We start from the raw sequence: 57,671 nt of genomic DNA, 5'->3' as shown, positions 1-57,671 counted from the left end.
ACAGCATCGCGCTCTCCAGCCGGTCTTTGTCGCCCCCTGCGAAAAAGACAATCCCCGCCACAAAGTCATGCAGCCCTTACGAGCCGCAACCTTCCTGCCCGGGCGTGGAAGCGGCGCGGTCTTGCTTGCCATTGGCCGCGCCATTCGTGAAATACGGTTTCAATGCCGCATAGGTGCGGCTCAAGTGTTCGGGCATGGTGCGCACTTCGTCAAACACTGCCATGAATGATGAGTCGCCCGTCCAGCGCGGCACCAGGTGAAAGTGCAGATGTTCGCGAATGCCCGCGCCCGCTGCCTGGCCCTGGTTCAGGCCGATATTGATGCCTTCACAGTTAAAGTGCTGCTTTAAGATTACCGTGCACTGCTGTAAAAGATCCATGATTTCATGGGTTTCTTCTGGCTTGAGGTCAGCCAGCAGCATAACGTGCCGGTATGGGCACACCATGATATGCCCGTTATTATACGGGAATTTGTTCATGATGACAAAGGCCATCCGGCCTCTGTGCAGTACCAGGCGCTGCTCGTCATCCGCCGTATGATCGGGGAGGCAGAACACGCAGGAGTCTGGCTTGGGGCCAAGAATGTACTCAATGCGCCATGGAGCCCATAGTTGTTTCATAGTTGGTTTCTATACACCTCTTATAAACGCTGGGCAAGTGAAGAATTCTGACTGGTTTGTTCTTCATTCCCATTGCCGGATTTGGCAGCGATACTGCACACGAGGTTGCGCGCCAGGTCCATCTGCTGCTCTGGCGTTGCGGCGGTGCCGTCAAGCTTGGCAGCAAGCACGGCGTCCAGAATGCGTCCAAAGGCGGGGCCAGGTTCCAGCCCCATGATGCGCAGGTCTTCGCCGCTCACATCCGTTTTTTCTTTGCGCCACTGGGTAATGTAGCGCGAAAGATTTTTTTGCAGGGCGGCGTCGCTTGTGTCTGCCATGAGGTAGAGCAGGCATTCGAGCGAAAGGGGCCGCAGCAGGGCGCACAGGGCGCTGATGCTCTCCTTGCCTGCCTCATGGTCTTTTTGCCACGGCTCCAGCTTGCCGCGCACCACGCGCATGTGCTCGCGCTGGCGCAGAATGTCGGCCCTCCGTGGTTCGGGCAGGCCCATGCGCTGATAATGGTTGGCCGTGTCGGCATAGCTCATGTTGTGGTTGAGAACCAGAAAGAAGGCCAGCCAGGGTTGGGCTGCCTCTTCAAAATACAACAGCCTGTACCACGTGAGCGTTTCCTGAAGCCGCAACAGCAGATTTTTGCGCGTGGGATTGAGCGACAGCAGGGGAGAAACCGCCTCCAGCACGCCAAGCTGGTCGAGCCGCAGGATGCAGGCCGAAGGGTCGTCCTCATCGCAGATATGCTGAAATTCGTGGAACAGCCGAAAGCCCGAGAGCTTGTCCATGAGCTTGAGTTTGAGGGCGTTCTTGATGAGCTTTTCCGTACCTGCACCGATGTGGAAGTTATAGCGCTGCTCAAAGCGCACAGCCCTGAGGCAGCGGGTGGGGTCTTCCACAAAGCTCAGAGTGTGCAACACCCTGATGACGCGTTCCTTGATATCGCGCTGCCCGCCGAAGAAATCCACCAACTGGCCGAATGGCTCGCAATCAAGCCGCACAGCCAGGGCGTTGATGGAAAAATCGCGGCGGAACAGATCCATCTTGATGGACGAAAGCTCAACCGTGGGCAGTGCCGCTGGGTATTCATAGTACTCAAGGCGCGCCGTGGCCACGTCGATGCGGGCTTCGTCCCCTGCGGCATCGGTATAAATGACCACCGAGGTGAGGAACTTCTGGTGTTCGCGCACCCGCCCGTTGAGCTCTTTTGCCAGTGCCCGCGCAAGGGCTATGCCGTTGCCTTCCACCACCAGATCAATATCCTGGTTGGGGCGCTGGAGCAGAAGATCGCGCACAAAGCCCCCCACGGCGTAGACCGGCAGGCCAAGCTCCCTGCCAAGCCGACCCGCAAGGTGCAGCATATTGCGGCTGGCAAGGGGCAGTCTGTCCTGTATGAGCTTGCCAAGGTTGCGCTCCTTGCCGCCGGTGATGCGCGGTTCCGGCATATGGCCCGGCTCCTGCGCAAAAACATTGATAAGGTCGGTACGCGTGACCACGCCGATAACCTTGTCGTCTTCCACAATGGGCACAAGGCGCTGGCGGCTTCCCACGATGATTGTGGTCAGATCCTTGAGCGTTGCATCCGGCGGCAGTGTGGTGATTCTGCGGGTCATGTAGTCTTCAACCGTGGATGCGCCAAGGCCGTGGGCGCTGGCCCGCGAGGCCGTGAGGGCATCCAGCAGACCGGTGCACTGGCGGGTTTCTGGCATGAAGACGGGCACGGCCTTGAGCCCGAAGTGGAGCATGAGTTCATCCGCCTCATGAATGGTGGCGGTGGCCTCAATGCCCACGGCGGGCGAGGACATATATTCGCGCGCGGTTTTATCGGGGTAAGCCTGGGCGTAGAGGTGGCGCAAAATTACATCGCGCACTTCATGCACCGTCATGGTGCGCACGGAGGCCGAAGCCGCGTAGGCATGCCCGCCGCCGCCAAGGGCCGCGCAGATGTCGCCCACGTTGATGGCCTCGTTGCGGCTGCGGGCCACCACCTGAATACGATCGTCCATAAGCCCGATGGCAAACAGCACAGGGAATTTTTCCATCTCCATGAGGCGGTGGGCCAGATAGGCAAAATCACCCAGATAATGCTCCATGGCCGCTTCTGAAAGCGTTACCTGAACATTGTTGATGTTGTATGTCTGGGTGGATTCCAGCAGGCTGTTCAAGGCCTGTATGTGCAGGCTCGTGAGTTCGTGGGCCGCCAGGGCATCAATGCGGTTCACATCCATGCCCTGCCCGAGCAGCCAAGCAGCCGCCATAAAATCAGCCTGCGTGGTTGAAGAATAGGTGAAAGAGCCGGTATCGCCATAAATGCCAAGACCCAGCAGGGTGGCGTCGTCCGGGCTGAGGCTGAGGCCCCGCTCCGAAATGGCCTGCACAATGAGGCTTGTGACAGAGCCTATGTGCGCCATGTGCGTGTGCGGGCTTGTGATGTCGTCCGTGGAATCCGGGTGGTGATCCCACAATTCCACGGTTACGTCATCACGGTCGAGCAGTTGGGCCACATGGCTGATGCGGCCACGCTGGCGGGTATCCACAACCACAAGGCGGGTTATGGAATCCCACGGAATTGCAGGAGTTTCCACAATGCCCAGCGCCGCCGTATCCAACCCGGCAATGAGTTTTTGCAGGCCGCGCTCCTGTGTGCCGGGAAAGAGCAGCACATGCGGTGTGTAAAGGAATCGTGCCGCCAGCATTGCCGCAAAGGCGTCAAAATCTGCACTTGCGTGGCAGGTGATGAGCGTTGTCCCGGCTGTATGCTGCACTGCTGAGGCCGCAGAAGCGGACGCCGCCTGTACGGGGGCAGTCTGGCCAGCTGTGGTTTGGGCGGATGCCGTCTGTGGGGTCGTTTCCGGCGCAAGGGTCACTGGCGGCTCCGGGGATGGAATTGATGGTGTATGCCGCGCAGGCGCTCTGCCTGCACATGGGTATAAATTTCTGTGGCGCTTATGTCGGCATGGCCAAGCAGCATCTGCACGGCGCGCAGGTCCGCGCCGCCCTCGAGCAGGTGGGTGGCAAAGGAATGTCTGAACGTGTGCGGCGAAATGGCGCGGCGAATGCCCGCCTCAAGTGCGTATTTTTTAACCATTTTCCACACGTACTGGCGCGTCAGAGCACGGCCAGAGCGGTTGACGAAAAGCTGGTTGCCAGTGGGCGTAAAAAGGGGTCTGCATGCGCTGATATAGTCTGCCAGCATCTGCTGCATCATGTCGTGCAGGGGCACCAGCCTTTCTTTGGAACCCTTGCCGAAAACGCGTACAAGGCCGCGTTGCAGGTCAAGATCAGGCACACACATGGTGCACAGCTCAGAAACACGCAAGCCTGCGGCGTACAGAAGTTCAAGCATGCAACGGTCGCGTTTGCCGCTTTTGTCGCGCAGGTCTGGCTGGGCAAGCAGGGATTCCATTTCATCCCTTGTCAGCACCTCCGGCAGGTGTTGGGGCAACTTGGGATTTTCCAGCAATTCAGCAGGGTTTTTACGCAACCTGCCTTCATCAACGGCAAAAGCAAAAAATGCCCGCAGGGCGGAAAGGCGGCGTGCCAGGGTGCGCCCCGTGTTCTGCCGCGCGCGCAACCAGGCAAGGTACAGAAAAATCTCCTGCTCATCGGGGTCGGGCAGGGATTCTTCCGCCGCGCCCTGAGCCAGCTCCTGTCGGTACAGAAAAAAACTCTCAAGATCCTGCCCGTAGGCTTCAACCGTATTGGGCGAAAGGCCACGCTGGGCCAGTAAAAAATCCCGCCACAGAGGTAAAAGGGTTGCCAGGGCAGGGGCTTTGGTGCGTGGATGTGCCATGCGCCCATGCTAGCCGCCTTGCCGCAACGGAGCAAGCCTTTTGCAATCAAAACCGCCCGGATGCGTTGCATGCGGTGGGCTTTATCCTTTCCGCGAAAAAAGGTATGCTGCAATCCTTGCTAAAATGCGGGCTGAACCTATCTGAAGGAAACCTGATGGCAGATCAAACAAAGCTGCGGTCTTACGTGAGCCTTGGCTCCAACTGCGACACAGCGGCAGAAAAACTTGCAGCAGCGCTGGACGCCCTTGCGGAACTGCCGGAAATGGGCATTGGCGCAGTATCCCCTGTCTACCGCACAGAACCGCAGGAATACACGGAGCAACCCTGGTTTCTCAATCAGGTGGTTGAACTTTTTCCCGGCGATAGCTGGCGGCCTTGCACCCTTGTGGACGCGCTGCTGGACATAGAGGCCAAGCTTGGGCGGGTGCGCAGCCCTGACCCGGTACTGCGCTTTGGGCCGCGTGTGATTGATGTTGATCTGCTGCTTTTTGGGCAGGAGCGGAGTACTGATCCCCATTGCCTTGTGCCGCACCCACGGATGACGGTGCGGGCTTTTGTCATGCGGCCATTACTTGATGTCGCGCCCCTGATCGTTGTAGATGGCCTGCCCGTGAGGGATTGGCTGGCGCGTACAGTATGCCGCGTGGAAGGGGACAGAATTTTTCAGTGACTGGTGCCGCCCTCTGTGATATTGTTTTCCACGGCTTTAATATGCCTGAAAGGGCTGCAATCCAGCCTTACGCGACCCGTGCCACGGGATTAAGGAGCATAACAAATGGTAAAGTGGCTCATTCTGATTTTGGCGGGCTACGCCCTGTATCGCCTTTTTGCCAATGATCTGAACAAGAAGCAGAAGGAAAGCAAGCAGGAAAGCGCTGCTGAAATGGAGCGTAAGGTTGCCGCTGGCGAGATGGTCAAAGACCCCGAATGCGGCGCGTATGTGGCCGTTGACGGTTCTATATCCGTGCGTGACGGCGAAACCGTTCACCGTTTCTGTAGCTACGAATGCCGCGACAAGTTCCTGCAACGCCTTGAAGAGGGCGGCCGGGAACTGCCCCCCCGCGAAGAATAGCCTTTTTCAGCGTAGCTGGAGCAGGCCTTTTGTTCCCTCATGCTTCAGATAGTTTACTGGGCATGATGTGATCTTGTGCAGATAATATAAAACCGCCCGCTGGAAGTATTCCGGCGGGCGGTTTTTTGCGGTTTATTGCTGCCAGTATACTCTGTCGCTTCCCATTGCGCCCGTATAGGTGTGCCGGGCATGCCGGGCGGCTTCTTCCCTCTCCTTTTCCTTCTCTCTGGCGATAGCCATGAAAAGACGTATGCGGTTGAGCTGATTGGCTTCGCTGCTGCCGGGGTCGTAATCCAGCGCCATGATGTTGGCCTCGGAACGTTGACGGCGCACGGCCTTGAACGCGCCGCGCCCCACCACGTGGTTCGGCAGGCAGCCAAAGGGTTGCAGACAGAGTATGTTGTTTGTGCCGTGTTCGAGAAACTCCAGCATTTCTGCGGGCAGCAGCCAGCCCTCGCCGGCGCTGTTGCCAAGGGACATGACGCTTTCGCCCAGCCGGGCCAGATCGTCGATATGCACCACAGGCATGACGTGGGCACTCAAAGGCGAGGTGTTGAGCGCGCCGCGCATGTAGCGGCGCACACCTTCAATCCGGCGCATTACAAAGGCATTGCCCAGTGCCGCCCAGGCGCTGCCGCCCTGATAGCGCCAGTCGTACACGGCATCGCGCAGGCAGTAGAGCATGAAGTTGGCAAAGTCCGGCAAGAGCGGTTCTCCGCCTTCCTGCCTGATCTGTTCGACAATGTGATTGTTGGCGTCAGCATGGTAGGTCAGCAGGATTTCGCCCACAACAGCCACCCGAGGCTTGGGGGCCAGTGCTGTGCGGATAGAGGCAAAATCCTGCACAAGGCGGGGCAGCAGTTGGCGCAGGGCGGCTTCATCCCCCTTGCGCACTACCGGGATCAGGGTTTGCAGCCAGTGCTGCACCCTGTCTTCGGTTTGCCCTGCATGGCATTCGTAGGTGCCTGTAAACAGCGAAAGCCTTTGCAGCATGTCGCCAGCAAGCATGCCAAGCAGCATGCGCCAGAGCAGGGCGCGGTCCGGCCGTAGGCCGGGCTGGCTCTCTGACCCCGATGCATTGAGCGTAAGCACGGGCACTGGGTCGTAGCCGTATTCCATAAGCGCCCTGCGCAGCAGAGCCGGATAATTGCTGGCCCGGCAGGGGCCGCAGGTCTGCGAAAGCAGCAGGGCCGTGCGGCGCGGATCAAGCCCGTCATCGCGCAGAGCCTGCAATAGCTGACCAATAGCCACGATGGCCGGGTAGCAGGCATCGTTGTTTACATAGGCCTGCCCCAGGCTCACGGCTTCTGCGCTCACCGTGGGCAGCAATTGGATGGTGTGCCCGCTGCCCGCGATGGCCTGCGTCATGAACGGAAAATGCAGCGGGGCCATTTGCGGCACAAGAATGGTATGCGTGGCTGCATCGCGTTTGCTGAATATCGGCGGTGCGTGGGAAACCTCGGTTGCTGTGTTGTCCCCAGCCCTGCTGCGGCTTACCGCCAGCAACGAGCGGATACGAATACGCGCTGAGGCCAGTGCATTGCCCTCGTCCATCTTGATGAGGGTATACAGCTTGCCGTGGGCGCGCATGAGTTCACGCATCTGGTCGGCGGTGATGGCGTCTATGCCGCAGCCAAAGGAAGTCAGTTGCACAAGCTCCACCCGCGCGTTGCCATGATCTGCCTCGCAGGCCCATAATCCCGCCCGGTAGAGACGGGCGGCGTATGTCCATTGATTGCGCGCCCGCAGGGGAAAGGACATGCGGTGGCCTGTCCAGCTGCGGGGCATGGCGTCCTCGCTGATGACCGCAGCGCCCAGTGAGGCGATAAAGTCGGGCAGGCCGTGGTGTACCTGCGGGTCCGCATGGTAGGGGCGGCCAGCCAGAACCACCAGAACGCCCTTGTTGCGCAGGGTTTCGGCATAGATGTGTTCCGCCTCGGCGCGCAGTTCTCGCAAATAGTGCGCTTGTTCGTGCCGCGCCGCACGTACTGCGGAGCGTACTTCGCCCCTTGGCAGGTTGAATTCGCGGCAGAGATTACTCACCAGAGAGGCCGTATGCGTGAGGTTGACAAAGGGCGAGTGCATGACGGCTCCCGCATCCTTGAGTTCCGGCAGATTCTCGCGCACTACCTGCGGATAGCCGCAAGCCACAGGGCAGGAGAAGGAATCGCACATTTCGGCAAATTCCTGCGCCTCACGCGGTATGCAGGGGAAGAAAATGCTTTTGATGCCGCTTTCAAGCAGGGCCAGCACATGGCCGTGCGCCAGTTTGGCCGGGTAACATACACTTTGGGAAGGCACGGACGAGAGGCCAGCCGCAAACAGGGCGCGGCTGGTCGGCGGCGACACTTCAACCCGGAACCCCAACGCGGTAAAGAGGGTGAACCAGAAAGGATAGTGCGCGTAGACGTTTAAAACTCTGGGGATGCCCAGCCTGCCGCGCGGCGCGGATTCCAGCGGCAGCGGTTCGTAACGGAACAGGCGCTGGTTTTTCCAGGCCACAAGGTTGGGAGCCGTGACGGTTGCGCCACGGCGCGCCTCGCTGAACCTGTCGCACCTGTTGCCCGCGATGTGGCGCGAACCGTGCGAAAAGCGCGTTTCTGTGAGCAGGCAGTTGTTGCCGCAGTCGCGGCAGCGAAAGCTGCGCGTTCGCATGGCCAGCCCACGGATAAGCGGGGCGGTGATGGAAGAGCGCACGCTCACGCATTCCGCTTTTTCCAGTGACTCCAGGGCTGCCCCGTAAGCTCCCATGAGGCCGGAAGCAGCAGGGCGGTGTACATGCCGCCCCAAAGTGCGCTCCATGGCGCAGAGCAGGGCGTCGTTGAGGAAGGAGCCGCCCTGTACAACCACGTGCTCGCCCAGTTCTGCCATGTTCTTGATGCGCAGCACCTTGTCCAGCGCGTTGCGCACAACAGAATAGCAAAGCCCCGCCGCTATGTCGGCAATCTGCAAACCGTCTTTCTGGGCCTGCGTGACACGGGAATTCATAAAGACCGTGCAGCGCGAGCCAAGATCAGCTGGATGCGCGGCGTACAGGGAAATATCCACAAATTCCTGCATGCTCAGGCCAAGGCCTTTGGCAAAGCTCTCAAGAAAAGCCCCGCAGCCAGCGGAACAGGCCTCGTTGAGGCTCACGTCGCTGATGACGCCGTTATCCACCTTGAGGCACTTCATGTCCTGGCCGCCTATGTCTATGACATAGCTGACTTCTGGCACAAGGCGCGTGGCCGCCTTGAAATGGGCCAGGGTTTCCACCAGCACGGTGTCTACGCCAAGGGCGGATTCCGCCAGATGTGCTCCGTAGCCCGTAGCCCCGGATGCGGCAAGCCATGCGCCGTCAGGGATGCGTTCAAGCATGTCTGCCAGCGGGGGCAGCAGGGTTTGTAACGGATTGCCCCCGTTGGAGGCGTAGCAGGAATCAAGGATGCGCTGTTCGTTGTCTACCAGTACGGCCTTGACAGTGGTTGAGCCCAGATCCAGCCCAAGGAACAGTGGTCCACGTGCCTGTCGGATATCGGCGGAGGGCAGCACGTTGGCTGTTGCATGCCGCTGGCGGAAGCGTGCGTATTCCGCGCTGTCTGCAAACATGGCAGGGAGAATCTTTTCTGCGGAGACCTTGGGCGCGTGCGAAAGGCTGCTGGTGCGCCGGGCGAGATCGGCCAGATCGAGCGGCTCGGCGTCTGTTTCGTGCTCTTCAAGCGACATGGCGCAACGCGCAGCTCCAATGGCGGCAGTGCATTGGGCATGGGGCAGGTGCGCAATGTGCGCCTCCGCAAGATCAAGATTTTGAATGAACAGATTTTTGAGTTCGGGCAGAAAGTGCAAAGGCCCGCCCAAAAAGGCAACCTTGCCGGTGATGGGCCTGCCGCAGGCCAGCCCGCCGATGGTTTGCTCCACCACCGCCTGAAAGATGGAGGCCGCGATATCTTCACGCGGTACGCCGCCGTTGAGCAGGGGCACAATATCCGTTTTGGCGAACACGCCGCAGCGCGAGGCGATGGGGTAGAGCGTGGAATGCCGTGCCGCCAGATCATTAAGGCCGCCCGCATCTGTGCTGAGCAGGCGGGCCATCTGGTCAATGAAGGCCCCGGTGCCGCCCGCGCACGATTCGTTCATGCGCAGTTCCACATCCTGCCCCAGATAGAGCAGCTTGGCGTCTTCGCCGCCCAGTTCCACAGCCACGGATGTATCCGGCGCAGCATAGGAAATGGCGCGGGCTGTTGCCAGCAATTCCTGAACAAAGGGGATGGAGAGCTGATTGCTGAGATCAAGAGCGCCGGAGCCAGTCATGGCGCAGCGCACGGCGGCTGTGGGGTAGAGCCGGGATACTTCGGCAAGCAGGGCCGCCATGGTAGCGCGAACTGCCGTGCCGTGCCGGCTGTAGCGGGTTTCAGCAACAGAGCCGTCGCCGTTCAGCAGCGCCAGTTTTACTGTGGTGGAGCCAATATCAAGGCCGAGATAAAAGAGTGGTGGAGACACGTACAAGTCCTCACATGAAACAGGTTTATGTGATTTGGGCCTGATGTCTTCAATAAAGCTGAAGCAGAAATTATTTACTTTCTTTCATAAATTTAGGCTACACTTGAACGTGAAAAGAATTCAAGCCCCTTTGCATAAAAAAATTACGGCCTGCTGATTTTAAACCATCCACTCTTGGAACGGTTCAAAATCTACAGGCCGTAATTTTATCAGCGGGAGTAAAAAGGGATATTGAAACGCTAAACTATACTTTTCTGCAACAACTACTGCTGTGTCATGGAAGCATCAATGCGACCAGTGACGTTGTCCTTGATCCACTTGGGGTCAAGCCACTCAAGAGGGGTCACTTCCACGCCGCCCACCAGGATGCCAAAGTGCAGATGATCGCCAAAGGCAAGACCTGTGCTGCCGGTATGACCAATGAGCTGGCCCTTCTGCACCACATCACCCACTTTTACAGCCTGATCGTTGAGGTGGGAGTAAATGGACATGAGGCCCAAGCCGTGGTCAATGACAATGAGGTTGCCGTAGATGCCAAGGTTGCCGCAGAAGACCACGCGGCCGCTGTTGGCGGCGGGCACCTCGGCATTGCGCACCGAAGCAAGGTCAAATCCCAGATGATAGGATTCGCCCACAGGCTTGCCCTGATAGTTGAAGAAGCGGTGGTCGCCAAATCCGGCGCGCGGGGCAGAGCGCGGCAAACGCTCAAAAACGCCGCTCCACAGCATGGCTGCGGCAGTGTCCCGCCCAATTTCGCGCAGGGTCTGCACATTGGCGGCGCGCACCTGATTGTTGATATACAGATAGCACTCCAGCGGGTTTGTGGCATCGGGGGCCAGATCGCGCAGCTTGCTTTCAACCGCCATCAGGAAGTTGTCCGTCACTTCAATGCTGTCGCCCTTGAACGTCCTTTCAAAGGACATGACTGTGAGGTGGCTTTTGGTGACGTTGCCCGCAAGGTCTGTGGCCGTGATCTCGACGCTGTTCTTGTAGTCTCTGGCGGTCATTGTGTACGGGAAAGGGAAAAAGCAGATATAGCTGCCGTCTTTTTGCATGTAGCCGGGCACAAAGTAACCTGCCACCAGAACGCCGCTGTTGCTCACATCTTCATCAATGGTGTAACGCACAACAGCGGTGCCGCCTCTGCGCACGTTGGGCGGCAGGGTTTTGACAGAAATGCGCGGGGGCTGCGTGTCGAGGCGCATGGGCAGTTGAACGGTGCGCGTATTGCCCTGACCAAAACCGGCAAGGGAGCCGTCCGTAGCGCGGATTTCAAGCTCGAATGCACCTTCGCGCAAGTTGGCGTCCTTCATGGGGACATCCACTTCGCGTTCAGGAATATACTGGTCAAAGTGCTTGCTGTAGATGACGTTGAGGACGTTGTTTTTGCGCACGCCTACAGAAATGGAACGGATGCCCGAGGGGTCCTTCATGCGCACTTTGAGCACGCTGGCAGGCGAAACCCTGCCTGTATTTGGCGTGACGTCAACGGTAGGGCCGTCAAGATCTTTAAAAAAAGTGTAGCCGCCCAAAACCAGAATGGCGACCACTATAACACCTAGTACCGATGAAAACAAACTTCTTTTACGCATTGCCGACTCCTCATTCTCGCTTCCCGAAGGGTTGCATAAAGAATGGCAAGTTTCAAGGGAAAGTCTGGAACTTGTCTTGATATCTCTGCAAGCCCCCCCGTTGGCGCATTGACTTGGCAGGAAAAATCTGTTTTCACTTCCGCAGTATGCAGTACAGCAAATATTCTGCGGCTGGGGGTACGTCCCGCGAGCCTTCTCCGTCCGTGGACCCAAAACGTCTGCGGCGCAGGATGGTGCGCGAGCAGCTTGAAGCGCGCGGAATCAGCGATCCTGCGGTGCTGGGGGCCATGTTTGCTGTGCCGCGCCATCTTTTTGTGCAGGAAGCGCTGCGCGCCCAGGCCTACGAAGATACGCCCCTGCCCATCGGCTACGGGCAGACCATTTCCCAGCCCTATATTGTTGCCCTGATGACCCAGCTGCTTGAAGTGCAGCGGGGGATGCGCGTGCTTGAGATCGGCACCGGCTCCGGCTATCAGGCCGCAGTGCTTGCCACCATGGGCTGCACGGTCTTTACCGTTGAGCGTATGCGCGAGCTGTATCAAATTACTTCAGGCCTCTTGCGGCAACTGGGACTTAGGGGTATCCACATGCAGCGGCGTGACGGCACGCTTGGCATGCCCGAAGCCGCGCCATTTGACCGTATCATCGTTACTGCCGGTGGGCCGGAAGTGCCGCGTCCTCTTGTTGATCAGCTTGACGAGGGCGGCATCATGCTTATCCCTGTAGGGTCAAAGCCCCGTACGCAGCGCCTTGTGCGTGTGCGCAAAGAGCAGGGGCACGTTAGCTCCGAAGACCTGGGGCCGGTAGTTTTTGTAGATCTGGTGGGCGACCACGGCTGGTAGACAGGCCGACGTAAGCGCCCGCTACAATTGAAGGAGATGTCATGGGATCCTGTTCATCCTGTTCTTCTGCGTCCTCTTGCTCCAGTGCAAAGAGCAATGGCGGCAATGGAGAGTGCAATGACCCTATGGCCAAGCAGGACCGCGTAATCGCTGACCGCTTGGGCCATATACGCCACAAGATATTTGTCATGAGCGGCAAGGGCGGCGTGGGCAAAAGCTCCGTGACCGTCAACACCGCAGCGGCCCTGGCGCGGCGCGGGTTCAAAGTCGGTATTCTTGATGTGGATATGCACGGCCCGAGCGTGCCCAACCTGCTCGGCCTTACCAGCACTGTTGAAATTGACGAAGCCACCCAGCTCATGATTCCTGCCGCCTATGACGAGAATCTTTCCGTCATTTCAATGGATACGTTCCTGCAAGACAAGGATCAGGCCATTCTGTGGCGCGGCCCCAAAAAAACTTCGGCTATCCGCCAGTTTATTGCGGACGTGAAATGGGGCGACCTGGATTTTCTGCTCATTGACTCCCCTCCAGGAACGGGCGATGAGCATATGACAGTCATGCAGTCCATTCCCGATGCCCTGTGCGTGGTTGTGACCACCCCGCAGGAAATTTCGCTGGCAGACGTGCGCAAGGCCATCAACTTCTTGCAGTACACCAACTCTAACGTGCTTGGCGTGGTGGAAAACATGAGCGGCCTCGTGTGCCCGCACTGCCATCAGGAAATCGACCTGTTCAAGAAGGGCGGCGGAGAAGAGCTGGCCAAACGCTACGGGCTCAAGTTCCTCGGCGCTGTGCCGCTGGATCCCACAACTGTGGTTGCGGCTGACAAAGGCATTCCTGTGGTGTACCTTGATGCGGAAAGCGCAGCCAAGGAAGCCTTTCTTAGCTTGGCAGACTCAATTGCTGCTGCCGCCGACGGCAGTCTGGAAGCCCTTGCCGGTTCGCGCAGCTAATTGCGCCCCTGCGGGTTTGTCCCGATAGAATGCAGGCTTCCCTGGCGGCTGGTGCACGGTCGCCGGGGGAGCTTTTTTCTCCTTTTCTCCCGTGTTCTTTTGTGGTAACGCTTTAAAAAATTCGCACGGAGCGCCTGAGAGGAAGAATGCTTAATCTTGCTAATAAAATTACACTGTTACGCATTTTAATGACCCCTCTGGTTGTTTTGCTGCTCTATTTTGAAGGCCCGATGACCTGCATTTTGGCTACTCTGGCCTTTATTTTTGCCTCCCTTACCGATTGGGCAGACGGTTATATTGCCCGCCGCTCCAATATGGTCACCAGCATGGGCAAGTTTTTGGACCCGCTGGCCGACAAGGTGCTGATTTGCTCGGTGCTGATCATGTTTGTGAAGCTGGACTGGGCGCCCGCCTGGGTGGTTATCATTATTGTATGCCGCGAGCTTGTGGTCACGGGCCTGCGCGCCATTGCCATTGACGAGGGCATCGTGCTTGCCGCCGACAAGTTCGGCAAGGCCAAGACTGTGCTCCAGATTTTTGCCATTGTACCACTGGCCCTGCATTATCCCTTGTGGGGTATGGACCTGCGGTTGCTAGGCCTTGTGCTGCTCTATATAGCGCTGGTGCTGGCCGTGGTTTCAGGGGCCAACTATTGCTATGATTTTTACCGCAATACGCGTAAACAGGCAGGCTAACGGGAACAACGCATGAGCACGTTGCAGATCCGCCTGAAAAACTGCATCCAGACCATTCTGGAGCTGGAGCCCGACATGCGCGCCGGGGTCTGGGGCCGTCACTTTGATCAGGAACTGAATACCCTCAAGGATTATCTGCATCAGGTAGACCAGATGAACCTTGCGGAAGAAGACGTTACGCGGCTTGAAAAAGCCACGGCCACTTTTTTGGCGGAACTGCGTCTTTCAGCGGGTAACGGTTCTCAACCACAACGGCTGTTGCAATAATGTTTTGGCGTACCTTCATTCTGGTTGTGCTGGGCCTTGTCAATGTGGTGTTTTTTGCCCGCATGGTCTGGGGGCCCACCGGCCTTATTGAGTACCGTGAGCTCAAGCACCAGTACGCCGAGCTTGAAAAGCAGATTGCAAGCCTTGATGCGGAAAACCTCTCTCTGAGCCGTGAAATTCGCCTTTTGCAGTCCGACAGCCAGTATATGGAAAAAGTCATTCGTCAGCGCCTCCACTATATTCGCGATAATGAGGTGCTCTATCTTTTTGGTGAGGTGGCGAAAACGGGGCGGGAGCAGAAACCATGACGGAAAAAATTGAATGGTATAAAGAAGTCCTGGAGCTTGAGCCCAATTCCAAGGTCTTTTTCCCTCTGGCGCGTCTGCTTTCCGAAGCTGGTCGCACAGATGAAGCCGTTGAAATTCTGGAGCAGGGGCTTGCCCGGCACGAGGAATTTCTTGAAGCCAGGCTTTTTCTCATAGAGTTGCTGCACACCGCCAATCGGCTCGAGGCCTGCGAAAAGCAGGTGGGCAGGCTGACAAAAATGTTTTCTACCTATGCAGGCTTTTGGCAGGCATGGGCTGCCTGCATCAATGCTGCTGGTGATGCGCCTGATACTGCCGCCGTGCTGCGTTTCCTGGCCCTCAATTTTTCAAAGGGGCCGGTATCATTGCACGAGGTCATCAACCAGGGGTTGGCCTCTCTGTCAGGAGCTGGAGCCACTGCGGGCGCTGGGGTTAGTTTGCAGGCGCGTTCTGAGGCTGCCATCCCTGCTGCTGATTCATCCGTACATGAGGTGGCATTTGCAGCGGCATCAACGTCTGCACACCATGCAGCAACCGGGGCCGTAGCGCCCGTGGCAGAGGCGGCTGAGTACTTTGTTGCCGCTCCTGTCCTGGCAGCCGCTCCCGGCCCGGCAACTTCCATGCATGAAGCGGATGCCCCGCTTGATGTTGATGTTCATGTTGATGGCGTTGACGCTCACGATCCCATTGATTTTGATCCTGATCTTGCCATGGCGGACGATGAGGCCCTGCCAGCAGAACCGGAAGGCACTCCTTCCATGCTGGCTCGCGGTGCAGATGCATATGCCACATATGCTGCCCCTGTCACACAGTCCGAAGCTGTTGTTGTAGACGATGCAGATGATGGGGAGGAGCGTTTTTCGCTGCGTACCCGCTCAATGGCCGAAGTGCTGGCAGAACAGGGTGACATCAAGGGGGCACTTGATATTTACCATGAGCTTGCTGCTGCAGCGGTACATCCGGAAGAAAGCGCTGATTTGCGTCAGCGCATTACTACGTTGACTGCGCGACTGGGCAACGCCCAGACGGTAGATCCTGTCCAACCCGCTGTAACGGCAGAACATGCCAGCGGTAAGGACAAGCTGATAAGCATGCTTGAAGCTTTGGCTGAACGTGTCGAAGCCAGGGCGCACAGTTAATGAGGGAGAACACTGTGTTGAAATCATATGTGCGTTATTTCTTTTTGCTGGCATTTGCTGCATCTCTTGTAACGGGTTGCAGTTCATACCAGCCCACCAAGAACGTCTGGAAATCCACAAAGTCGTTGTGGAACACCTATGTGAGCCCCCCGGCCACCGTGGATTTTGAAGAAAAGGGCAATCTTTCGCCCCAGGCGCTTTCCCTCACGCACAGCATGATGGGTATTGACGTTGAGCTGACCCGCCTTGAGCGGACCATGCTCAATGCCGACAAACCGCCGACGCGCGAGTGGCTTGCTTCCTTCCTTACCTCTTTCCCCTGGGTCAGTGGGTTTGCCGGGGTAAAGTACGACGGCACCATTCTTGGACAGGAACCTGCCAATCCCATGAAGCCGCTGGATTTCATTCCGCTGCTTTATGAAGACAAAAAGCAGAGCACGCGCGCCCTGCGCGCAGACGTCCAGAACTCCTCTTTTGGGCCTGAAATTCTGCTTGCTTCGCCGCTCTATGATGGAACGGAATTTCTTGGTGTTGTTGTTACCAACTTCGACATGCGTTCGCTCATGCAATACTCCCAGACGCCGCAGGACGTTGTCATTCTTTCGCCGCAGGCCTTACTGTGGCCCGGAAAGTATGATTTTGCCTCTACTCCGCTTGCTGGCGTGAACTGGGACGAAGTGACTGCAAAGAGTACTTCCGGCACCTGCACCAATGTGAACGGAACCTTCTACTATAATGTGCGCTTCCTGGGTAATGTGCCTCTGGTCTTTGCCGTGGCCGAGTCGGGCAATTTCCCTCAGGGCAATGGCAGTGTGGAGCAGGGGCTTGCGTTCTTCCCCAAGGATCGCCCCAAGCTTACCCCGCCGCCTCACGAAGTGCGCAAGAACAAAAACCGCTTTGAAGAAGGCCTGAACGTGGACGTTACGCCTGAACAGGCCACTGCCACGGCTGATCAGCCTTCTGCCAAGCCTGCTGGCGGGGCGGACATTCAGCCCGGCAGCAAGGACAGCATGTTGCTCAAGCGTAAAAATGCCGAACGCCGGAAGGTGCAGGAACGTCAACTTGCAGGTGAAAATGCCTCTGTTGACCGCGCACCCAGCGCCTCTGCACCCAAGGGCAAGGAAAAGCCGCCTGTCGGTCTGGGCATAGCGCCTGATGACGATGCCGCTACCTTGCCTGGCGGGCGCCCCAGCCCCTTTGGCCCCAAGGACGGCGATGACGCTGCAAAGCCTGCTGACACTGGCAGCGCAGGCCGCGCCAAGACCGATGCCCCGGCTGCTGCGCCAGATGCTGCCCCGGCAGCCGCCAAGCCTGATTCCGCAGCCCCGGCTGGCGAAGCGCCAGCAGCTCTGCCTGGCGGGCGGCCAAGCCCCTTCGGGCCACGGAACTGACGCATTCTGGATTAAACTTGCGCCGCCCCGAGGCGGCGCAAGTATTTTGGAAGATGTGCAACCTGAAAAGTCCGCACGCTGGCAACCAGTTTTGTCTTGCAATTTTGTTGCGGTGGAAGATTCGTAAAGTTTTTTGCTAACTTGGCGGGTTTTCCCTTTCAGGCGTAAAGGCTCAATTGTTCCTCTCAATTTTCTGGATGTTGTAAGGAGCCCCCAATGGCTGACATCACGGTTACGGAACACCTGCTGCTGCATCAGAAGCGTAGCCCCCAGGCAACGGGCCAGTTTACTGGTCTTCTGTACGACCTGATCCTTTCGGGAAAAAGCATTTCCCGTCGTATCGCCAAGGCTGGCCTGCTTGATATCCTCGGCGGCACGGGCGAAGTGAATGTTCAGGGTGAAGATGTGCAGAAGATGGATTCCATCGCCAACCGCATCCTGCTTTATCGCATGGAGCGTTGCGGCGCTCTCTGCGCGATGGGGTCGGAAGAAGAAGCAGAACTTATCCGGGTGAGCAAGGAATTCCCGCGCGGAGACTATATTCTGATTTTTGATCCACTGGACGGCTCATCAAATATTGATGTGAATATTAATGTTGGCACCATATTTTCCATTTTGCGCAGGCCTGAAGGACATACCGGGGAGGTTGCGCTGGATGAAGTGCTGCAACCCGGCATCAAGCAGGTAGCGGCTGGGTATATTCTGTATGGCCCTTCCACCATGCTGGTTCTCAGCACAGGGCAGGGCGTGCACGGCTTTACCCTAGATCCTGGTGTGGGCGAATTTTTGCTGTCTCACCCTGATATGCGCATTCCCGAGCAGGGACACATTTATTCAGTCAATGAAGGCAACTGGAAAAAATGGGATGCGCCAGCCCGCGATGCCGTCAACTGGTTCCACGGTTGCGAAACTTCGGACGGCAAACCCTATTCTTCACGCTATGTGGGCGCGCTGGTGGCCGACTTTCACCGCACGCTCATCAACGGCGGTATTTACATGTATCCGCCCGATGCCAACAAGCCCAATGGCAAACTGCGCCTGATGTGCGAGGCCAACCCCTTGGCTTTTCTTGCAGAGCAGGCTGGCGGCAAGGCGAGCGACGGGCACGGACGCATTCTTGAAAGGGTGCCGGACAAGCTCCATGCGCGCACCCCCCTGTACATAGGCTCGACGCTGGATGTTGAGGCTGTGGAAAAAATCTATGCCCGTCACGCGGGCAGATAGCTTTTGCGGCAGCCCCCGCGTGTTTGCGGCGGCTGCCTTATTGTACCGGCCTTTGACCGTAAATGGCGAACCGCATGTTGTGTTTGGGAATTGAAAGTTCTTGCGACGAAACCGCATTGGCGCTGGTTGAAGACGGGCGGCTTGTGGATGCCGTGCTTGCAAGCCAGGCCGATGTGCATGCCCTGTTTGGCGGTGTGGTGCCGGAACTTGCCTCGCGCGAGCATTACCGCTTTGTGGGCGCGTTGTTTGACGAACTGATGCGGCGCAGCGGCAGGGCCAATTCTGATATTGATCTTGTGGCAGCAGCGCGCGGCCCTGGCCTGCTTGGCAGTCTGCTGGTGGGCGTTGCCTTTGCCAAAGGGCTGGCCCTTGGCCTTGGCAAACCCTTTCTTGGGGTCAACCACCTGCATGCGCACCTTCTGGCAGTAGGGCTGGAGCAGAAATTGCTTTTTCCAGCCCTTGGTCTGCTGGTATCGGGCGGGCACACGCATATCTATCGGCTTGAATCGCCTTGGGATTGCCGCCTCCTTGGGCGCACTCTTGATGACGCAGCTGGTGAAGCGTTTGACAAGGTTGGCAAATTTCTGGGTCTGGCTTATCCTGGCGGCAAGCTTATGGATGCTTTGGCCAGGGCAGGGCATGCCACGCCAACCATGTTTCCCCGGCCTTATCTTGATAATGACAATCTGGATTTCAGCTTCAGCGGTCTCAAGACCGCCGCAACAGGTCTTGCCGCGCATCAGTTGGCGGGGCAGGAGTGGCCTCGTCCGCTGACAGATATTGCCCATGCGCCTCAAGCGCTTAAAGATTATTGCGCTTCATTCAATCTGGCTGTTGTAGATACCTTGTGCGCCAAGGTGGCTCGGGCACTTGACCGCAACCCCGGTGTTACAACACTGCTGATGGCTGGTGGGGTAGCCTGCAATTCACTGCTGCGTGAACGGATTGAACTGCTCATGCAAGGCAGGGGAGGCCAGGCTTATATTCCCGGCCCCCTGTTATGTACCGATAATGCCGCAATGATTGCCCATGCTGGCTGGCTCTTGGGCGCACGGGGTTTCAGTCATGATTTGCGTATGGAAACCATACCCCGTGGCAAAATCATACCCGATGACATGTTGTGCAGCTTGTGCTGAAAGTGTCAAGAGACCATGCAAAACAAGAGATTGTCTTGACAGAGAGCACATTGGTATCTACTCTTAGTCAATACAGAAGCATACACTTTAAATGCGCTTCTGTTCGCGTCACAGGCCAATAGTGGCCGTGGAGCGATACAAAGCAACGTAAGGAGATAGTTATGGCTGAACAGGTCACTGACGCCACCTTTGAAAGCGTTGTGCTCAAGTCCGATCTTCCGGTTCTGCTCGATTTTTGGGCTCCCTGGTGCGGTCCTTGCCGCGCTGTTGGCCCCATCATTGATGAACTGGCCACTGAGTATGACGGCAAGGTGCGTGTCGTAAAAATGAACGTGGACGAAAATCCGGCCACGCCCACCAAGTTTGGCATCCGCGCTATCCCGACTCTTGTCCTTTTCAAAAAGGGTGAAACGGTAGAGCAGATCACAGGTGCTGTGACCAAGGCTGCCCTGAAAGACCTTATCGATACAAAGGCTCTGGCATGAAAGAATATGATGCCGTAGTCATAGGCAGCGGCCCCGCTGGCATTACGGCAGCAATGTATCTGGCCCGCTCTGGTTGCTCGGTGCTTATGCCCGAGCAACTGGCAGCGGGTGGCCAGATTTTGCAGACTGAGGCCATGGAAAACTATCCCGGTTTTCCCAAGGGCATCAAGGGTTATGAGCTGGCGGATCTTTTTGAAGCGCATTTGACCGGTCTTGATGTTGATCGGCCAGCTGCGGCTGTTGAATCCGTAACCGGTTCGGCGGGTCGTTTTGCTGTTCGCGCCGGAGGCGTGGATTATATCGGCAAGACGGTCATTGTTTGTTCCGGAGCGCACCACAAGCCGCTCGGACTTGAGGGCGAAGACCGGCTGCGCGGCCATGGCGTTTCCTATTGCGCCATCTGCGACGGCAATTTCTTTCGCAATCAGACCGTGGCGGTTGTAGGCGGTGGTAATTCGGCGTTGGAAGAGTCGCTTTATCTTGCAAAGATTGTGGGAAAGCTCTATCTTATCCATCGCCGCGATGAATTCCGCGGGCACAAGATTTATCAGGATAAGCTTGACGCCTATGGCGACAAGATCGAGATCCTGCGCAGCAGCGTTGTGAGCCGTTTACACGGCGAAAACGAGCTGACAGGTCTGACGGTTAAGGAACTGAAGACCGGAGAGGAACGTCATTTGCCCGTAGACGGGCTTTTCGTCTACGTGGGCTATGAACCCTCCACCGGCTTTTTGCCCGCAGAGGTCGTACGTGACGCGCAAGGTTTCATTATCACCGATACGGAAATGCGCACCAGCATTCCGGGCGTTTTCGCAGCCGGTGATATTCGCTCCAAGCTTTGTCGTCAGGTAATCACTGCCGCCGGTGACGGCGCAACTGCCGCGCAGGCGGCGTTTGTATTTTTGGAACAGCTCCATGCATAAAAAACTGCTTCGCTCCATTTTGCTTGTCATAAGCATGTTTGCGGTTTCCGGTTGCGGCATCATTGATATGATCTACCTGCCGCCGGCGGAAGACACCGCCCAGGAGGTTTTTGAAGCCGCCAATGACGCCATGAGTGAGAAAAACTACGTGCGCGCCGTGGAGCTGTACAACAAACTTCGCGATACGTATCCCTTTAGCCCGTACACGGTTGATGCGGAACTGTCGCTTGCAGATGCCTACTTCCTTGACGAGGAATATGAGCTTGCTGCCGAAACCTACAAGGATTTCGAGTCGCTGCATCCTCGCCACGAAGCTATCCCCTATGTTCTGTACCAGACGGGCATGTCGCTCATGAAGCAGTTCCGCTCCATTGACAGGGCCACCACAGAACTCAAGGAAGCTTACGACTACTTTGACCGCTTGCGTCAGACCTTCCCCGACTCTCCGTATTCCAAGAGCGCGGAAGAACACATGCGCACGTGCCGTCAGCTCATGGCCGAACACGAACTGTATATTGCAGACGTGTTCTGGCACATGAAAAAGTACGGTCCGGCCTGGCATCGTTACGAATACATTATGAAAAACTTCAAGGACGTGCCTGAAGTTGCCGACCATGCCAAGGAAAAGAGCCTCGCTGCTTACCACAACTATCGTGAGGCGCAGTCGCAGGAAGTCCGTGAAAAGCGTGAAGGCAGCTGGAAGCGGTGGTTTACCTGGCTGTAACAATCCGTAAAGGTTATTCCTGAAGGTTGTCAGATTACTACAAACCGGCTGTTTTGCAAAAAACAGCCGGTTTGTGTCACATAAACCCCACACATTTTTCTAACTACGCTTGCAATCAGCGCCTCTCTCGCGCCAACCTCTGTAAATTCCGTATATTTAATCCTTCTGCAGGAAACGTGCTATGAACGTCATGGATAACGGCGCTAGCGAAAAAAGCCGCGCAGCCATGTTGTCGCTGCTCGCGGCACTGGGGCTTACCAGCATCAAACTTGCGGTTGGCCTGTATACCAACAGCCTTGGCATATTGTCTGAAGCATTGCACAGCGGGCTTGATCTGCTGGCGGCTGCCCTTACCCTTGCTGCGGTGAAAATTTCAGCCAAGCCTGCAGATTCGCGGCATCCTTACGGGCATGGCAAGGCCGAAAACCTCTCGGCTCTTGCGCAGACGGTGCTTTTGTTCGCCACCTGCGTGTGGGTGGTGTACGAGGGCGTTCAGCGCCTCGCTTCAGGCTCAAGCCCTGTTGTGCCTTCGCTTTGGGGTGTTGGCGTCATGGCGATTTCCATGGCCATTGACATCAACCGGGTCCGTGTTTTGCGGCGGGTTGCCAAAGACTTCAACAGTCAGGCCCTAGAAGCTGATGCCCTGCATTTTTCCACAGATATTCTTTCTTCTGCCGTGGTGCTTGTGGGTGTGCTGGCTGTATGGCTTGCACAGGCTCTGCAACTGCCCGAACCCATAAGCCGCGTACTTTCGCAGGCAGATACGGTGGCGGCTCTGCTTGTGGCTGCGATTATTTTTCGGGCAAGCATGCACATGGCCTCGGATGCCGTGAATATGCTGATGGATTCTGGCTCATCACAGGCGAGCGAAGCCATTGTGGTGGCTGTGCAAAAAATCGCGGGCATTTCCGAAGTCACGCGGGTACGTGTGCGCACCAGCGGGCCGCAAAGCTTTGTGGATTTGACTGTGGGCGTTGCGCCGGGGCTGAAGGTCAGCGATGGACATCGCCTTGCGCATGAGGCTGAGGAAGCTGTTGCTGGCGTTTTGCCCGGTGCGGACGTGACCGTGCATGTTGAGCCTCGCAAATCGTGCCGCATTGATGAAAACAATCCCTTTGCCCTGGTGCAGGTTGCCGCATCTGAGCATGGGCTTGCAGTTCATGATGTGCATATTTTGAGCGCAGACAGCGCCTGTCATATTGAGCTGCATGTTGAACTGCCGGGTCAGATGCCCTTTGACCGGGCGTATGCGCGGGTCAAGGCTTTTGAAGACACACTGCGGGAGGCCTTGCCAGGTGTTGAAATCGTCAGTCACATGGAACCCAAGGCCCCAGGCGCCGCGCTTGAGCCGGGCGCTTCGGTTTCTGTGCCTTTTTCAGAGATGGCCTGGCGTGAAATCAAGGCAGCAGTGGAAAATGAGCCTCTGGCGGCGATGCCGCACAAATTTTCTACCTATGTGCTGCCAGAGCAGGGGGTCTGCATTTCATTCCACTGTAATGTGAGTGTGGGGCTGTCTGTGGAGGAGGCGCACAACGTCTGTACGCGCCTTGAAAAGCGCATTCGTGCCGCAGTGCCCCAACTGGGGCGACTGAGCATCCATATGGAACCGGCAGTTGTGTCAAATACCCCTGCGGCATAACAGCCTCAGCGCATTTGCCTGCAGGTGGCTTTGGAAATCACCGCGCCCAGCTACAGGCAGTGCAACAAGTTGCCGATCTGAGTCCTGATTACGGCGCTGTGTGATCAGCGCCGTAATCCTTTTGCTTTTTGGAGATTGCGTTCTGTACGCAAAAAAGCGAAGTCCACAGATATTCCTGCTGTGAATCATTTCTGGCTTTAAGCCTGTCCCTGCGGCTCCTGCTCAGGAATAGTACCACTCTGGGGCTCAGATTCCGCGTCAGCGGCATCAAGTGTGCCGGGGGCCACGCGCTGGGGAACCGCTGTTTCAACGAGAGCGCGCCAGAGGTTATCAATGCCGTAACGGTTGCTGGAAGACGTGACGAGGGGCCGGGTTCCGAGCAGTTCTTGCCATTCATTCTGGCGGTTGGCGCGTTCCCTCTGACTGCACTTGTCTGCCTTGGTCAGCACGGGCACAATATTCAGGCCGTTGGTGCGGGCAAAGGACGCCAGATTTTTGTCGAGCTTCTGGGGTTCAAGTCGGCTGTCGAGCAACAGGGCCAAGGCCTTGAGGCTTGCGCATTCCACCAGATACCGCTCAAGCAGGCGCGCCCATTTTTCGCGCTCCGTATGGCTTGCGCGGGCATAGCCGTAACCCGGCAGGTCAACGAGATAAAAGTCATGGGGTGTCACGCGGTAATAATTCACCGAGCGGGTTTTGCCGGGCGTGGAGCTGACTTTTGCCAGTTTTTTGCGGCCAGCCAGCGCGTTGATAAGCGATGATTTACCCACATTGGAGCGCCCCGCAAGGGCTATCTGCGCCTCGGGCAGTGATATGAGCTGCTCAAGAGTATAGGCTGTAGTTTCAAGGGTAAGAACGGGATTCATGATAAACCTCATGTAATACTTTAACTTTGTGTCTTGACAAGCAAGCATCTTTCAGCAAATATTTTCAATTCAGGGCTGACATTTTCAGCCAACTTCGTATAAGGTAGCCGCTCTTGCCGCAGTTGGCAAATGATCGGCCTTACGCCCGTTTGCGCCATTTTGCGGCGACATGTTAGGAGGACAAATGTATTCTACCACAGACTTTCGCAAGGGTCTGAAGATCGAAGTCGAAGGCACCCCTTACGAAATCGTTGATTTTCAGCATTTCAAGCCCGGCAAGGGTGGCGCTATGGTCCGTACCAAGCTGCGCAACATCCTTACTGGTCGCATGCAGGATATAACCTTCCGTTCCGGTGAAAAGGTCAACAAGCCCGATCTGGAAACCCGCGACATGCAGTTTCTGTATCGTCAGGACGACGACCTTATCTTCATGGATATGACCACCTACGAACAGCTCCAGATGCACATCACCACCACGGATGGCAAGGAAGGCTTTCTTAAGGACGGTCAGGAATGCCGCGTGCTGCTGTACAAGGGCAGCCCCCTTGATATCGACATCCCGCTGAGCCTCGTGCTTGCGGTTGTTGAAACCGAGCCGGGCGCCAAGGGCGACACCGTCAGCAACGTCACCAAGGCTGCCAAGCTTGAAACCGGTATTTCGGTTCAGGTGCCCATTTTTGTCAACGAAGGCGATCGCATCAAGGTTGACACGCGCACCAAGGAATACCTGGGCCGGGAATGATGACCGGTTCGGGAGGGTAGCCCTACGGACGCCCATAAATTCAGCCGCGAGCTTCTTGGCCTTTTTCTTATCTTCTGGGCGCTGTTGCTTTTGCTCAGCCTGCTCAGTTTTGACGCCAACGACCCCAGCCTTAACCATGTGGTCAGCGGTGTTGTCAAGGTAAAGAACAAGGCTGGCCTTTTCGGCGCGTACACTGCAGGTTTTCTTAACGATGTGTTTGGCGTGGCCGCCTATCTCTGCCCACTGGTTTTCGGTGCGTTGGGGGCGGCCTACGTTTCTCCTTCGTACAGCCTGCACTGGTCGCGCTGGCTTGGCTTCTTTTTGCTCACCGTCTGCCTGCTTGTCATAGGTTCCGCTTCAGATATCACCCTTGGCGACATGTGGGGCGGAGGTATGGTGGGCAATGCCCTGCACCTCAACGCCAGCCGGTATCTGAGCCCGGGCGGTTCTGCCCTGGTGTGGATATTTGTTGCGCTTGTGGGTATGCAACTTGCGGGCAATATCTCATGGTTCAATGTGGCGGCACGTGTGCTGCACTGGGCGCAGGCGCGGCTTGCCGCCCGTGCGGGCAACGCAACCGGGCCTGTTGTTGCAGAAAGCCCCGCAGAAGGCGAAGAAGGCAAGCGGCGTTGGTCGTTGCTTGATCTGCGCCTGCCGTCCATGGAATTCTGGAAGCGCTGGCGCGACCGCCTTGGCAACATTCAACCCACGGCTGACTCGCTGCCTGATGTTTTTGAAGAACAAAAAACCAAGGCGGCCCGTTTGCAGGCAAATGAGCCAGCGGCACCATGCCCGGCAGCACAAGTAGATGCTGACGATCCTTTTGCCGTGGCGGTAGACATCAACGGTATGCCCATTTCGCCTGCTGCTTCTGCTGGCGCGGCCTATGCTGACGAGCAGGGGGGCAATGCCCCGGCCCATGATCTTGTAAATGATGCGGCCCATGATTTGGCTCAGGATGACGCGGCGCATGCTGCTTCACCCGCCGCTTCTGTCCCGAACACTGGCGGCAAGGCTGCAAGTGCTGCCGTCCCTGTTGCTGAAGCTCCCAAAAAGCAGGGTGGCCTGACCGGGCTGCTTTCTGGCATGACAGGCCGCAAGGCCGCCATTCCGCTGCCGGGGCTTGAGCTGTTGGCCCCGCCTGTCAAAGTGCCTGGCAACAATAATAAGGAAGACCGCGAGGCGCGGGGCAAGGCCCTTATTGCCTGCCTCAAGGATTTTGACATCCAGAGCGAGCTTGTGCATGTCACGCCCGGGCCTGTGGTCACCATGTATGAGGTACGCCCGGCCCCCGGCATCCGCGTGAGCCGCATAGCCAACCTCAGCGATGACCTGGCCTTGGCCCTCAAGGCCGTTGCCGTGCGTATTCAGGCGCCCATTCCCGGTACGGATACGGTGGGTATTGAAATACCCAACGACAACCGCGAAACCGTCAATTTCAGGGAGCTTGCCGCTTCTGAGCCTTTCCGCAAGGGTTGTGGCCCCCTGACCATGATTCTGGGCAAGGACATTGCGGGCAAGCCTGTCATGGCAGACCTCACGCGTATGCCGCATCTGCTTGTGGCTGGCGCTACGGGCGCGGGCAAGAGCGTCTGCCTCAACGGCATTCTTATCAGCCTGCTGTACCGCACCCAGCCCAAAGACATGCAGTTGTTGCTGGTTGATCCCAAGCGCATTGAAATGGCTGTGTACGCGGATGAACCACATCTGGTGCATCCTGTTGTCACGGAAATGAACGAGGCCAAAAACGCCCTTGATTGGGCCGTGCACGAAATGGATCGCCGTTACGAAGCAATGGCGCGCCTTGGTGTGCGCAACGTGGCCGGGTTCAACCAGAAGCTGGCCGCCTGCAAAAATGATCTGCCGCCGGATTTTGCAGACCTTGAGCCTCTGCCATATCTTGTTGTTGTCATTGACGAACTGGCAGACCTCATGATGACCGCCGCCCGCGAGGTGGAAACCAGCATTGTGCGCCTTGCGCAGTTGGCCCGCGCCGCCGGTATTCATATGATCCTTGCCACTCAGCGCCCCAGCGTGGACGTGGTGACAGGGCTTATCAAGGCGAACTTTCCGTGCCGCATATCCTTTCAGGTTACGTCCAAGCACGATTCGCGCACCATCCTTGATCAGGTGGGCGCAGAACATCTGCTTGGCCGTGGCGACATGCTCTTCAAACCTAGCGGCGGGCGTTTGCAGCGTTTGCACGGCCCCTTCCTCAGCGATGAAGAAGTGCAGGGCGTAGTGGGCTACTGGAAGCGGCAGCTCAGCCCCTCCTATAAAGTGGACTTTGCCCAGTGGGGGCTGGACTCCGTGAGCGGCGGCGGTAGCGGCGGAGGCGGCGATGCCGCGCAGGATCCCCTGTACGGCGAAGTGCAGGCCTTTGTGAGTGAGCAGGGGCGTGCATCCATATCTCTGGTACAGCGCCGCTTCAAGATTGGTTTCAACCGCGCAGCGCGCCTGGTTGAACAGCTTGAGCACGACGGTATCATCGGCCCGGCAGACGGCAGCAAGCCGCGCGCTGTGGTCAAATAAATCAAACAGCACAACTGGCGGCTTATGCCGTGGAGGTGTTATGCGCATAAATGGCATGCTGGCCCTGGCGGCCGGGCTTGTTCTTCTTGTGGCTTCAGCCGCGCAGGCTGCGGATATAGCGGCGACCATCCAGGCGCGGTATGAAAAGCTGCGCACGTTTTCCGCCACGTTTGAGCAAACGCTGACCCACAAGGAAAGCGGCTCGGTGGAGAAACGGCAGGGCAACCTGCTGTTCCAGAAGCCCCTGCTTATCCGCTGGCAGACAGATAAACCCCATGAAGAAACCCTTGTGGTCACACATAAGGAAATTTGGGATTATCTTGCTGATGAAGAAATTGCCTACCGCTACCCCCTGGAGCTTGTGCGCGATTCACGCACCATTATTCAGGTCATCACCGGGCAGGCAGCACTGACCAAGGATTTTGACGTCAAGGAAGCCGGGCAGGAAAATGGCCTCGCCAAACTGCACCTTTACCCCAAGGAACCCGCTCCGCAGATGGTTGAAGCCCTTTTGTGGGTTGAGCCTTCCACCGGCTATATCCGCAGGGCGAGCATCATTGACTTTTACGGCAATTCCAATGACGTGCGCTTTACGCAGTTCAAGCCCGACACCTCGCTGAAAGAATCGGACTTCACCTTTACCGCGCCCAAGGGCGTGGAAGTTGAAGACCGCATTGACCGCAAGGTACAGGAAAAGGAACTCTTTAAGTAAGCTGATCACGACTCAACAAAAAGGCCGTGGGGTTTAACTCCACGGCCTTTTGTGCTTATATGGACTAAGGCTACACGCACAAGCGCCGGAATACACCCGGTGCATCTTCGTCTACTATGGGAAAAGACTCCTGTAGCTCGACAGGCACACTGACTGGTTTTCCGCTGGTCATATCAATGAAGACCCACTGTGTTTCTGCCTCGGCAAGCAGGGCTTTTTCCTTTGCGTTCCAAAAAGCATAGCGGCGCAGGCTGCGGCGCGAAGCGTAGGATGCAATCCATGTAGCGGCTGTAATCACATCACCCAGAAAGGCCGGGCGCTTGTAGGTGATGGTGTGCTGGCGCACCACCCAGCCTTGCCCGATGCTTTCGTACCGCTCCATGGGCCAACCGCAAACGGCAGAATGCGCAACCGCCACATCCTGCATCCAGGCCACAAAGCGCAGGTTGCTGACGCGGCGCTGCATGTCAATATCATCCTGTCCAACCGTGATCTGCTGCGTGTATATGTTGATCCGAGCCATGTTTCCTCCGCATTTGTGATGGCGCAGACCATACCCCTTGCAGGTAAAAAATAAAAGACACGCGGGCTTGCGTTAATTAGCCCGCGTGTCTTCTGGTTGATAGAACAGGTTGTTACAAATTTGTCAGGGCACGTTTTGCCGGGCAGTCAGACAATCCGTTTGTTACGCGTTTGCCATACCCTCGGCATTGCTGTTTTGTGCGCCCTACACGCAACCCTGAACAAGGCTGTCGAGCACAGCTGCGGAAAGATGGCGCGGCTGCGCCCGCAACTGCGGGTCAATGCCCCATTGCCGCAGCACATCCAGCGCAATGTTTTGCGCTGCTTCAAAACTTTCGCTGACCGGAGTGGACAGGGGGGCTGCCAGGGTCATGGCTGCCGGTTGCACGCCAATGAGGGCGCAGTGCTCCGGGGCTGTGCCGCGCAGGGCGGCAAGACCCATCACTTCCGAAAAGCTGTTCTGGTGCGGGCCGATCTTTTGCGCTGTCAGGTATGCCGGCACGTTGTCGCGCAGCAACAGTTCGCCTGGTTCCAGCCCAAAATCTACCGCATCCAGCACCAGCAGCTTGTCAGCCCTTTCCACAAAGGTCAGCAGGGTTTGCCCCTGGGTGCCGCCGTCCACGACTTCCACGTTTTCAGGAAAATCCCAATGGGCGTAAAGCCGCTGCGCCAAAAGTACGCCAAAGCCTTCATCGCCGTACAGAATATTGCCAAGACCAAGAATGACGATCTGTTCCATGAGATTTCCATACACCTTTGCGGCAGAAGTGCCGCCTTTGGCGGCCAAGCCACGCGGGCGTGTTTTGTTATCTGTTTGGCGGCCCGGATGGGCCGCCTCACGCTACTCTCAGGCTACCTCAGGTTATGGCTTGCGGCGTTCGCGGAATCCGCTGAACATGGACGAAACCAGGGTGGTCTTACCCATGATTTCTTCGCGTATGACCATGTACAGGTGCACGGTCACAAAGGTAATGAGCAGCAGCATGCCCAGTCGGTGCAAGCTGCGGGTCATCTGCCCGTTGCCGCCAAACCAGTTGTTTATCCAGTCCTGCACAAAGGCGAAAAAGCGGATAAACGGCACGTGGCTGTCCTGCGCGTACATGCCAAGACCCGTGAGCATGATGACAAGCATGAAGATCATGCCCGTGCCCATGCCCAGCTGCGCCAGCGGGTTATGTCCCACATGCGCGGCGCATTCCTTGTTCAGGAACAGATACCAGCGCACGTCCTGCCACAGGTCGTTCCACCAGTCCTTGCTCCACACCGGCACGATGATAAGCTCGCGTGAAAAGCGGTTGCCCCACACAAGGCCGTATATGTAGCGCAGTACTGTTGAAATAATCAGTACAAAGCCCGCAATAAAGTGGGCCATGCGGGTGTAGCCCATGTAAAATGTGTCGTACGGCTCACCAGTGACGGAAAGCCAGGGTTTGCCGATAATGTAGCCAGTGACAATAAGCACAATGACACAGGCAACCATAACCCAATGCCAGATGCGTATGGGCAGTTGATAAACGTATATGCTTTTGCCCATTGGCAGTTGCGGCAGAAGATGTTGTTCGCTCATGACGTTCTCCCGGCGGAAGGCTTGTATTCCGCGTCTCGGATTGCCCGAACGCTAGAAGCAGTTGTCTGTCCGCACCGATATGAGTTCTGATCCGTCCGGCCCAATGATGTGCGTGGAGCAGGCCAGGCAGGGGTCAAAGCTGTGCAGGGTGCGCAGGATTTCAAGGGGCTGGTTGGGAACCGCCATCTTGGTACCCATGAGCGAGGCCTCGTAGGCGCTGAGTTGCCCATCGGGGCTGCGGGGCGCACCATTCCAGGTGGTGGGAACAACGCACTGGTAGTTCTCGATCTTCCTGTCCTTGATGGTGACCCAGTGCCCCAGAGCGCCGCGCGGTGCTTCTGTAAAGCCAACGCCGCGCAGGGTGCCGGTGGGCCAGCTTTCGGGCTTCCACAGCTTGGTGTTGGCTGTTGCGCGGTTGCCGTTTTTGAGGTTGGCCACAAGCTTGTCGTAGAAGTAGCGCATCTTGTCGGCAGACCATGCCAGCTCAAGCGAGCGGGCTGCAATGCGACCAAGGGTGGATTGCAGCACAGAAACCGGAGCCTTGGCCTGACCAAGGAATTCGTCAATGAGGCCCTTGATTTCGGTGTCCTTCCTGGCATAGCCCACCAGCAGGCGCGCCAGCGGCCCAACTTCCATCTGGTGCCCGCGCCAGAGCGGCGTTTTGATCCACGAATATCTGTCGCGCTCGTCCACCTGCTTGAGGTCGGTGGGCGTGCCCTTGATATTGGGGCCGGGGGCGTAGTTGGGTTCGGTCATGCCGTCAAAGGGGTGCAGACCAGTTTTGCCGCCGGGGTAGGGCTTGTACCAGGAGTGGGACACGCATTCCTGAATTTCTTCAGGATTGCGCAGGTCAACAGGCAGTACTTCGTTGAAGTTGCCGTTGATGATGGCCCCAGGGGGCAGCAGCAGACTTTTTTCAGAGTAGTCATTGGCAATGTCGGGGATTGCGCCGTAAGCAAGCACGGAAAGCTTGGAAAGCCCGCCGCCTATGTTCAGCCAATCTTTGTAGAAGGCGGCCAGCGCAAGAGTGTCAGGTATGACAACCTGTTGAGCAAAATCACGGCAGCGCTCAATAAGTTGCAGCACCAGTTCCAGACGTTCCTGATTGATAACGTCGGAAGCGCCGTGCGCATCGAGGTTCAGCGAGCAGGGTACGCCGCCCACAAGCCAGTTGGGGTGCGGATTTTTGCCGCCAAAGATGGTATGTATCTGCACCATGTCTTTCTGGAAATCCAGGGCTTCCAGATAGTGGGCCACCACAAGCAGGTTGGCTTCGGGCGGCAGCTTGTAGGCAGGGTGCCCCCAATAGCCGTTGGTGAAAATGCCCAGTTGACCGGATTCAATCACGCGGGTGAGGCGATCCTTGATGGATTTGAAGTAACCCGGCGAAGAATTGGGCCAGGGGGTAAGCTTGTGCGAGAGCTCAGAAGTCGCCTTGGGGTCAGCCTTGGCGGCAGACACAACGTCCACCCAGTCGAGACCGGCAAGATGATACAGATGCACCAGATGGTCATGGTACATGAGGCACAGGTGCATGATATTACGGATAATATTGGCGTTGTCTGGTATTTGTATGCCAAGCGCGTCTTCCACCGCATGCACGGAGGAAAGGGCATGCGTACCCGTGCAGACGCCGCAGATGCGTTCAACAAAGGCCCAGGCATCGCGGGGATCACGGCCTTTGAGGATGATTTCAATACCTCTGAAAATGGTGCCGCACGAAACCGCATTGGTGATGACGTTGCTGTCGTCAAGGTTCACCTCGCAACGCAGGTGCCCTTCAATGCGGGTAACGGGGTCTACAACCACGCGGCGGCCCGAGTCCTTAACGGCATAACCCTGAGAAGTAGTGTATTCGTATGCCATGGGGTATTTCCTCAGTTGTTGGAGTCGGTGTCGGAGGAGTTCTTGGCGTTCTTGCTACCTGCGTGGCGCACCATACTGGCAACGCCATGCACGGCAACACCCGCAGCCACGCCCGCCACAGCGGCCACGCCCACGGTTTCAGCCGTTGCGTTGGTGCCGAGATGCGGAATGGTGGTGATGCGGTCATAAAACGAGCCCTGATCCCAGAAGTTCTGTTCCGAGCAACCAATGCAGCCATGCCCGGACTGAATGGGAAAGGAGACACCGTTGTTCCAGCGTGTGGAAGGGCAGGCGTTGTAGGTGGTGGGGCCTTTGCAGCCCATCTTGTACAGGCACAGGCCAGCGCGCGCGCCCGCATCGTCCCACGACTCCACATATTCGCCCGCGTCAAAATGGGCCCTGCGGTAGCAGTGGTCGTGTACGCGTTTGCCGTAAAACATTTCCGGCCTGCCCTGCGAATCAAGGGTGGGAAGACGGTCGTATGTGATGATGTAGGTCAGGATTGAACTCATGACCTCAGGGATGGCCGGGCAGCCGGGAACCTTGAGCTGCGGCTTGTTGGGAAACAGCTTGTGCAGCGGGGTAGCGCCCGTTGGGTTGGGGTGGGCCGCCTGTACGCAGCCCCACGAGGCGCAGGTTCCCCAGGCCACGAGGGCCTTGGCATGCTCCACGCCTTCCTTGAGCTTTTCGTAGAAGGGCTTGCCGGCATCAATGCAGTACATACCCTGGCCGTTGAGCGGCACGTTGCCTTCAACCGCCAGAATATACTGGCCCTTGTACTTTTTGATGGCCTCTTCATAGGCTTCATTGGCCTGATCGCCTGCGGCAGCCATGATGGTGTCCTGATAGTCCATTGTGATCATCGAGAGCACAATGTCTGTCGCCAGCGGGTGGGCTGTGCGCAAAAACGATTCAGTGCAGCAAGAACAGGAAAGACCGTTAATCCAGAGCACGGGGACACGCGGTTTGGTTGACAATGCCTGTGCGATTGCCAGATCCGCTCCGGGGCCAAGGCCCATGGCAACGGCTGTGAGCGCACAGAATTTCATGAAATCTCGACGGCTGACACCACGATTACGCAAGGCTTGTTCAGTAGTTTCGAGATGAGCCATAAGTACCTCGAGAAGAACATGGTTGCAGGGTGGTTGAATAATACCCGACACAGTTAATAAATATCAGTACTCCTTGCGCCTGTATACTGTTGCAAGTACAAGATTTTAGATGTACTCTAGCTGACCTCCTTACATCAAAACAGATTTCTTGATGCCGGAACTGTTTAAATCCGCCATAACGCCGACCAGAATGTCGGTCTGCGTGCGCAGCTCGTTGAGAACCGAGGTCGCCTGATCCATGGCGTTTGCGGTGTTAAGGGCAAGCTGATTGATATCTTCAAGGCTGCTGTGAATGGTTTCGCTGGAGGCGGACTGTTCTTCAGAAGCTGTGGCGATGGACTGAGCCTGAATGGTGGAGGCGTTTGCCAGCTGCACGAGCGCCTGTAATGCTTCGCCAGACTGCCGGGCCAGAACCGTGACCTGTTCAATGGTTGCAGCGGACTGCTCCACATGCGAGATATGTTTGCGTGTTCCGCCCTGAACCGCATGGATGGCTTCTCCCACCTCCTTGGTCGCTGTCATGGTTTTTTCAGCCAGCTTGCGCACTTCATCGGCGACCACGGCAAAACCTCGCCCTGCATCGCCTGCGCGCGCAGCCTCAATGGCAGCATTGAGCGCTAACAGGTTGGTCTGGTCGGCAATATCACTGATGACATCGAGCACTTGCCCAATGCCCTCTGCCTGCTGACCGAGCAGGCCCATATCTACCTTCATCTTGTTGGACTGCTCTTGCACCTGAGCGATTGCAGAAATAACATTTGCAACAACTGTGGAGCCTTCGCTTGCCTTGGTGTGTGAATTCTCTGCCGTTTGAGCGGCATCCGCAGCATTTTTTGCAACTTCAATGACGGTAGTACTCATTTCCTGCATGGCGCTGGTTGTGGTATCAAGCCTGTTGGACTGGCTGCTTGCGCCTTGTGTAGAAATGCGCACCTGTTCCTCAAGGTTGTTGAGCGCGCAATTGAGCGATTCCACAACGCCATGAATCTTGTCTACAGCCGTCGCAAGGGTGCTGGCTCTTGTATTTGCTTCCTTTTCAGCATGCTCGGCTGTTATTCTGCACTGTTCCGCAAGTTTGCCGCGCTCCTCAGCGATAGTGTGTTGCTTTTGGGCCGCCTGAATCTGTTCTTTCAGGTGAGCGACCATTTCGCGCAGCACATCGGCAAGGCCGCCGATCTCGTCATTCTGTTTGACAGTCAGGACAGAATCAAAATCCCCTTGCGTGATGCCTTGGGCGTAGCGCAGGGTGCTGCGTACCGGCCTGCCGATGGTGATGCAGATTCTCCAGCCCAGCAGAACAGTGAAAAAAGCCACCAGAAGTGCGCCTGAAACCGCAATAGCCAGTTCCTTTTGGGCTGAACGCACTTCATCGCGGGCGTTTCCAAGCAGTTGTTCTCCCCATGCTTTTTCCACTTCCATCAGCTTGTCGATGCGGCGCGTGGACGCTGCAAACCATTGCTGCGGATCAGCCTCCAGGCTGGATTTTTCAAGGTTGGCGTAGGCGGTATCGCGGAATCGCGTCACTTCTTCATCAACGGATTGCATTTTGCTTTGCAACAGGTTTAGCGCCGCCTTGCCGCCCAGTTCCGCAAACGAACGCAGATAGGTGTTTTGTGAGCTGACCCTGTAGAGCCAGTCGCGATAAAGCTGCTTGCTGAAGGTTCCGGCAGAGAAGGCGGCGTTGAGCGTGGCACGCTCCTGTCCGGCAATCTCCTTGCCGTGCAAAAGCTGAATGATTGATGTAAAGGCAAGATCGGCGCGGGCGTTCAGTTCAGATATAGCAGAGATCAGTTCATTGATACTGCTATTGTACGCTGCAATGGCCTGAAGGGCATCAATGCGGGCGTCTTTTGCAGCGGCTCTGGTGGTGGAAAGATCTGTAAAGTTTTGCGTGGGTGGAGCAAATATTTTGACAAGAGAGCCATTTTCCAGGCCATCCGCACCAGCAAGCACGGCAGTAAAGTTTTTATAGGCCGAGTTGGATTTATCTGTCTGTTCCGTCAGTTCGGAAGCAAATTTTTTACCCTTGCTGCCCAGGAACCCAGCCGTGTAACCACGCTCTTTTTGCAGCTCATGGATAAGTTCACCAGCAGAAAGGCTGACAACCAGCGAGCGCTCTATGGCTTTAAGGTGGTCAATCGTCTTCCAGCGCTGAATATTCTCTGCTGAAACAACAAAGAGAAAAGTCGCCATGGGCAATACGAGCAGAAGACTGAGTTTGCGGGCAATCTTGAGATCGGCAAGCATGGTGGCTTCCTCCTTAAAAACGTTGATCTTATTTCGTTTGCTGGTGCTATGATTGTGTTCTTATATCATTTGTGTGGTAAGCTAATAATTGTATGTAATAAATGCGTTGCGATTTTGCCAAAGGATTTAACGTTCGTAGTAGCATAATTAAAGCAAAAGACAATAACGTTGTTAAGAGAATATCAATCAAGTTACTGTTTGTATTAAATATTTTAATGTAATTTGAATATAGTATTATATTTGTGATGGTTATAGATAGTTATTTCGCAGTTGTTTAGTCAGTTGGTAATAGTAGATAGTAACGCAATAATAAGTAAGATATAGTGTTCATAGCTAGTAATTGGTTTTTAAAACATTTAACACGCTTATTTTTAAGTATAAAAAATTATAATTTTCGAATAGCCTGAGCTGGTTTGGATCGGGAGGGATGGCGCAAGGCGTGGTAGTGGCATATTTATTTTTTTTGTACTACTACTCTTCGTGTTATGATTTAAAAGTTCGTGTTCATCAGTTGCGCCATAATTGCAGTCTGGTTTCATATATTCCTGACCTGCACTGTTCTGGAGGGTCCCTTGTTGCCCCTTGATTGTCCGCCGCCTCGACGCAGCAAACGTCTGTTTGTACGCGGGATGGGTTTTTCCGTCATTCTGCATGTTGTTCTTGCGACATGCCTGCTGGCAGGAGCCTATGCCTTGCCCCGGTATCTTCCGGTTCAATCAGGCGGGGCAGTGATGGTCAGTCTGGCAGGTGTGGGGAGTTCATCGGCAGGGGATGTGGGGCAGCATGCACAAGTTGCAGGCGGCATGACTGAGGATGTCCCAGTTGCGCAGGCAATGGCAGAAAGGGCAGCAAAATCCGAGCAAACAGAGGTTGAGGAAGCAGTTCCAGTAAAAAAGCATGCTGTTAAGCCGAAGCAAGCAGAAAGGCCTGCGGTCAACCACAAGGCACAGCCCTCGCAATACAGGCAGGAGCAATCGGCCCTGCCAAAGCCCCAGCAGGTAACCACAACCGCTGGGCAGTCTGTACAAACCGGCCTGCCAGCTCAATCTGGTGGTGATGGCGGTCAAGGCTCTGCCAGCAGCGGCTCTGGTTCTATGGAGCAGGCCACGGGCGCTGTGCAGGGGGATGGTTCCCCCCATCCGCAGGTTATGCCCTGGAATGCTCAGGGCGGGCCGCGATTTTTACGGCAGGCTCCATTGCGGTACCCCCGCGCTGCGCAGCGCCGTAATCTTGAAGGAAAGGCGGTTGTGGAAGCCTATCTTGATACGCAGGGCAAGCTGCTCCGCGCCCGCGTGTTACTGGCTGATCATGAAGATTTTGCCGATGCGGCGCTGGCCTGTGTGCAGTCTTCATCGTTCAAGCCTGCCCAGCGTGAGGGCAAGGCCATTCCCTGTGTGGTGCGTATTCCCATGCTTTTTGTGCTTAAAGGGCCATAATGATCAGCCCTGATTGCTCTGTTCCACAGGGGATGCGTGTTCGATCCGGCATGCCTTCTTGGGCGAAAAGACCATGGCTGCAACCAGTAAGGCGGAAGACACCAGCACAATAACGGCCCCCGGCGGCACAGCCCAGTGGAATGAAAGCCACAGGCCCGCAACGGAAGCCATCGCGCCGAACAGGGCGGCCAGCAGAAACATGCGGCTCAGGCGATAGGTGATCTGCAGTGCCGTGGCTGCTGGTGTAACAATGAGCGCATATATCAATAAGCCGCCGATTGCCTTGAGGGCAAAAGCTACCACCAGTCCCATCAAAATGAGGCAGGCATAGTGGATGCCCTTGACGGGGATTCCCGCAGCCATCGCAGCGTGCCTTTGCCCCATGATTGCCTCGATTTCTTTGAAAAACAGAAAGACAAATCCAAACAGAAGCAAGGCCGTTGCGGCCATGAGTTGCAGGTCAAAGAGGGTGACCGTGAGCAGGCTCCCCCATATGAGGCTCAGGCCTTCTGTCCGTGCGCCGGGCATGAGGCCCAATGCCAGCATGGCCAGGCTCATGACCACCGAAAAAACAACACCCATGGCAGTATCAAGGCTGAAACCGGGCTTTTCGGCAAGCGGCCCCACCGCAGAGGCTGCCCCAAGGCTGGCCGCAAGCCCTCCGGCCAGCGGTGGAGCGCCAAGCCACAAAGCAAGCAGCGCCCCGGCAAAGGCGGCGTGCGAAACGCACATTCCCACCAGACTCATGCGCCACAACACCACAAAGACGCCCATTGCCCCGCAAACAGAACCGCCAAGCAAGGCCATAAGCAATGCCCTTTGCAAAAAGGCATACTGAAAAAAGTCATCCATATTTCACCCGGAGTTATTTGTCATGCAGGCCGCCTGGTTAAAACAGGGCCGCCATGCGCTCGCCGCTGTGCGCTATCTGAATGGGCACATCATACAGCCTGCTCAGGAGGTCAGCATTGACTGCATCCTGCGCCACGCCCTGCCAGAGCATGCCGCCAGCCCGCAGCATGGCAACCTTTTGGGCCAGTGCAAACACTGCGTTGAGGTCATGCGTCACCATGATGACGGTGAGGTTGAATGCTTCACGCAGCGTGGCAACGGCATTGCAAATGTCCCGTTGCGCGCGCCAGTCCAGCGCTGCTGTGGGTTCGTCAAGCAGCAGCAGTTCCGGCTCCTGCGCCAGGGCGCGGGCAAGCGCCACCCGTTGCCTTTCGCCGCCAGAAAGGTGTCCGATAGGCCGCTGGGCCAGGTGCTCAAGGCCAACGACTTCAAGTGATTGCATGGCAAGTTTTTTTTCTTTTTTACCCGGCCAGCGAAAAAGCCCCAGCCGCCCATAGGTGCCGCTGAGTACGGAAGCAAAGACAGAAAGCGGCATCTTGGGATCAAGGTCGGTAGCCTGAAAAACATGCGCCACCTGACGGCGTACCTCGCCCAGCATGTCTGATCTTATACTTTTACCTTTAAAATACACCGTGCCGCCATTGTGTGGCGTAAGCCCGTTAAAAAGCCCCATCAGCGTGGACTTGCCCGCGCCGTTGGGGCCGATGAGCGTCCAGAAATCACCCTTTTCGACGCGCAGGTTTATACCGTTCAGGATGCATCGCTTGCCGTAGTGAACGCTGACGTTGCTCAGTTCGGCCAGGCACGGGTTCACGGCTTTGCCTTTATGGTTTGCAATTGTGCTACGTTACGGCGCAACAGGCTGAAATAGTCCGGCGCGTCGTCGCTGGAGCCGGGAAAATTGGAAAGCACCACGTGCGGCACCCCAAGCTCCAGCGCCAGCGGTAGCCCCGCGTCTGGCCCACTCTGATAATTATCCACCACACCCGCCACAGGGATGCCTTTGACTGCGCTCAAAATCTCAGCCAACCCGCGCGCGTTAACGTCTTCAGCCCTGCCAAAGGTGCGGATCACGTCAAAGCCCGCCCATTTTACAAATTCTGCCTGCATGTATGCGGCGATAACAGGCAATCCCTGCGTGGCAGCAAGCGCAGAGCGGCATTCTGCGGCAATGGCGTCAATTTTTTGCAACCTTTGCAGCGTCCTCCGCCTGACAACCGGCGCAAGCTCTGGGGCCGCGCCTTCAAGCGCCGCTGCAATTTCCTGCACGGCCTGCTTTTGTATATCGGGTATGAGCCAGCTGCCACGCGGACTTACTTCAACAATAGCAAGCAAAGGGTTGCCCACAGCCTGGAGCATGGCATCGACCTGCTGCAGATGGCGCTGAAACGGGTGAACGAGCAGCAGGTTAGCCTTGGCGGCAAAAACATAATCCCCGGTGCTGGCATTCTCATGACCGGGACAACTTGAACCTTGAATCAGGGTGAGCGTTTCGCTTTTGCCATCAGTGAGGTCGGCAACAATATCTGAAATAAGCGAAGTTCCGGCCACAACGCGCAGCGGTTCTGCCGCCGTTGCGGAAAGGGGAATGAGGATCAGGGCAAGCCACAGAAGGGTGGAAAATTTTTTCATGGCGTATCCCAGCTATTTTATAGCGCAAAAGTGGAAGTGGTCTGGCCCTTCGCTGGCCTCAATGTTCGTAAAACCAGCCTCGGAAAAGATGATGCGCATGCCCGTGGGGCAGGGCAGATGATCGCCTTCAACGGCGTGGTGGCTGTCATGAAGCTGATTGAGTTTTTCACGGCCATCTATGTGCAGCACATAGGCCCGGCCAGCAGGGCGCAGAACACGATAAAATTCGCGAGCGGCGGCTTTTTTGTCTGCCACATGCGGAAAGGCCGAAAAACAGATAACCATGTCCACGCTGGCATCCGGCAGGGGCATGCATTCTGCTGCAGCCTGATATGTACGCACATGTGAAAAGCGCGCGGAAAGACATTTGAGCATTGCTGCGGAAGGGTCGAGTGCCAGGAATGACGCATCAGCCTCGGCATATTTTTGCAAAAACGGCTGTAGTACCCCTTCGCCGCAGCCCACATCCAGAATAACCCGGGCATGCGCCAGAGGCAGTCCCTGAACCAGCTGGTCAACCTGCCTGAGTTTTTCCGGCGGATAGTTGCGGGCCTCCCACCCGGTGGCGTGCGCGTTGAAAAATTCCGTTCTTTCAGCCTGTTGTGCAGGGTTGTTGCTCATGCTGCCTCCTGAAAAAGCGCCGCCCTGAACGCAAGGCGGCGCTTTACTGGTTAGAACTTGAGGTCAAAACCAACCATGACGCTTGTGCCGGGCATGTTGTAAAGCCCCCGGTTGTTGCCGGAAATCTCCATGCTGTAAGCGTAGGGCGTGTTAAAAATGTTGTTTACCGCAACAAAGACCTTGCCTTCTTCAATGTGCATGTCGTCGTAGCTGAAGGTGTAGTCCAGCCTTGCGTTGAACACGTTGATGTCGGGCAGCCGATTTATTTCATTCAGCGTGGTCACGTTGCTGGACGGTGATCTTGGATTTGCAGTACGCCCCCATGTGCCTGCGTAAACATCCTTGAGATACTGGTAATCGCCGCTGAGCTGGAAGTGGTCAAAGAACTTCCACTTGAAGCCGGTTTGCAAGGTAAAGGCAGGCGTATAAGGCATTTTGTTTGTAGTTTCGCCGTCATCGCCCTTGGCCCATGTTTTCAGCCATGTTGCGCCCACAAAGAGCTCAAGGTTGTCTGTGGGTGTGACGCTGCCAGCAAGTTCAAGTCCGTCAATTTTGTATTCAGAGGCGGAAGAGGTGAAGAAGTCGCTGGTGGGGTTGGCGTTCCCGTACATATAGGCGCGTAGCCTGTCGCGGCCGTCATCGTGAAAAACCGTGGCGCTTGCCGTGAACAGCCCCGGTTGGGTGTGGCTGAGCGACATTTCATAGTGGTCCACCACTTCGGGGCGAATATCCTTGGTATTCAGGCCGGAAGGCAGCGATGTTTTGTTGGTCAGCAGATTTTGCAGGATGACAGGGCTTGGATAGTTGACGCCCCGCGCGTAGTTGAGGCCAAGATTGGTGTTGTTGTAGCCAAGCACAAGGCCAGCCTGCGGGGCGGTCTTGTCTTCAAAAAGGTTGCTTGTGTACAGGCGCAGACCAGCGGAAGGCGTAACATGAAAGCTCTCCTTGCTGCCAAACATCTGGCTGACGGCGGCGTAGGGCGAAAACATCCTGTGCTGCGGAAATTCCCACGATGTTGTGGAATCTGTGGCATACGTCCGCTGGTCGTTGCGCAGGTCGCTGATATCAAGGTCAAAGCCGTTGACGATCTCGCTGCCTTCCCAAATGGAATAGGTTTCGCGGCCTCGCAATCCGTACAGATTGTTGGTTTGCACTGATGTGGTTTTGTTGGAATTTTCGCCGCGCAGGTAAAACAGGGTGTCGTTGTAATAGCCTTTGAGGTACCCATTGGCATTATTGTACTTATTGATGAGGCTCAGCGTGGCAAGGCTTGTCTGTGTATCATAGCGGTCTGTGGTGCGGGTATTGGTAATGGGATTGTTGGGAACCTGAGTCTGGGCATCCACACGGTTGGCCATCATACGCAATGACCAGTTGTCAGACAGGCCTATACCCATGTTGCCATAGTAACTCGCCTGGTAGGCGGCTGTGTGATCCTTGTGCCCCAGCGTGCTGACAAGGCTTTGCGCGGCGTAAATATCTACATTGTCTTTTTTTGCGCCCATGCCCACATTTTCGGCCACGGTGCCAAAGCTGCCGCCCTCTGCGCCGATGCGCAGTTCATAACCTTCCTTGGTCATGTATTTGGGAATAAAGTTCAGCATGGCATAACCGGTGCCAAAGCGCGAAGGCTGGGGATACTTATAAATTTCCATCCCCCCGAGGGCGTAGACCGGGATGCCGTCAGCCAGGGCCTGCCCGTACAACACGCCACTACGCGGCACGTCATCAAAAAAGATATTGATGTCAGGGCTGGGATGGCTTGCGCCACGCCCGCGCACATAGAGGCTCGCGCTGGTTTGCCCGCCGATGATGTTCTTTTTCTGATACATGACGCCCGGCACGTTGCGCAGGGCGTCATAAAAATCAAGGGAGTTCTGGAGGCGGATTTGCTCTTCAGTCACCACGTTGTACTGTGTGCCGAACCGCGTCTGCACAGGAACAGTGGGCGCCTGATCGGCCACGCCGAAGGTGGTTACGGCGGGCAGGTCGTAGGCTGTCAGGCTGCCCTGCGTGAGGTCTGCCTTTGGGGCAGGGGCCTCCTGGCCTCCTGTTTCGGGTGGAGTCTCTGCCGCCCAGCCCGGCTGAACGCAAAGACAGTGGCCTGCAAGCACGGCAGCCGCCACAATTGCTGAAACCTTGTTCATTACACGTCTTCCTCCTTCTTATACCTGTCGCGCGGGGTGCGCGTGGGCTTTTCGCAGGGGATTGCTGCACAATCTTTTAGTGTGCTATGTAATACAAAAAAGTGTTACAGAGTGGGCGCACGTATACAGCAAAAGGGCGCAAGGATGCCGCCCATCTTGTTGATTTATGTTATTTTTTAAAAAATTGTAGCACAAACTATAGCTTGTCTAAGGTACAGTCAAGCTTGTGATACCATGAATATCTGCAAGAATGCCCGCGTGGTATGCTGGCAAAAGAGGGGGGATTGTACCCGGCAGGGAAGCTGCTGGATCAGCCTCCCTGCCGGACTCAGTGGTATATGCTTGGCGCGGAGCCTTTAGAATTTGTAGATAAAGCTCATGTTGACGTTCCAGGCGTCCTGGGTGGTGACGCCGCCCATACGAGCGCCGCTTGTGGTGCTGTAGCCGCCCCAGACATCCTTGGACTGGTCAAGCCACAGGGCAATGTAGTTGGCTTCCACCAGAATTTTGAAGTTGTCGTACATCTGGTAGGTGGAGGTGACGCCAAATTCCGCTGCGTAGTCGCGCGAGGTCAGGTACAGGCCGTAGTAGTTGGCCGTGTTAAAGTCGCCCATGCTGCCGGGGGTTACATCGGGGCGGAACAGGGTTTGCCCGTCCACATCCTTCTGTCCCTTGATGTACTTGGCCATGGTGGGGCTGTTGGTGCCGCCAAGCAGGTTAGCGTGGAAGGTGTGCTTGAGCTTGTCCAGAAAGCTCACGTCCTTGACCCGCGCGCCCACGCCCCAGGTTCCCACAAAGGTGGAGCCAAGCAGGGTATCGCGCCCAAGGGTGAGTGTGCCAAGCGTACCAAAGCTGTCCAGCCCGTTGGTGCTTTCGTTGTTGGCTTCAATGGTGGGCATGCGCTCGGAGCCGTTTTTCACGTTGCCGTCGTCGCCGCTTGTATACCAGCCGTAGATACCGGGCACACCCCAATCCATGCTGTATTCTGCCAACAGGGAGCCGTACCAGCCCTTGCGGTTCAGGGTTTCAACGCCTGTGTCCGACTGCCCGTAGTTAAAGCTCCACGCCAGCCGGAAGGGATTCCAGGCCACGGCTTCGCCTGTCAGGCCCGCCCAGAAAATGGTGGAATAGGCATTGGCGATCTGCCGCCCGACCTTTCCGTTACTGAGGGCATAGGTGGCGGGGGCTACGCCCAGCGCGCCCGCGCCATCGTTGTTCTTGCCGTAAAAATCATTGTTCTTGCGAAAGGTGTTGCTGCCAAATGCGCCCACAAGGCCCCAGGGCGTGATGTTGACGCCTTCAAAACGCAGGGGAGCGGTAAGGCCGAAAAGATCAAAGTTGTCCAGATAGTTCTGTGGAGAATTGTCATTGCCGGCCCAGTTGTCATTGTAGGCGCGCGCCCAGAATCCTGTGAGCGAGAGGTGTTCGTTCACGGGCACGGAAACCGTTATGCCTGCGGTGTCGGCGTCAAAGGCCTGCGAGGCTTCGGTCACGTAGTCCGGCAGAAAGATACGCTGAATGCCCATGCGAACCTTTACATCGGTTTGCGGCATGGTCCAGTCAAGGTAACTGTGCTTGATCTTGATGACGTTGTTGCCGTCGGCCCCCAGAGCCGCGCCGGACTTGTTGCCGGACTGCCCCCAGTACTGGCGGCCAATTTCAAAGTATACGGTGCCGGAAAGCGCTTCTGATGCCACGGCGTCAAGCTGAAGGCGCACACGCGACTTGGCCTCGAACTGGTCTTCATTATAACGGCCCCAACCTGTGGTGCGGTTGGCCTGCACGCCATTGATAGAGCGCCCCCGTTCCATAAAATTGCCGCCGCCGCCATATTCAAAATTCATGATCCAGACGCCCTTGGTCTTGAAGTCCACAGCCTGCGCAGTGGCGGCAAGGCCCGGCAGCAAGGCTGCGGCAGCCAGAAGCGATAAAACTTTTTTCCGCATCGTTCCCCCGATAGTGACGTAAGATTTTATATGGACACGTTTTGTCAGTTCGTGCTACTGAATTTGCTTGCAACGGCGATGTTATCTTTGCAGAAAAAGTGCTACTACTGTCAACCCCTAAATCTGCCTCGCCGCATGGAGCGCGATATGCGAAAAATCGGTTTTGTACTGGCGGCCCTGATCTGCTGCCTGAACATATCCGCCTGCCAGAATGATGAAAAATCCACTGCCCAGGCGCAGCGTACCGAAATGGTCTACGCCAGCACCAAGGACATACGCATCATCAATCCCCATCTTTACTCCGGGGAAATGGCCGCCCAGAATATGGTTTTTGAGCCGCTGGTGGTGAATACCCCTGAGGGTGTGAAGCCCTGCCTTGCCGAAAGCTGGGAAATTTCGCCCGATGGCCGCGTGTACACATTCCATTTGCGCAAGGGCGTGACTTTTACTGATGGTGCGCCATTTGACGCCGCCGCCGTCAAGCTGAACATGGACGCCATTGTTGCCAACAAGCCGCGCCACGCATGGCTTGATATGGTGAACGAAATCGAGCGCAACGAAGTTGTGGACACGCACACATACAGGCTTGTGCTCAAGCACCCGTACTATCCCACCCTGGTGGAGCTGGGGCTTGTGCGGCCTTTCCGCATGATTTCACCCAACTGCTTTATCAACGGTCAGACCAAGGACGGCGTTTCCGGCTATGTGGGCACTGGCCCCTGGGTGCTGACCGAACATAAGGACAAGCAGTACGCGCTGTTTACGGCCAACAAGAATTACTGGGGCGCTCAGCCCAAGCTGCAGGCCGTGCGCTGGCGCGTCATGCCTGACCACCAGACCATCATGCTTGCCCTGCAAAAGGGTGAAATTGACCTTGTTTTTGGCGCAGACGGCGACATGCTGAACATGGACGCCTTTAACGCGCTGCAAAAAGAAGGCAAGTACGCCACCCTAATCAGCAAGCCCATTGCCTCGCGCGCTATCCTGCTCAACGCGCACCAGCCTGTGACCAAGGACCGCGCAGTGCGCATGGCCCTGCAATATGCGGTCAACAAGCAGGCCATTGTGGACGGCGTTCTGAACGGCACGGAAAGTGTGGCCGACACGCTTATTTCGTCCACTGTGCCCTATTGCGACCTTGGCCTGCCCGCGCGCGGCTATGACCCGGCAAAAGCCGCAGCCATGCTTGAGGCTGCTGGCTGGAAGCTCGGCCCCGATGGCTTGCGCGCCAAGGACGGGCAAAAGGCCATAGTGCGCCTGTATTATAATTCGCAGAACGCGCAGGAGCGCACCCTTGCCGAATACGTGCAGAGCGATCTGAAAAAGGTCGGCATAGAAATGAAGATCATCGGCGAGGAAAAGCAGGCATTTCTTGACCGTCAGCGCACTGGCGATTTTGAATTGCAATACTCGCTTTCGTGGGGAACCCCCTATGACCCGCAGTCCTATCTTTCGTCCTGGCGCATCCCCGCGCACGGCGATTATCAGGCGCAGGTGGGCATGGAACGCAAGGAATGGCTGGATAAAACCATCAGCCAGCTCATGATCGAGCCAAATGAAGCCACCCGCAAGGCCATGTACAAGGAAATTCTGACCTACGTGCATGACGAGGGCGTGTATATTCCCATTTCATACTCGCGCACCAAGGCAGTGCATTCCAAAGCATTGCAGGGCGTTGGATTCGGCGTGTCGCAGTACGAAGTACCCTTTGAAAAAATGTATTTCGAGAACACCCCCGCCCGCTAGAAAGCAGGCACAGTTCGGGGGCGCGGCTTTGCACAGCGCGAGGCCGTGCCCCATGCTCCACATATATGAAAGCATACATTCTACGCCGCCTTTTGCTGACAATCCCGCTTTTGCTGGGGATTTCCTTTGTTTCATTCGTCATCATCCAGCTCAGCCCAAGCGATCCGGCCGAGGTGGCAGTCCGCGTCAATGAGATAGTGCCCACGGATGAAGTGCTGGCGCTCACGCGTGAGCAGCTTGGTCTCAACAAGCCTTTTATGACGCGCTATGCGGACTGGATGTGCGCTGTAGCGCAGGGCGATCTGGGCAGGCGCTATGTGGACAACAAGCCCGTTGCGCAGGAGCTGGCCCGGGCGCTGCCCCCCACCTTGTGGCTGGCGCTGACGGCAACCTTGTTCATGGCGGTGTGCAGCGTGGGCATGGCTTTTTTGTGCGCCATGTATGAGGGGCGCACCGTGGATTACCTGTTGCGGAGTTTCATTTTTCTTGGCACGGCCACGCCCGGTTTCTGGGCCGGGCTACTGCTCATGTGGCTCTTTTCCGTCAAGCTCAACTGGTTGCCCACCAGCGGCATGCAGGGCGCAAGCTCGGTCATTCTGCCCGCAGCGACACTCTCCTTGTCCTATATTTCCACCTATGCGCGGCTTCTGCGTAATAGCATGGTGCTGAACAAGCAGAAGCCTTCCGTGCTCTATGCGCGGGCAAGGGGCCTCACGCGGGGCATGATCTGGCGTCATATATTTCGCAATTCCCTGCAATCCACCCTGACCGGGCTCGGTATGTCGCTGCCAAAGCTCATGGCCGGAACTTTTGTGGTAGAAACCATTTTCGCCTGGCCCGGCCTCGGCTGGCTGTGCGTCACCGCCATTTTTAACCGCGATTTCCCCGTTATTCAGGCCTATGTGCTGCTGATGGCCGTGATGTTTGTGGGCTGCAACCTGCTGGTGGACATCTTGTGCGCAGTCATTGATCCGCGCCTGCGCGCCAGGGGGCAGGCATGAGGGTATGGCGGCGGCTGCGCAACGACCCTGTGGGCATGATCTGCCTGTGCTTTCTGCTTGCCGTGGCGGCGCTTGCCCTTTGCGCGCCCCTGACGGCTCCGTGGGACCCCACGGCCATTGATATAAAAAACAAATTTGCGGCATGGTCGCTGGCGCATCCCCTTGGCACGGACCAGCTCGGCAGGGACGTATTGTCCCGGCTCATCTGGGGCGGGCGCGCCACCCTGGGCTTTTCGCTGCTCACCATGGGCATAACCCTTGTTATCGGCAGCGGATTGGGCATTGTGGCTGGTTTCTGTCGCGGCAAGGTTGACGAAACCATCATGCGCTTTTGCGATGTGATGATGTCCTTCCCCAGCGAGGTACTCATTCTGGCCATAGTGGGCATGCTTGGGCCGGGGCTTGGCAATGTGGTCATTGCCAGCGTGATTGCCAAGTGGCCCTGGTATTCGCGCATGGTTCGCTCTGTGGTCATGCAGTATACGGACGTCAATTATGTGCGCTTTGCCCGCGTGGCGGGCTGCGGCATGTGGCACATCTTCCGCAGGCATCTGCTGCCCGGCGCGCTGGGCGAAATCATTGTGCTGGCAACACTCGATACCGGGTCGGTGATCCTGTCGGTTTCGGCTTTGTCCTTTCTGGGTCTTGGCGTACAGCCGCCCACGGCGGAGTGGGGCGCCATGCTCAGCGACGCCAAGGACATCATGTCCATGTATCCGCAGCAGATGCTGCCCGCAGGGCTGACAATCCTGCTGGTTGTGGCGGCCTTCAACTTTTTGGGCGACAGCCTGCGCGATGCCATTGACCCAGCCCACACTACCCTGCAGGGAGTGAGCCTGTGAGCGCGTTCAATACAGATTGCCAAAAGCAGGAACCGTTCTGCGGCGCAGCACCCCATGTGTCCGATGTCCTTGATGTGCGCGATCTGCGCGTGGTGCAGCGCGCAAACGGGCAGGAGCTTGTGCACGGCGTGAGCTTTAGGCTTGCCGCCGGGGCCTGCCTTGGCATTGTGGGCGAAAGCGGCAGCGGCAAAACCCTGACCTGTCGCAGCATCATGGGCCTGTTGCCGCCCACGCTTGCGGGAGAGGGCACAGCTGTTTTTAATGGTATTGATCTTGTGCATGCCCCAGCGGAGCAGATGCGCCAGCTCCGGGGCAGCAAGATTGCCATGGTCTTGCAACAGCCCATGACGGCCTTTGACCCCCTGTACACCATGGGGGCGCAGTTTAGAGAAACCCTGACTGCGCATGGGGCGTACACCGCCGGGCAGGCCGATGATCTGGCCGTAACCATGTTCGGACGTGTGCGCCTTGACGCACCGCAGGAAATTTTGCGCAGCTACCCGCACGAGCTTTCGGGCGGCATGCTGCAACGCTGCATGATTGCTCTGGCATTGGCCCTTGAGCCGCAGATCATTGTTGCCGACGAACCCACCACGGCACTGGATGCGGAAACGCAGTTTGAAGTCGTGCAACGGTTTCTGGAGCTGCGGGCACAGTGCAATACCGCCATGATCTTTGTTTCGCACGATCTGGGCGTGGTGCAGCGCCTGGCAGATGCCGTGCTTGTGATGAAGGATGGCCGCTGCGTGGAATACGGCCCTGCGGAAACAGTGTTCAACGCGCCGCAGCACGAATATACGCAGTATCTCATCCGCACGAGGCTTGCGCTGACGCGGGGCTTTGAAGCCATGCTGGAGCGCGCCCATGCTTGAGGTAAGAAATATCTGCAAAAGCTATGGCAAGGGCGGATTGTGGAATCCCCAGCCCAAAACTGTTCTGCATGACGTGAGTTTTCACATCCCCGTGGGCGCGACAGTGGGGCTGGTGGGCGAGAGCGGCAGCGGCAAAAGCACGCTGAGCCGCATTGTTCTCGGGCTGGAGCGCCCAAGCAGCGGCACGGTATTGCTAGAAGGGCAGAGTGTGGGCCAGTGGCTGCGGCGCAATCCTGGCCGTATGAGCGTGGTTTTTCAGGATTACACAACCTCGGTCAATCCGGCCTACACCATCCGCAGCATCATCCGCGAGCCTTTGCTGGCCTGCGGCAGAGGCACAGGGTCGGACAGGGCAGTGCTTGCGCTGATGGAGCGCGTGGGCCTTGCCGCAAACCTTGCAGACCGCTTGCCCCATGAGGTCAGCGGCGGTCAGTTGCAGCGGGTGTGCATTGCCCGCGCCATCGCCACGGATCCCCGCTTTGTGGTCTTTGACGAGGCCATCAGCTCGCTGGATGTTTCGGTGCAGACCCGCATTCTTGACCTGCTGCGCGAGCTCAAGGGCAACATGACCTATTTTTTTATTGCGCACGACCTTCAGGCCGTGACCTATCTGTGCGATGATATCCTTTTTATGCATCAGGGCCGCATTGTGGAACAGGCCGCAGGCACAGGGCTGGCTGGCGTTTCGCACCCCTACGCGCAAAAACTGGTGAGTTCGGCAATCCTGTTTCGTTCGGCCTGGAATGGATAAGCCGCATCAAGACGTTAACAGTAAAGGAGCAGTTATGAACCGCTACGCCGCAGATACAGCCTGCGCCATCCCGGATGCCCTGCCCGTCCCCGGCCCGACGCTCACGGGCCGCATAGAAAACTACTGGTCGCGCCGGGCCGAAAGCTATGGCGAAATACGGCGTCATGAGCTTGCCTGTGAGAAAAAATCCCTGTGGCTGGCGGAAATCATGCCCCATCTGCCAGAGGCTAGGCCATTGCGCATCCTTGATGTGGGTACAGGGGCCGGATTTTTCGCCATACTGCTGGCAGAGCAGGGACATTGCGTCTGCGGCGTGGACATGACCCAGGCCATGCTGGATGAAGGCGCGGCCCTTGCCCGGAAAGCCGGGTGCGATGTGGCCTTTCAGCGCATGGACGCCTGTTGCCTTGAGTTTGAATCCGCAAGTTTTGACGCTGTGATTTCGCGCAACCTCACCTGGACACTTCAGGATGCCGCTGCCGCGTACCGGGAGTGGAACCGGGTGCTGCGGCCCGGCGGGGTGCTCCTGAATTTTGACGCTGACTACGGCTCGGTTTCTTTTCTGGATTTGGCGCATCAGCCGGGCGTTCACGCCCATGCGGGCGTAAATGACGACATGATGCTTGAATGCGAAAACATTCGCCGCCAGTTGCCGCTCAGTTCAGAATCCCGCCCGGTATGGGACGTGCAGACCCTGCGCAGCTCTGGTTTTTCAGACTGCTGGTGCGACCACGGCCTGAGCGCGCGCATCTACGCCCACCGCGATGAAACCTACAATCCTGTGCCCATGTTTGCCCTGCGGGCGATAAAGTAGCAGCCAACGGGCGGGGCTTGGTTTGAAGCTGCGGCGGAGGAAATGACCGTTGCAGGGAGGGGTGACTGATGAGCAGTTCCGGCGCGCAGGCGGGTGTTGCGCAGCTAACTACGCAGCCGTACAGGCAGGAATCGGACGCACTGGGCGCAGTGGATGTTCCCCTGTCGGCATACTGGGGCGTGCATACGGCCCGTGCGCTGGCAAATTTCCCACTTTCGGGCCGTGCCGTCAGGCCGGAGCTTGTGCGGGCGATGGCTCTCGTCAAGCTGGCCTGCTGTCGCGCCAACGAGGAGCTTGGCTATCTGCCCCAGGCCGAGGCGCAGGCCATTGCCCATGCCTGCCGCGAGGTTGCCGATGGCGGTCTGGCTCATGCCTTTGTGGTGGATGCCCTGCAAGGCGGCGCGGGAACGTCCACCAACATGAATATGAACGAGGTACTCGCCAACCGGGCCGAAGAACTGCTTGGGGGCAGCCTTGGCTCTTACGCCCGCATAGCCCCCCTGCGTCATGTGAACCTTCACCAGTCCACCAACGATGTGTACCCAACTGCGGTGAGGGTTGCCGCCCTGTTTCTGCTCAAGGATCTGGAACAGGCCATTGCCGCCCTGCAATCTGCCTTTCAGGAAAAAGAACTGGCCTTTCGTCATATTCTCAAGGTGGGCCGCACCCAGTTGCAGGATGCCGTGCCCGTGACCCTTGGCATGGAGTGTTCCGCCTGGGCGGAATGCCTCTCGCGCGACCGCTGGCGCGTGTTCAAGTGCGCAGAGCGACTGCGCGTGGTCAACCTTGGCGGCACGGCGGTGGGTACGGGCATAACCGCCCCCCGCAAATACATTTTTCTGGTGGTCGAAAAGCTGCGCGAGGTCACGGGGCTGGGCCTTTCGCGGGCAGAAAATCTGATGGACGCCACGCAGAATGTTGATCCACTGGTTGAAGTTTCTGGCATTCTTAAAGCTCATGCAGTAAATTTATTCAAAATTTGCGCTGATTTGCGCTTGCTTTCATCCGGTCCATCGGCGGGAATCGGCGAGCTTAAACTGCCTGCAAGGCAGGCTGGGTCAAGCATCATGCCGGGCAAGGTCAACCCCGTAATATGCGAGGCCGCATCACAGGCCGCTCTGCGGGTCATGGCCGATGACAGCGCCGTGACTCAGGCCGCATTTCTGGGGCAACTGGAGCTCAACGCATTCATGCCGCTGCTGGCGGATTGCCTGCTTGGCAGCATGCATCTGCTGGCGCAGGCCAATACCATGCTGGCCGATAATTGCGTGCTGGGCCTTGAGGCAGACGAAGCCGCCTGCGCCCGTCATCTTGCCAGGTCATTTGCCACGGTTACTGCGCTTGTGCCGGTGCTTGGCTATGCGCTTGCGGGCGAAATTGCCGCCCAGGCGCACAAAACAGGGCAGAGCGTGCGCGCCGTGGTGCTGGAGAGGGGCCTGATGAAGGCGGAAGATGTGGACAGCCTGCTCAGCGCAGAAGCCGCAACCGCGCTTGGACACAGGTAGGGCATCAGATGGGTAATTTACGCAACCGGAGCTTCTGGCATGAATGAAACACCCAAAAGTCTGCGCCTGCACATAGCCATCTATGGTCGGCGCAATGTTGGCAAGTCTTCCCTGCTCAACGCACTGGCGGGGCAGCAGGTTTCCATTGTTTCCGACACGCCCGGCACAACCACCGATCCTGTGGAAAAAACGCTGGAACTGTCGCCCCTCGGGCCTGTGGTATTTATTGATACTGCGGGCATTGACGATGTCGGCGCGCTGGGCGAGCTGCGCAAGGAGCGCACGCTTAAGGCCCTTGAGCGCACGGATGTTGCCCTGCTGGCCGTAGAGCCGGGGCAGTGGGGCGAGTATGAAGATTTTTTTGTAGGCCAGTTGCGTGAGCGCAAAATTCCTTTTGGTGTGGTTTTTGGCAAGTGCGATCTGGCGGCCCCTTCTGCCGGGCAGCTTGGCGGGCTGGATAAGGACGGTATCCGCTGGATGAGCGTATCCGCCATGACAGGCAAGGGCATGGGGCAGGTGCGTGAAGCTCTGGCGGCCCTTGCGCCGGAACACTGGTTTGCAGAGCCGCGCCTGCTGGGCGACCTGCTGCCGGCGGGCGAGCTGGCAGTGCTGGTGGTTCCCATCGACCTTGGCGCGCCCAAGGGGCGGCTCATACTGCCGCAGGTGCAGGCCATACGCGATATTCTCGACAGCGACGCCTCCTGCATGGTGGTGAAGGAGCGGGAACTGGTCCCTGCGCTGGCGCGGCTGAACAAAAAGCCCGCTCTCGTGGTCTGCGATTCGCAGATTGTGCTCAAGGCTGTGGCGGACACGCCGCCAGATATCCCACTGACCACATTTTCCATCCTCATGGCCCGGTTCAAGGGCGATCTGGCGGCTTTTGCCAGGGGTGCGGCTGCCATAGACCAGTTGCAGCCCGGCGATGCCGTGCTGGTGTCCGAGGCCTGCGGGCATCATCCTTCGGCGGACGACATCGGACGGGTCAAGATACCGCGCTGGCTCAGGCAATACGCCGGGGGCGACATCCGCGTGGATAATCTGGCGGGGCGGGATTTCCCCGACGATCTCAGCCCCTACAAGCTCATAATCCACTGCGGAGCCTGCACCTTCAATCGGCAGAGCATGCTTGCGCGCTTGGGGCGTGCCCATGAGCAGGGGATTCCCATGACCAACTACGGGCTGGCTATCTCGCATGTGCAGGGTGTGCTGCGCAGGGTTCTTGAGCCTTTTCCCGCTGCCCTGACGGCTTTTGACGCCGTTTCACAGGCCTGAGCGGGTAGTGCGCCTGAAATCCGGTTGCGGGCAAAACAAGCTAACTATCGTACTTAACAGATGTTAAATTGTACGTTGAGCAAGATGGTTCCTTTTTGTTAAATAAAATGTTGTTACGTAATTGACAAAAGTGTTACTAGAGAGCAATCTGCTCAAAACACTGTGCGCACATGCCGTGCTGTCATAACTATATCGGCAACGCTTGCGTGGGCGAACACAGCTGTGTGGAATCTTTTTTGGGTATTTTTTGCTTTTCCGGTGTTACTTTTTTAAATTTTGTAACACATATTTTCAGGGTATTGTACATATCGGGCTGCACACGTGCTGGTTTGGCTGGCAGTGGCGGTTCATGGCACAGGATTGGATGGTAAAGCATGCGTCGCGAAGAAATACTTGATCTCCTGTTTGCACAGCCCTTTGAGGCGGTGTGCGAACGTGCCGCCCGTGTGCTGGAAGAAGAGAAGGGTGCGCACGTGCATGTGCGCGGTCTCATAGAATTTTCAAATTCGTGCAGGCGCAACTGCCGCTATTGCGGCTTGCGCTGCGAGAACGGCAATCTGCGGCGATATACGCTCACCAGGGCGGAGATCATGGAAGCCGCCACGCGCGCCGTTGCCTTGGGTGCAGATACCATTGTGCTGCAATCGGGTGAATACGCCATTGATCCCATGTGGCTGGCCGATGTGATCGACTGCCTGCGCGGCGGGCTGAACGTGCCCGTGACCCTGAGCGTGGGCGAGCACCCGCGCGCGGCGTACGCCCTGTGGAAAGAGGCTGGCGCGGTGCGCTTTCTGCTCAAGCACGAAACCGCCGACCCACTGCTCTACGAGGCCCTGCATCCGGGGCATGTGCTGGCGGAGCGCATTGCCAGCCTGCGAATTTTGCAGCGGCTTGGCTACGAAATCGGCTCCGGTTTTATGGTGGGCCTGCCAGGTCAGAGCCTGAACACGCTGGCGGACGACATTATTCTGGCCCGCAGGCTTGGGGTTTCCATGTGCGGGGCCGGGCCGTTCATTCCGCAGCACGACACGCCGCTTGGCGCGTATCCTGCGGGCAGCGCGCAGATCGCACTGCGTGTGATGGCCGTCATGCGCATTGTCATGCCCTGGGCCAACATTCCCGCCACTACGGCACTGGCAACGGTGGACGCGCAAGGCGGGCAACGCAACGGCCTGCTGGCGGGCGGCAATGTGCTCATGCCCTCGTTTACGCCGTCAGCTTACGGCAGTCAGTACTGCATTTACGACAACAAGAACCGTGTGGACATGCTTGGCGCGCGCAAGGCCATTGAAGGGGCGGGGCGCAGCCACACCCTTGCCTGTTGGCAGGAGCCAGCGGCACAGGATGTTGTTTCAGGCCTTGTGCCCTGTGCAGCTTCTGGCGCGCCTCACGCATCGGCCTAGGGCTTAATTTACTTGCAGAATCACCGGGCGGACGCAAACGCGCCGCTGTGAACAAATCAACCTGTTACCCGCCAGGAGGCTGTAATGCCGCGCATTGAAATGGAACACATCGCGTACGAGCTCAATGTGCCCCCCCAGGGCGCGGACGGCGACAAGATGTTTTTTGTGCAGATTGATCCCGAAAAATGCATCGGCTGCGATTCCTGTCAGGAATACTGCCCCAGCGGCGCCATTTATGGCGAAACCGGCCTCACTCACAAGATTGCCCACCCCGAACCATGTATCAACTGCGCCCAGTGCCTGACCCACTGCCCCGAAATGGCCATCTATGAGGTGCAGACCTGGGTGCCGGAGCTGCAAAAGAAATTGCAGGATAAAAGCGTCAAATGTATTGCCATGCCAGCGCCTTCTGTGCGTTACGCGCTGGGCGAAGCCTTTGGCCTGGCCCCCGGCAGCGTTACAACAGGCAAAATGCTGGCAGCCCTCAAGCAGCTTGGTTTCTCCAATTGCTGGGATACGGAATTTGCTGCTGACGTGACCATCTGGGAAGAAGCCTCGGAATTTGTGGAGCGCCTCGGCGCAAAGCGCGATCTGCCGCAATTCACCTCCTGCTGTCCCGGCTGGCAAAAGTATGCGGAAACCTTCTATCCCGACCTGTTGCCGCATTTTTCATCCTGTAAATCGCCTGTGGCCATGAATGGCCGCCTTGCCAAAACCTATGGTGCAGAAAAGGCCAAGTACGACCCCAAGAGCTTGTATACTGTTTCCATCATGCCCTGCGTAGCCAAAAAATACGAAGGCTTGCGCCAGGAATATGCACAGAATGACCTGCGCGACATCGACGCCACCCTGACCACGCGCGAACTGGCCTACATGATCCGTCAGGCGGGCATTGACTTTACCAAGCTGCCCGACGGTCAGCGTGATAGCCTCATGGGCGAATCCACCGGCGGCGCGACCATCTTCGGCGTGTCTGGCGGCGTTATGGAAGCAGCCTTGCGCTACGCCTATCAGGCCGTAACCGGCAAGCGGCCGGAATCGTGGGATTTCAAGCAGGTGCGGGGCCTCAAAGGCCTGAAAGAATATACGGTAACCGTCAACGGCATTGAACTGCATCTGGCGGTTGTGCATGGGGCCAAGCGCTTTGCCCAGGTGTGCGATGAAGTGCGGGCGGGCAAATCGCCGTATCATTTCATTGAATTTATGGCCTGCCCCGGCGGGTGCGTGTGCGGCGGCGGGCAACCCATCATGCCCAATGTGCTGCAAAGCGCGGAACGCAAGGCCACAAGCCTGTTTGCCGGATTGAAGCAGCGTCTTGCCAACACCCAGCCCAAAGCCTAGAGGAGGCCGCCCATGTCTATCATTGCCACCACCAGACGCGGATTTCTGAAAGGCGCGTGTATTCTCTCCGGCGGGTTGCTGCTTGGGGTTCGCATGGCCAACAAGGCCTACGCCGCCGCCAAGGATTTCAAGGATTACATGAGCGATCGCTCTGCCGCTGTGTACAGTGCCGATTCGGCCTTTCCCAAGCGCGCCAGTCAGGACAATACGCAGGTAAAGGCGCTTTACGATTCATGGCTCGGCAAACCCCTGAGCCATAAATCAGAAGAAAACCTCCACACCAAGTGGTTTGATAAATCAAAAGGCCTCAAGGCTCTTACGGCTTCAGGCGAATACCCCAACCCTCGCCACAAGGAGTTTGAGGGTATCGCCTATCCGTACGAATAAAGCCACGGCCTTTTCCACCTGAGGGACCCCAAGACCCCTCGGGCCAGACCCACGGCCGACACGGTATTGCCCCCCGTGTCGGCCAGTTTGAATGCTGGGCTGTCCCTGGCCATTTATTCAGGTCATCTGGCAGCCCGCGGCAGCGCACACAGCGCACACGGGCTGTTCGCATACGTAGTGCACAGCCCTATAAATAATTTTTTGATTTCGGTGAGATATCCAGTGGCGGAGCCTGCCGCCAGCAAAAACGTCAAGTTTGCAGCCTGTATTTTCTCTTTTTGCGAAAAAGCAATTCCCACGGGATGTTTTTTCACAGTCTGCCTGTCGAGTTCTCTATGCCAATATGGCTGGTCACCCGCCCGCACCGCCTGAGAATATGGGTCTTGCCGGAGGTTTTTTTATGTACAATCCCCAGTCGTTGCGCGCAGATGAATTTATTGACCACAGTGAAGTGCTCGATACCTTGAGTTATGCAACCGAGCACGCGCGCGATGCAGAGCTTATTGACACCATCATTGCCAAGGCTGCACAAAAAAAAGGCCTGACCCATCGCGAGGCCTCGGTTTTGCTTGCCTGCGAGCTGCCGGAGAAAGTGGAGCCGGTGTACAGGCTTGCCAACCAGATCAAACACGACTTTTATGGCAACCGCATTGTCATGTTTGCGCCGCTGTATCTCTCAAACCACTGCATCAACAGCTGCGTGTACTGCCCATATCACTCGCAGAACAAAAATATCGCCCGCAAAAAACTTACTCAGGAAGAAGTGGCCCGCGAGGTCGTGGCCTTGCAGGATATGGGGCACAAACGCCTTGCGCTTGAGGCGGGTGAACACCCCACCATGAACCCCATTGAGTACATACTTGAGTGCATCAAGACTATTTACAGCATCAAGCATAAGAACGGGGCCATCCGCCGGGTGAACGTGAACATCGCGGCAACCACGGTGGAAGAATACGCAATGCTCAAGGATGCAGGCATCGGCACCTATATTCTGTTTCAGGAAACCTACCACAAGCAGAGTTACGAAAAGCTGCACCCCGCAGGGCCCAAGCACGACTACGCCTGGCATACCGAGGCCATGGACCGTGCCATGCAGGGCGGCATTGACGATGTGGGCCTGGGGGTCCTTTTTGGCCTTGAGGGCTATCGCTACGAGTTTGCGGCCCTGCTCATGCACGCAGAGCACCTTGAAGCAGTGCACGGCGTTGGCCCGCACACCATCAGCGTTCCGCGCATTCGCCGCGCTGACGACATCAACCCCGATGTGTTCGACAACGGCATCAGCGACGATACTTTTGCCCGAATCTGCGCCTGTATCCGCGTGTCCGTGCCGTACACGGGCATGATTGTTTCCACGCGCGAGAGCAAGGCTGTGCGTGAAAAGGTGCTGCCGCTGGGCATTTCGCAGATCAGCGGAGGTTCACGCACCAGCGTTGGCGGGTACTATGAGCCGGAGCCGGAAGAAGACAATTCCGCGCAGTTTGATGTGAGCGACCGCCGCACGCTGGACGAGGTGGTGCGCTGGCTCATGGAGCAGGGGCATGTGCCGAGTTTTTGCACGGCCTGTTACCGCGAGGGCCGCACCGGCGACCGCTTTATGGCCCTGTGCAAGAGCCAGCAGATTTTGAACTGCTGTCACCCCAACGCGCTGCTGACTCTCAAAGAAT

General features: G+C 57.1%; 48 protein-coding genes and 1 pseudogene (1 of these 49 cut by a window edge). 31 read left to right on the top strand and 18 right to left on the bottom strand.

The window, feature by feature from the left end; translation table 11 throughout:
* Window positions 1-76: 76 nt before the first annotated feature.
* From JMF94_RS06835 to xerD, 3 genes are all read right to left on the bottom strand, one after another.
* On the bottom strand, window positions 77-619 hold the full coding sequence (locus JMF94_RS06835) for an HIT domain-containing protein (protein WP_240824413.1): 543 nt from the start codon (window positions 617-619) through the stop codon (window positions 77-79).
* 20 nt (window positions 620-639) lie between these two features.
* The gene (locus JMF94_RS06830) at window positions 640-3,372 is read right to left on the bottom strand and encodes a CBS domain-containing protein (RefSeq protein ID WP_240824578.1); all 2,733 of its coding nucleotides are present in this window, start codon (window positions 3,370-3,372) and stop codon (window positions 640-642) included.
* Between the two features lie 98 nt (window positions 3,373-3,470).
* Window positions 3,471-4,400 (bottom strand): site-specific tyrosine recombinase XerD, encoded by a 930-nt coding sequence (gene xerD, locus JMF94_RS06825; RefSeq protein WP_240824412.1) that lies wholly within the window; start codon window positions 4,398-4,400, stop codon window positions 3,471-3,473.
* 155 nt (window positions 4,401-4,555) lie between these two features.
* Here xerD and folK point away from each other — a divergent pair, with 155 nt between their 5' ends.
* Both folK and JMF94_RS06815 read left to right on the top strand, forming a co-directional pair.
* A complete protein-coding gene (gene folK, locus JMF94_RS06820; RefSeq protein ID WP_240824411.1) occupies window positions 4,556-5,071 on the top strand; it encodes a 2-amino-4-hydroxy-6-hydroxymethyldihydropteridine diphosphokinase in 516 nt (171 codons plus the stop codon).
* Window positions 5,072-5,176: 105 nt separating this feature from the next.
* A complete protein-coding gene (locus JMF94_RS06815) occupies window positions 5,177-5,473 on the top strand; it encodes a transcriptional regulator (protein WP_240824410.1) in 297 nt (98 codons plus the stop codon).
* 132 nt (window positions 5,474-5,605) lie between these two features.
* On the opposite strand, the gene JMF94_RS06810 is transcribed toward JMF94_RS06815, so the two are convergent.
* On the bottom strand, window positions 5,606-9,952 hold the full coding sequence (locus JMF94_RS06810) for an acyl-CoA dehydratase activase (protein WP_240824409.1): 4,347 nt from the start codon (window positions 9,950-9,952) through the stop codon (window positions 5,606-5,608).
* A gap of 263 nt (window positions 9,953-10,215) precedes the next feature.
* Window positions 10,216-11,544, bottom strand: coding sequence for a M23 family metallopeptidase (locus JMF94_RS06805; protein ID WP_240824408.1), 1,329 nt, complete (start codon window positions 11,542-11,544; stop codon window positions 10,216-10,218).
* A 230-nt stretch (window positions 11,545-11,774) separates the two neighbouring features.
* Between JMF94_RS06805 and JMF94_RS06800 the strand changes: the two genes are divergently transcribed.
* The 13 genes from JMF94_RS06800 (at window position 11,775) to JMF94_RS06740 (ending at window position 23,270) form a co-directional block, all read left to right on the top strand.
* Window positions 11,775-12,386: a protein-L-isoaspartate(D-aspartate) O-methyltransferase gene (locus JMF94_RS06800; RefSeq protein ID WP_240824577.1), complete on the top strand. Its 612-nt coding sequence runs from the start codon at window positions 11,775-11,777 to the stop codon at window positions 12,384-12,386.
* 41 nt (window positions 12,387-12,427) lie between these two features.
* The gene (locus JMF94_RS06795; RefSeq protein ID WP_240824407.1) at window positions 12,428-13,342 is read left to right on the top strand and encodes an Mrp/NBP35 family ATP-binding protein; all 915 of its coding nucleotides are present in this window, start codon (window positions 12,428-12,430) and stop codon (window positions 13,340-13,342) included.
* A 146-nt stretch (window positions 13,343-13,488) separates the two neighbouring features.
* Complete coding sequence (gene pgsA, locus JMF94_RS06790) at window positions 13,489-14,037, top strand: CDP-diacylglycerol--glycerol-3-phosphate 3-phosphatidyltransferase (protein WP_192111859.1); 549 nt, start codon at window positions 13,489-13,491, stop codon at window positions 14,035-14,037.
* A 12-nt stretch (window positions 14,038-14,049) separates the two neighbouring features.
* Window positions 14,050-14,304, top strand: coding sequence for a hypothetical protein (locus tag JMF94_RS06785; protein WP_022658717.1), 255 nt, complete (start codon window positions 14,050-14,052; stop codon window positions 14,302-14,304).
* A complete protein-coding gene (locus JMF94_RS06780) occupies window positions 14,304-14,612 on the top strand; it encodes a septum formation initiator family protein (protein ID WP_240824406.1) in 309 nt (102 codons plus the stop codon). Before JMF94_RS06785 ends, JMF94_RS06780 begins: the two co-directional genes overlap by 1 nt.
* Window positions 14,609-15,748 carry a tetratricopeptide repeat protein gene (locus tag JMF94_RS06775; protein WP_240824405.1) on the top strand — a complete coding sequence of 380 codons (1,140 nt, stop codon included), beginning with the start codon at window positions 14,609-14,611 and terminating at the stop codon, window positions 15,746-15,748. The genes JMF94_RS06780 and JMF94_RS06775 overlap by 4 nt, the downstream gene beginning before the upstream one ends.
* Window positions 15,749-15,762: 14 nt before the next feature.
* Window positions 15,763-17,139, top strand: a complete 1,377-nt coding sequence (locus tag JMF94_RS06770; RefSeq protein WP_240824404.1) for a hypothetical protein — start codon at window positions 15,763-15,765, stop codon at window positions 17,137-17,139.
* Window positions 17,140-17,355: 216 nt separating this feature from the next.
* Window positions 17,356-18,363: a class 1 fructose-bisphosphatase gene (gene fbp, locus JMF94_RS06765; RefSeq protein WP_240824403.1), complete on the top strand. Its 1,008-nt coding sequence runs from the start codon at window positions 17,356-17,358 to the stop codon at window positions 18,361-18,363.
* A 74-nt stretch (window positions 18,364-18,437) separates the two neighbouring features.
* On the top strand, window positions 18,438-19,499 hold the full coding sequence (gene tsaD / locus JMF94_RS06760) for a tRNA (adenosine(37)-N6)-threonylcarbamoyltransferase complex transferase subunit TsaD (RefSeq protein ID WP_240824402.1): 1,062 nt from the start codon (window positions 18,438-18,440) through the stop codon (window positions 19,497-19,499).
* A 161-nt stretch (window positions 19,500-19,660) separates the two neighbouring features.
* Entirely contained in the window at window positions 19,661-19,984 is a 324-nt protein-coding gene (trxA, locus tag JMF94_RS06755) for a thioredoxin (protein ID WP_192111854.1), read from the top strand.
* Window positions 19,981-20,907, top strand: a complete 927-nt coding sequence (gene trxB / locus JMF94_RS06750) for a thioredoxin-disulfide reductase (protein WP_240824401.1) — start codon at window positions 19,981-19,983, stop codon at window positions 20,905-20,907. Before trxA ends, trxB begins: the two co-directional genes overlap by 4 nt.
* Window positions 20,900-21,631 carry an outer membrane protein assembly factor BamD gene (locus tag JMF94_RS06745; protein WP_192111853.1) on the top strand — a complete coding sequence of 244 codons (732 nt, stop codon included), beginning with the start codon at window positions 20,900-20,902 and terminating at the stop codon, window positions 21,629-21,631. Before trxB ends, JMF94_RS06745 begins: the two co-directional genes overlap by 8 nt.
* Before the next feature lie 190 nt (window positions 21,632-21,821).
* Window positions 21,822-23,270, top strand: coding sequence for a cation diffusion facilitator family transporter (locus JMF94_RS06740; protein ID WP_240824400.1), 1,449 nt, complete (start codon window positions 21,822-21,824; stop codon window positions 23,268-23,270).
* A gap of 197 nt (window positions 23,271-23,467) precedes the next feature.
* Here JMF94_RS06740 and yihA read toward each other — a convergent pair whose 3' ends face one another.
* Window positions 23,468-24,136: a ribosome biogenesis GTP-binding protein YihA/YsxC gene (gene yihA, locus JMF94_RS06735; RefSeq protein ID WP_240824399.1), complete on the bottom strand. Its 669-nt coding sequence runs from the start codon at window positions 24,134-24,136 to the stop codon at window positions 23,468-23,470.
* Between the two features lie 184 nt (window positions 24,137-24,320).
* Here yihA and efp point away from each other — a divergent pair, with 184 nt between their 5' ends.
* The 3 genes and pseudogenes from efp (at window position 24,321) to lolA (ending at window position 28,122) form a co-directional block, all read left to right on the top strand.
* The gene (gene efp / locus JMF94_RS06730) at window positions 24,321-24,878 is read left to right on the top strand and encodes an elongation factor P (RefSeq protein WP_022658729.1); all 558 of its coding nucleotides are present in this window, start codon (window positions 24,321-24,323) and stop codon (window positions 24,876-24,878) included.
* A 42-nt stretch (window positions 24,879-24,920) separates the two neighbouring features.
* Window positions 24,921-27,410, top strand: a pseudogene (locus JMF94_RS06725) (DNA translocase FtsK); the annotation flags it as partial.
* 40 nt (window positions 27,411-27,450) lie between these two features.
* Entirely contained in the window at window positions 27,451-28,122 is a 672-nt protein-coding gene (gene lolA / locus JMF94_RS06720; protein WP_192111850.1) for an outer membrane lipoprotein chaperone LolA, read from the top strand.
* Between the two features lie 70 nt (window positions 28,123-28,192).
* Here lolA and JMF94_RS06715 read toward each other — a convergent pair whose 3' ends face one another.
* The 6 genes from JMF94_RS06715 to JMF94_RS06690 all read right to left on the bottom strand — a co-directional run bounded on the left by JMF94_RS06715 (window position 28,193) and on the right by JMF94_RS06690 (window position 35,436).
* Window positions 28,193-28,645: an acyl-CoA thioesterase gene (locus JMF94_RS06715; RefSeq protein ID WP_240824397.1), complete on the bottom strand. Its 453-nt coding sequence runs from the start codon at window positions 28,643-28,645 to the stop codon at window positions 28,193-28,195.
* Window positions 28,646-28,849: 204 nt separating this feature from the next.
* Entirely contained in the window at window positions 28,850-29,383 is a 534-nt protein-coding gene (hybD, locus tag JMF94_RS06710) for a HyaD/HybD family hydrogenase maturation endopeptidase (RefSeq protein ID WP_240824396.1), read from the bottom strand.
* Between the two features lie 123 nt (window positions 29,384-29,506).
* Window positions 29,507-30,211, bottom strand: a complete 705-nt coding sequence (gene cybH, locus JMF94_RS06705; protein WP_240824395.1) for a Ni/Fe-hydrogenase, b-type cytochrome subunit — start codon at window positions 30,209-30,211, stop codon at window positions 29,507-29,509.
* Window positions 30,212-30,262: 51 nt separating this feature from the next.
* Window positions 30,263-32,077, bottom strand: a complete 1,815-nt coding sequence (locus JMF94_RS06700; RefSeq protein WP_240824394.1) for a nickel-dependent hydrogenase large subunit — start codon at window positions 32,075-32,077, stop codon at window positions 30,263-30,265.
* Window positions 32,078-32,088: 11 nt separating this feature from the next.
* Window positions 32,089-33,189: a hydrogenase small subunit gene (locus JMF94_RS06695; protein WP_276612846.1), complete on the bottom strand. Its 1,101-nt coding sequence runs from the start codon at window positions 33,187-33,189 to the stop codon at window positions 32,089-32,091.
* Window positions 33,190-33,318: 129 nt separating this feature from the next.
* Window positions 33,319-35,436, bottom strand: coding sequence for a methyl-accepting chemotaxis protein (locus tag JMF94_RS06690; RefSeq protein WP_240824393.1), 2,118 nt, complete (start codon window positions 35,434-35,436; stop codon window positions 33,319-33,321).
* A gap of 803 nt (window positions 35,437-36,239) precedes the next feature.
* Here JMF94_RS06690 and JMF94_RS06685 point away from each other — a divergent pair.
* Window positions 36,240-36,872 (top strand): TonB family protein, encoded by a 633-nt coding sequence (locus JMF94_RS06685; RefSeq protein WP_240824392.1) that lies wholly within the window; start codon window positions 36,240-36,242, stop codon window positions 36,870-36,872.
* Window positions 36,873-36,875: 3 nt separating this feature from the next.
* Here JMF94_RS06685 and JMF94_RS06680 read toward each other — a convergent pair whose 3' ends face one another.
* The 6 genes from JMF94_RS06680 to JMF94_RS06655 form a co-directional block, all read right to left on the bottom strand.
* Window positions 36,876-37,724 carry a metal ABC transporter permease gene (locus tag JMF94_RS06680; RefSeq protein WP_240824391.1) on the bottom strand — a complete coding sequence of 283 codons (849 nt, stop codon included), beginning with the start codon at window positions 37,722-37,724 and terminating at the stop codon, window positions 36,876-36,878.
* A 37-nt stretch (window positions 37,725-37,761) separates the two neighbouring features.
* The gene (locus JMF94_RS06675; protein ID WP_240824390.1) at window positions 37,762-38,538 is read right to left on the bottom strand and encodes an ABC transporter ATP-binding protein; all 777 of its coding nucleotides are present in this window, start codon (window positions 38,536-38,538) and stop codon (window positions 37,762-37,764) included.
* Entirely contained in the window at window positions 38,535-39,356 is an 822-nt protein-coding gene (locus JMF94_RS06670) for a zinc ABC transporter substrate-binding protein (RefSeq protein ID WP_240824389.1), read from the bottom strand. The genes JMF94_RS06675 and JMF94_RS06670 overlap by 4 nt, the downstream gene beginning before the upstream one ends.
* A gap of 12 nt (window positions 39,357-39,368) precedes the next feature.
* Window positions 39,369-39,977 (bottom strand): class I SAM-dependent methyltransferase, encoded by a 609-nt coding sequence (locus JMF94_RS06665; RefSeq protein ID WP_240824388.1) that lies wholly within the window; start codon window positions 39,975-39,977, stop codon window positions 39,369-39,371.
* Window positions 39,978-40,027: 50 nt separating this feature from the next.
* The gene (locus tag JMF94_RS06660; RefSeq protein WP_240824387.1) at window positions 40,028-42,124 is read right to left on the bottom strand and encodes a TonB-dependent receptor; all 2,097 of its coding nucleotides are present in this window, start codon (window positions 42,122-42,124) and stop codon (window positions 40,028-40,030) included.
* Between the two features lie 356 nt (window positions 42,125-42,480).
* On the bottom strand, window positions 42,481-44,070 hold the full coding sequence (locus JMF94_RS06655; RefSeq protein ID WP_240824386.1) for an outer membrane homotrimeric porin: 1,590 nt from the start codon (window positions 44,068-44,070) through the stop codon (window positions 42,481-42,483).
* A gap of 147 nt (window positions 44,071-44,217) precedes the next feature.
* On the opposite strand from JMF94_RS06655, the gene nikA reads away from it, so the two are divergent.
* The 12 genes from nikA to hydG form a co-directional block, all read left to right on the top strand.
* A complete protein-coding gene (gene nikA, locus JMF94_RS06650) occupies window positions 44,218-45,816 on the top strand; it encodes a nickel ABC transporter substrate-binding protein (protein ID WP_240824385.1) in 1,599 nt (532 codons plus the stop codon).
* A gap of 65 nt (window positions 45,817-45,881) precedes the next feature.
* Window positions 45,882-46,817, top strand: coding sequence for a nickel/cobalt ABC transporter permease (gene opp1B, locus JMF94_RS06645; RefSeq protein ID WP_240824384.1), 936 nt, complete (start codon window positions 45,882-45,884; stop codon window positions 46,815-46,817).
* Entirely contained in the window at window positions 46,814-47,659 is an 846-nt protein-coding gene (gene opp1C / locus JMF94_RS06640) for a nickel/cobalt ABC transporter permease (protein ID WP_240824383.1), read from the top strand. Before opp1B ends, opp1C begins: the two co-directional genes overlap by 4 nt.
* A gap of 56 nt (window positions 47,660-47,715) precedes the next feature.
* Window positions 47,716-48,531 (top strand): ABC transporter ATP-binding protein, encoded by an 816-nt coding sequence (locus JMF94_RS06635; RefSeq protein WP_240824382.1) that lies wholly within the window; start codon window positions 47,716-47,718, stop codon window positions 48,529-48,531.
* Window positions 48,524-49,282, top strand: a complete 759-nt coding sequence (locus tag JMF94_RS06630; RefSeq protein ID WP_240824381.1) for a dipeptide/oligopeptide/nickel ABC transporter ATP-binding protein — start codon at window positions 48,524-48,526, stop codon at window positions 49,280-49,282. The genes JMF94_RS06635 and JMF94_RS06630 overlap by 8 nt, the downstream gene beginning before the upstream one ends.
* A gap of 34 nt (window positions 49,283-49,316) precedes the next feature.
* Window positions 49,317-50,096 (top strand): class I SAM-dependent methyltransferase, encoded by a 780-nt coding sequence (locus JMF94_RS06625; RefSeq protein ID WP_240824380.1) that lies wholly within the window; start codon window positions 49,317-49,319, stop codon window positions 50,094-50,096.
* Between the two features lie 68 nt (window positions 50,097-50,164).
* The gene (locus JMF94_RS06620) at window positions 50,165-51,601 is read left to right on the top strand and encodes an aspartate ammonia-lyase (RefSeq protein ID WP_240824379.1); all 1,437 of its coding nucleotides are present in this window, start codon (window positions 50,165-50,167) and stop codon (window positions 51,599-51,601) included.
* 39 nt (window positions 51,602-51,640) lie between these two features.
* The gene (gene hydF / locus JMF94_RS06615) at window positions 51,641-52,873 is read left to right on the top strand and encodes a [FeFe] hydrogenase H-cluster maturation GTPase HydF (protein WP_240824378.1); all 1,233 of its coding nucleotides are present in this window, start codon (window positions 51,641-51,643) and stop codon (window positions 52,871-52,873) included.
* 374 nt (window positions 52,874-53,247) lie between these two features.
* The gene (gene hydE, locus JMF94_RS06610) at window positions 53,248-54,276 is read left to right on the top strand and encodes a [FeFe] hydrogenase H-cluster radical SAM maturase HydE (protein ID WP_240824377.1); all 1,029 of its coding nucleotides are present in this window, start codon (window positions 53,248-53,250) and stop codon (window positions 54,274-54,276) included.
* Window positions 54,277-54,360: 84 nt separating this feature from the next.
* Window positions 54,361-55,617, top strand: a complete 1,257-nt coding sequence (locus tag JMF94_RS06605; protein ID WP_240824376.1) for a [FeFe] hydrogenase, group A — start codon at window positions 54,361-54,363, stop codon at window positions 55,615-55,617.
* A 12-nt stretch (window positions 55,618-55,629) separates the two neighbouring features.
* Window positions 55,630-56,004, top strand: coding sequence for an iron hydrogenase small subunit (locus JMF94_RS06600; protein ID WP_240824375.1), 375 nt, complete (start codon window positions 55,630-55,632; stop codon window positions 56,002-56,004).
* A 400-nt stretch (window positions 56,005-56,404) separates the two neighbouring features.
* Window positions 56,405-57,671 carry the 5' portion of a [FeFe] hydrogenase H-cluster radical SAM maturase HydG gene (gene hydG, locus JMF94_RS06595; protein ID WP_240824374.1) on the top strand. It continues 152 nt past the right edge of the window, so only the first 1,267 of its 1,419 coding nucleotides appear in the window; it begins with the start codon at window positions 56,405-56,407; its stop codon lies off the right edge, out of view.

The organism is Desulfovibrio sp. UIB00 (assembly GCF_022508225.1).
Taxonomy (GTDB): Bacteria; Desulfobacterota; Desulfovibrionia; order Desulfovibrionales; family Desulfovibrionaceae; genus Desulfovibrio.
Note: the sequence above shows the minus strand (reverse complement) of the source record. Positions and strands in the feature narration are given on the sequence as shown.

What these genes read in the sequence shown, in the direction of transcription:
- JMF94_RS06835 (WP_240824413.1), bottom strand. Translation starts at nt 619, where the DNA reads ATGAAACAACTATGGGCTCCATGGCGCATTGAGTACATTCTTGGCCCC.
- xerD (WP_240824412.1), bottom strand. Translation starts at nt 4,400, where the DNA reads ATGGCACATCCACGCACCAAAGCCCCTGCCCTGGCAACCCTTTTACCT.
- folK (WP_240824411.1), top strand. Translation starts at nt 4,556, where the DNA reads ATGGCAGATCAAACAAAGCTGCGGTCTTACGTGAGCCTTGGCTCCAAC.
- JMF94_RS06815 (WP_240824410.1), top strand. Translation starts at nt 5,177, where the DNA reads ATGGTAAAGTGGCTCATTCTGATTTTGGCGGGCTACGCCCTGTATCGC.
- JMF94_RS06805 (WP_240824408.1), bottom strand. Translation starts at nt 11,544, where the DNA reads ATGCGTAAAAGAAGTTTGTTTTCATCGGTACTAGGTGTTATAGTGGTC.
- JMF94_RS06800 (WP_240824577.1), top strand. Translation starts at nt 11,775, where the DNA reads ATGGTGCGCGAGCAGCTTGAAGCGCGCGGAATCAGCGATCCTGCGGTG.
- JMF94_RS06795 (WP_240824407.1), top strand. Translation starts at nt 12,428, where the DNA reads ATGGGATCCTGTTCATCCTGTTCTTCTGCGTCCTCTTGCTCCAGTGCA.
- pgsA (WP_192111859.1), top strand. Translation starts at nt 13,489, where the DNA reads ATGCTTAATCTTGCTAATAAAATTACACTGTTACGCATTTTAATGACC.
- JMF94_RS06785 (WP_022658717.1), top strand. Translation starts at nt 14,050, where the DNA reads ATGAGCACGTTGCAGATCCGCCTGAAAAACTGCATCCAGACCATTCTG.
- JMF94_RS06780 (WP_240824406.1), top strand. Translation starts at nt 14,304, where the DNA reads ATGTTTTGGCGTACCTTCATTCTGGTTGTGCTGGGCCTTGTCAATGTG.
- JMF94_RS06775 (WP_240824405.1), top strand. Translation starts at nt 14,609, where the DNA reads ATGACGGAAAAAATTGAATGGTATAAAGAAGTCCTGGAGCTTGAGCCC.
- fbp (WP_240824403.1), top strand. Translation starts at nt 17,356, where the DNA reads ATGGCTGACATCACGGTTACGGAACACCTGCTGCTGCATCAGAAGCGT.
- tsaD (WP_240824402.1), top strand. Translation starts at nt 18,438, where the DNA reads ATGTTGTGTTTGGGAATTGAAAGTTCTTGCGACGAAACCGCATTGGCG.
- trxA (WP_192111854.1), top strand. Translation starts at nt 19,661, where the DNA reads ATGGCTGAACAGGTCACTGACGCCACCTTTGAAAGCGTTGTGCTCAAG.
- trxB (WP_240824401.1), top strand. Translation starts at nt 19,981, where the DNA reads ATGAAAGAATATGATGCCGTAGTCATAGGCAGCGGCCCCGCTGGCATT.
- JMF94_RS06745 (WP_192111853.1), top strand. Translation starts at nt 20,900, where the DNA reads ATGCATAAAAAACTGCTTCGCTCCATTTTGCTTGTCATAAGCATGTTT.
- JMF94_RS06740 (WP_240824400.1), top strand. Translation starts at nt 21,822, where the DNA reads ATGGATAACGGCGCTAGCGAAAAAAGCCGCGCAGCCATGTTGTCGCTG.
- yihA (WP_240824399.1), bottom strand. Translation starts at nt 24,136, where the DNA reads ATGAATCCCGTTCTTACCCTTGAAACTACAGCCTATACTCTTGAGCAG.
- efp (WP_022658729.1), top strand. Translation starts at nt 24,321, where the DNA reads ATGTATTCTACCACAGACTTTCGCAAGGGTCTGAAGATCGAAGTCGAA.
- lolA (WP_192111850.1), top strand. Translation starts at nt 27,451, where the DNA reads ATGCGCATAAATGGCATGCTGGCCCTGGCGGCCGGGCTTGTTCTTCTT.
- JMF94_RS06715 (WP_240824397.1), bottom strand. Translation starts at nt 28,645, where the DNA reads ATGGCTCGGATCAACATATACACGCAGCAGATCACGGTTGGACAGGAT.
- hybD (WP_240824396.1), bottom strand. Translation starts at nt 29,383, where the DNA reads ATGGAACAGATCGTCATTCTTGGTCTTGGCAATATTCTGTACGGCGAT.
- cybH (WP_240824395.1), bottom strand. Translation starts at nt 30,211, where the DNA reads ATGAGCGAACAACATCTTCTGCCGCAACTGCCAATGGGCAAAAGCATA.
- JMF94_RS06700 (WP_240824394.1), bottom strand. Translation starts at nt 32,077, where the DNA reads ATGGCATACGAATACACTACTTCTCAGGGTTATGCCGTTAAGGACTCG.
- JMF94_RS06695 (WP_276612846.1), bottom strand. Translation starts at nt 33,189, where the DNA reads ATGGCTCATCTCGAAACTACTGAACAAGCCTTGCGTAATCGTGGTGTC.
- JMF94_RS06690 (WP_240824393.1), bottom strand. Translation starts at nt 35,436, where the DNA reads ATGCTTGCCGATCTCAAGATTGCCCGCAAACTCAGTCTTCTGCTCGTA.
- JMF94_RS06685 (WP_240824392.1), top strand. Translation starts at nt 36,240, where the DNA reads ATGACTGAGGATGTCCCAGTTGCGCAGGCAATGGCAGAAAGGGCAGCA.
- JMF94_RS06680 (WP_240824391.1), bottom strand. Translation starts at nt 37,724, where the DNA reads ATGGATGACTTTTTTCAGTATGCCTTTTTGCAAAGGGCATTGCTTATG.
- JMF94_RS06670 (WP_240824389.1), bottom strand. Translation starts at nt 39,356, where the DNA reads ATGAAAAAATTTTCCACCCTTCTGTGGCTTGCCCTGATCCTCATTCCC.
- JMF94_RS06665 (WP_240824388.1), bottom strand. Translation starts at nt 39,977, where the DNA reads ATGAGCAACAACCCTGCACAACAGGCTGAAAGAACGGAATTTTTCAAC.
- JMF94_RS06660 (WP_240824387.1), bottom strand. Translation starts at nt 42,124, where the DNA reads ATGAACAAGGTTTCAGCAATTGTGGCGGCTGCCGTGCTTGCAGGCCAC.
- JMF94_RS06655 (WP_240824386.1), bottom strand. Translation starts at nt 44,070, where the DNA reads ATGCGGAAAAAAGTTTTATCGCTTCTGGCTGCCGCAGCCTTGCTGCCG.
- nikA (WP_240824385.1), top strand. Translation starts at nt 44,218, where the DNA reads ATGCGAAAAATCGGTTTTGTACTGGCGGCCCTGATCTGCTGCCTGAAC.
- opp1B (WP_240824384.1), top strand. Translation starts at nt 45,882, where the DNA reads ATGAAAGCATACATTCTACGCCGCCTTTTGCTGACAATCCCGCTTTTG.
- opp1C (WP_240824383.1), top strand. Translation starts at nt 46,814, where the DNA reads ATGAGGGTATGGCGGCGGCTGCGCAACGACCCTGTGGGCATGATCTGC.
- JMF94_RS06630 (WP_240824381.1), top strand. Translation starts at nt 48,524, where the DNA reads ATGCTTGAGGTAAGAAATATCTGCAAAAGCTATGGCAAGGGCGGATTG.
- JMF94_RS06625 (WP_240824380.1), top strand. Translation starts at nt 49,317, where the DNA reads ATGAACCGCTACGCCGCAGATACAGCCTGCGCCATCCCGGATGCCCTG.
- JMF94_RS06620 (WP_240824379.1), top strand. Translation starts at nt 50,165, where the DNA reads ATGAGCAGTTCCGGCGCGCAGGCGGGTGTTGCGCAGCTAACTACGCAG.
- hydF (WP_240824378.1), top strand. Translation starts at nt 51,641, where the DNA reads ATGAATGAAACACCCAAAAGTCTGCGCCTGCACATAGCCATCTATGGT.
- hydE (WP_240824377.1), top strand. Translation starts at nt 53,248, where the DNA reads ATGCGTCGCGAAGAAATACTTGATCTCCTGTTTGCACAGCCCTTTGAG.
- JMF94_RS06605 (WP_240824376.1), top strand. Translation starts at nt 54,361, where the DNA reads ATGCCGCGCATTGAAATGGAACACATCGCGTACGAGCTCAATGTGCCC.
- JMF94_RS06600 (WP_240824375.1), top strand. Translation starts at nt 55,630, where the DNA reads ATGTCTATCATTGCCACCACCAGACGCGGATTTCTGAAAGGCGCGTGT.